The sequence below is a fragment of the Achromobacter sp. 1011811831 genome, assembly GCF_059760905.1.
The window spans coordinates 1-55,815 of record NZ_JCBANG010000003.1; the positions used below are offsets into that span (position 1 = coordinate 1).

54 protein-coding genes and 3 tRNA genes (1 of these 57 only partly in view) are annotated in these 55,815 nt (G+C 66.8%); 40 read left to right on the top strand and 17 right to left on the bottom strand.

Annotation, left to right across the window (positions count from 1 at the left end; all coding sequences use genetic code 11):
- The 11 genes from AC6LJ9_RS01770 to AC6LJ9_RS01820 form a co-directional block, all read left to right on the top strand.
- Nucleotides 1-247, top strand: a 247-nt coding sequence (locus AC6LJ9_RS01770; RefSeq protein ID WP_498146235.1) for a hypothetical protein, incomplete at its 5' end; no start/stop codon positions are given.
- Nucleotides 244-885, top strand: a complete 642-nt coding sequence (locus tag AC6LJ9_RS01775; protein ID WP_103276372.1) for a peroxiredoxin — start codon at nt 244-246, stop codon at nt 883-885. The genes AC6LJ9_RS01770 and AC6LJ9_RS01775, both read left to right, overlap by 4 nt.
- 303 nt (nt 886-1,188) lie before the next feature.
- Entirely contained in the window at nt 1,189-2,217 is a 1,029-nt protein-coding gene (locus tag AC6LJ9_RS01780) for a sulfate ABC transporter substrate-binding protein (protein ID WP_103273358.1), read from the top strand.
- A gap of 24 nt (nt 2,218-2,241) precedes the next feature.
- Complete coding sequence (gene cysT, locus AC6LJ9_RS01785) at nt 2,242-3,129, top strand: sulfate ABC transporter permease subunit CysT (protein ID WP_498146236.1); 888 nt, start codon at nt 2,242-2,244, stop codon at nt 3,127-3,129.
- Complete coding sequence (gene cysW / locus AC6LJ9_RS01790; protein WP_498146237.1) at nt 3,129-4,028, top strand: sulfate ABC transporter permease subunit CysW; 900 nt, start codon at nt 3,129-3,131, stop codon at nt 4,026-4,028. Before cysT ends, cysW begins: the two co-directional genes overlap by 1 nt.
- A 23-nt stretch (nt 4,029-4,051) precedes the next feature.
- A complete protein-coding gene (locus AC6LJ9_RS01795) occupies nt 4,052-5,116 on the top strand; it encodes a sulfate/molybdate ABC transporter ATP-binding protein (protein WP_212317689.1) in 1,065 nt (354 codons plus the stop codon).
- Complete coding sequence (locus tag AC6LJ9_RS01800; protein WP_498146238.1) at nt 5,113-5,868, top strand: phosphoadenylyl-sulfate reductase; 756 nt, start codon at nt 5,113-5,115, stop codon at nt 5,866-5,868. The genes AC6LJ9_RS01795 and AC6LJ9_RS01800 overlap by 4 nt, the downstream gene beginning before the upstream one ends.
- A gap of 32 nt (nt 5,869-5,900) precedes the next feature.
- Nucleotides 5,901-6,809, top strand: a complete 909-nt coding sequence (gene cysD, locus AC6LJ9_RS01805) for a sulfate adenylyltransferase subunit CysD (RefSeq protein ID WP_498146239.1) — start codon at nt 5,901-5,903, stop codon at nt 6,807-6,809.
- A 75-nt stretch (nt 6,810-6,884) separates the two neighbouring features.
- Entirely contained in the window at nt 6,885-8,183 is a 1,299-nt protein-coding gene (locus AC6LJ9_RS01810) for a sulfate adenylyltransferase subunit 1 (protein ID WP_498146240.1), read from the top strand.
- Nucleotides 8,184-8,399: 216 nt separating this feature from the next.
- A complete protein-coding gene (locus tag AC6LJ9_RS01815) occupies nt 8,400-9,833 on the top strand; it encodes a PA0069 family radical SAM protein (protein ID WP_498146241.1) in 1,434 nt (477 codons plus the stop codon).
- A 113-nt stretch (nt 9,834-9,946) separates the two neighbouring features.
- Nucleotides 9,947-10,315, top strand: coding sequence for a hypothetical protein (locus AC6LJ9_RS01820; RefSeq protein WP_498146324.1), 369 nt, complete (start codon nt 9,947-9,949; stop codon nt 10,313-10,315).
- 129 nt (nt 10,316-10,444) lie between these two features.
- Here the strand turns inward: AC6LJ9_RS01820 and AC6LJ9_RS01825 are convergent, their stop codons facing one another.
- Nucleotides 10,445-11,317, bottom strand: coding sequence for an EamA family transporter (locus AC6LJ9_RS01825; protein WP_498146242.1), 873 nt, complete (start codon nt 11,315-11,317; stop codon nt 10,445-10,447).
- Between the two features lie 408 nt (nt 11,318-11,725).
- Here AC6LJ9_RS01825 and rplS point away from each other — a divergent pair, with 408 nt between their 5' ends.
- Nucleotides 11,726-12,106 carry a 50S ribosomal protein L19 gene (rplS, locus tag AC6LJ9_RS01830; protein WP_103273368.1) on the top strand — a complete coding sequence of 127 codons (381 nt, stop codon included), beginning with the start codon at nt 11,726-11,728 and terminating at the stop codon, nt 12,104-12,106.
- 123 nt (nt 12,107-12,229) lie between these two features.
- Nucleotides 12,230-12,961: a CoA pyrophosphatase gene (locus tag AC6LJ9_RS01835; protein ID WP_498146243.1), complete on the top strand. Its 732-nt coding sequence runs from the start codon at nt 12,230-12,232 to the stop codon at nt 12,959-12,961.
- A 25-nt stretch (nt 12,962-12,986) separates the two neighbouring features.
- Here the strand turns inward: AC6LJ9_RS01835 and rsgA are convergent, their stop codons facing one another.
- Together rsgA and AC6LJ9_RS01845 are read right to left on the bottom strand one after the other, a co-directional pair.
- The gene (rsgA, locus tag AC6LJ9_RS01840; RefSeq protein WP_498146244.1) at nt 12,987-13,946 is read right to left on the bottom strand and encodes a ribosome small subunit-dependent GTPase A; all 960 of its coding nucleotides are present in this window, start codon (nt 13,944-13,946) and stop codon (nt 12,987-12,989) included.
- Nucleotides 13,943-15,193 carry a M48 family metallopeptidase gene (locus AC6LJ9_RS01845; RefSeq protein WP_212317705.1) on the bottom strand — a complete coding sequence of 417 codons (1,251 nt, stop codon included), beginning with the start codon at nt 15,191-15,193 and terminating at the stop codon, nt 13,943-13,945. The genes rsgA and AC6LJ9_RS01845 overlap by 4 nt, the downstream gene beginning before the upstream one ends.
- Nucleotides 15,194-15,253: 60 nt before the next feature.
- Here AC6LJ9_RS01845 and orn point away from each other — a divergent pair, with 60 nt between their 5' ends.
- Complete coding sequence (orn, locus tag AC6LJ9_RS01850; RefSeq protein ID WP_103273371.1) at nt 15,254-15,799, top strand: oligoribonuclease; 546 nt, start codon at nt 15,254-15,256, stop codon at nt 15,797-15,799.
- Between the two features lie 45 nt (nt 15,800-15,844).
- Nucleotides 15,845-16,480 carry an NAD(P)H-hydrate epimerase gene (locus tag AC6LJ9_RS01855; RefSeq protein ID WP_498146245.1) on the top strand — a complete coding sequence of 212 codons (636 nt, stop codon included), beginning with the start codon at nt 15,845-15,847 and terminating at the stop codon, nt 16,478-16,480.
- Nucleotides 16,481-16,590: 110 nt separating this feature from the next.
- Here the strand turns inward: AC6LJ9_RS01855 and paaX are convergent, their stop codons facing one another.
- The gene (gene paaX / locus AC6LJ9_RS01860) at nt 16,591-17,520 is read right to left on the bottom strand and encodes a phenylacetic acid degradation operon negative regulatory protein PaaX (protein WP_212317709.1); all 930 of its coding nucleotides are present in this window, start codon (nt 17,518-17,520) and stop codon (nt 16,591-16,593) included.
- Between the two features lie 172 nt (nt 17,521-17,692).
- Between paaX and paaA the strand changes: the two genes are divergently transcribed.
- From paaA to paaK, 9 genes are all read left to right on the top strand, one after another.
- Nucleotides 17,693-18,682: a 1,2-phenylacetyl-CoA epoxidase subunit PaaA gene (gene paaA, locus AC6LJ9_RS01865; RefSeq protein WP_212317711.1), complete on the top strand. Its 990-nt coding sequence runs from the start codon at nt 17,693-17,695 to the stop codon at nt 18,680-18,682.
- 207 nt (nt 18,683-18,889) lie between these two features.
- Nucleotides 18,890-19,174, top strand: a complete 285-nt coding sequence (gene paaB, locus AC6LJ9_RS01870; RefSeq protein ID WP_006388300.1) for a 1,2-phenylacetyl-CoA epoxidase subunit PaaB — start codon at nt 18,890-18,892, stop codon at nt 19,172-19,174.
- Between the two features lie 16 nt (nt 19,175-19,190).
- Complete coding sequence (gene paaC / locus AC6LJ9_RS01875) at nt 19,191-19,955, top strand: 1,2-phenylacetyl-CoA epoxidase subunit PaaC (RefSeq protein ID WP_498146246.1); 765 nt, start codon at nt 19,191-19,193, stop codon at nt 19,953-19,955.
- Nucleotides 19,952-20,458: a 1,2-phenylacetyl-CoA epoxidase subunit PaaD gene (gene paaD / locus AC6LJ9_RS01880; RefSeq protein WP_212317715.1), complete on the top strand. Its 507-nt coding sequence runs from the start codon at nt 19,952-19,954 to the stop codon at nt 20,456-20,458. The genes paaC and paaD overlap by 4 nt, the downstream gene beginning before the upstream one ends.
- Before the next feature lie 12 nt (nt 20,459-20,470).
- On the top strand, nt 20,471-21,559 hold the full coding sequence (gene paaE, locus AC6LJ9_RS01885) for a 1,2-phenylacetyl-CoA epoxidase subunit PaaE (RefSeq protein ID WP_498146247.1): 1,089 nt from the start codon (nt 20,471-20,473) through the stop codon (nt 21,557-21,559).
- Between the two features lie 44 nt (nt 21,560-21,603).
- Nucleotides 21,604-23,268, top strand: a complete 1,665-nt coding sequence (paaN, locus tag AC6LJ9_RS01890; RefSeq protein ID WP_498146248.1) for a phenylacetic acid degradation protein PaaN — start codon at nt 21,604-21,606, stop codon at nt 23,266-23,268.
- Nucleotides 23,269-23,392: 124 nt separating this feature from the next.
- A complete protein-coding gene (gene paaG, locus AC6LJ9_RS01895; RefSeq protein ID WP_498146249.1) occupies nt 23,393-24,181 on the top strand; it encodes a 2-(1,2-epoxy-1,2-dihydrophenyl)acetyl-CoA isomerase PaaG in 789 nt (262 codons plus the stop codon).
- Nucleotides 24,181-24,651: a hydroxyphenylacetyl-CoA thioesterase PaaI gene (paaI, locus tag AC6LJ9_RS01900; RefSeq protein WP_212320303.1), complete on the top strand. Its 471-nt coding sequence runs from the start codon at nt 24,181-24,183 to the stop codon at nt 24,649-24,651. The genes paaG and paaI overlap by 1 nt, the downstream gene beginning before the upstream one ends.
- Nucleotides 24,652-24,778: 127 nt before the next feature.
- Nucleotides 24,779-26,092 (top strand): phenylacetate--CoA ligase PaaK, encoded by a 1,314-nt coding sequence (paaK, locus tag AC6LJ9_RS01905; protein WP_212320301.1) that lies wholly within the window; start codon nt 24,779-24,781, stop codon nt 26,090-26,092.
- Between the two features lie 115 nt (nt 26,093-26,207).
- Here paaK and AC6LJ9_RS01910 read toward each other — a convergent pair whose 3' ends face one another.
- From AC6LJ9_RS01910 to radC, 6 genes are all read right to left on the bottom strand, one after another.
- The gene (locus AC6LJ9_RS01910; protein ID WP_498146250.1) at nt 26,208-27,623 is read right to left on the bottom strand and encodes an MATE family efflux transporter; all 1,416 of its coding nucleotides are present in this window, start codon (nt 27,621-27,623) and stop codon (nt 26,208-26,210) included.
- A complete protein-coding gene (locus AC6LJ9_RS01915; RefSeq protein WP_498146251.1) occupies nt 27,620-29,350 on the bottom strand; it encodes an ArnT family glycosyltransferase in 1,731 nt (576 codons plus the stop codon). Before AC6LJ9_RS01915 ends, AC6LJ9_RS01910 begins: the two co-directional genes overlap by 4 nt.
- Nucleotides 29,351-29,477: 127 nt before the next feature.
- Nucleotides 29,478-29,744, bottom strand: coding sequence for a type B 50S ribosomal protein L31 (locus AC6LJ9_RS01920; protein ID WP_498146252.1), 267 nt, complete (start codon nt 29,742-29,744; stop codon nt 29,478-29,480).
- 211 nt (nt 29,745-29,955) lie between these two features.
- On the bottom strand, nt 29,956-30,804 hold the full coding sequence (gene kynA, locus AC6LJ9_RS01925) for a tryptophan 2,3-dioxygenase (RefSeq protein ID WP_498146253.1): 849 nt from the start codon (nt 30,802-30,804) through the stop codon (nt 29,956-29,958).
- A 148-nt stretch (nt 30,805-30,952) separates the two neighbouring features.
- On the bottom strand, nt 30,953-31,582 hold the full coding sequence (gene kynB, locus AC6LJ9_RS01930) for an arylformamidase (protein WP_212320289.1): 630 nt from the start codon (nt 31,580-31,582) through the stop codon (nt 30,953-30,955).
- A gap of 108 nt (nt 31,583-31,690) precedes the next feature.
- Entirely contained in the window at nt 31,691-32,368 is a 678-nt protein-coding gene (gene radC / locus AC6LJ9_RS01935; protein WP_212320286.1) for a RadC family protein, read from the bottom strand.
- A 51-nt stretch (nt 32,369-32,419) separates the two neighbouring features.
- Here radC and AC6LJ9_RS01940 point away from each other — a divergent pair, with 51 nt between their 5' ends.
- The 3 genes from AC6LJ9_RS01940 to maiA are packed head-to-tail and all read left to right on the top strand — an operon-like array spanning nt 32,420 to nt 34,571.
- Nucleotides 32,420-32,896, top strand: coding sequence for an FKBP-type peptidyl-prolyl cis-trans isomerase (locus AC6LJ9_RS01940; RefSeq protein ID WP_212320284.1), 477 nt, complete (start codon nt 32,420-32,422; stop codon nt 32,894-32,896).
- Nucleotides 32,896-33,870, top strand: coding sequence for a 4-hydroxy-3-methylbut-2-enyl diphosphate reductase (gene ispH, locus AC6LJ9_RS01945; RefSeq protein ID WP_212320282.1), 975 nt, complete (start codon nt 32,896-32,898; stop codon nt 33,868-33,870). The genes AC6LJ9_RS01940 and ispH overlap by 1 nt, the downstream gene beginning before the upstream one ends.
- Nucleotides 33,871-33,926: 56 nt before the next feature.
- Nucleotides 33,927-34,571, top strand: a complete 645-nt coding sequence (gene maiA, locus AC6LJ9_RS01950) for a maleylacetoacetate isomerase (protein ID WP_498146254.1) — start codon at nt 33,927-33,929, stop codon at nt 34,569-34,571.
- Nucleotides 34,572-34,582: 11 nt separating this feature from the next.
- Here the strand turns inward: maiA and AC6LJ9_RS01955 are convergent, their stop codons facing one another.
- From AC6LJ9_RS01955 to AC6LJ9_RS01970, 4 genes are all read right to left on the bottom strand, one after another.
- A complete protein-coding gene (locus AC6LJ9_RS01955; protein ID WP_498146255.1) occupies nt 34,583-36,025 on the bottom strand; it encodes a DegQ family serine endoprotease in 1,443 nt (480 codons plus the stop codon).
- Between the two features lie 108 nt (nt 36,026-36,133).
- Entirely contained in the window at nt 36,134-37,465 is a 1,332-nt protein-coding gene (locus tag AC6LJ9_RS01960; protein WP_498146256.1) for an ATP-binding protein, read from the bottom strand.
- Nucleotides 37,462-38,121: a response regulator gene (locus AC6LJ9_RS01965; protein ID WP_103273391.1), complete on the bottom strand. Its 660-nt coding sequence runs from the start codon at nt 38,119-38,121 to the stop codon at nt 37,462-37,464. Before AC6LJ9_RS01965 ends, AC6LJ9_RS01960 begins: the two co-directional genes overlap by 4 nt.
- Nucleotides 38,122-38,339: 218 nt before the next feature.
- Nucleotides 38,340-38,415 (bottom strand) — tRNA-Thr (locus AC6LJ9_RS01970).
- Between the two features lie 222 nt (nt 38,416-38,637).
- On the opposite strand from AC6LJ9_RS01970, the gene AC6LJ9_RS01975 reads away from it, so the two are divergent.
- From AC6LJ9_RS01975 to AC6LJ9_RS01990, 4 genes are all read left to right on the top strand, one after another.
- Nucleotides 38,638-38,713, top strand: a tRNA-Asn gene (locus tag AC6LJ9_RS01975).
- 365 nt (nt 38,714-39,078) lie between these two features.
- On the top strand, nt 39,079-40,326 hold the full coding sequence (gene zigA / locus AC6LJ9_RS01980; RefSeq protein ID WP_498146257.1) for a zinc metallochaperone GTPase ZigA: 1,248 nt from the start codon (nt 39,079-39,081) through the stop codon (nt 40,324-40,326).
- A gap of 45 nt (nt 40,327-40,371) precedes the next feature.
- Complete coding sequence (locus AC6LJ9_RS01985) at nt 40,372-41,367, top strand: CobW family GTP-binding protein (protein WP_498146258.1); 996 nt, start codon at nt 40,372-40,374, stop codon at nt 41,365-41,367.
- A gap of 103 nt (nt 41,368-41,470) precedes the next feature.
- Nucleotides 41,471-42,379, top strand: a complete 909-nt coding sequence (locus AC6LJ9_RS01990) for a LysR family transcriptional regulator (protein WP_212318331.1) — start codon at nt 41,471-41,473, stop codon at nt 42,377-42,379.
- A gap of 99 nt (nt 42,380-42,478) precedes the next feature.
- On the opposite strand, the gene AC6LJ9_RS01995 is transcribed toward AC6LJ9_RS01990, so the two are convergent.
- Both AC6LJ9_RS01995 and AC6LJ9_RS02000 read right to left on the bottom strand, forming a co-directional pair.
- Complete coding sequence (locus AC6LJ9_RS01995) at nt 42,479-42,967, bottom strand: hypothetical protein (RefSeq protein ID WP_498146259.1); 489 nt, start codon at nt 42,965-42,967, stop codon at nt 42,479-42,481.
- A gap of 86 nt (nt 42,968-43,053) precedes the next feature.
- A tRNA-Met gene (locus AC6LJ9_RS02000) sits at nt 43,054-43,130 on the bottom strand.
- A gap of 68 nt (nt 43,131-43,198) precedes the next feature.
- Here AC6LJ9_RS02000 and scpB point away from each other — a divergent pair.
- The 8 genes from scpB to typA all read left to right on the top strand — a co-directional run bounded on the left by scpB (nt 43,199) and on the right by typA (nt 54,885).
- Nucleotides 43,199-44,428 (top strand): SMC-Scp complex subunit ScpB, encoded by a 1,230-nt coding sequence (gene scpB / locus AC6LJ9_RS02005; RefSeq protein ID WP_498146325.1) that lies wholly within the window; start codon nt 43,199-43,201, stop codon nt 44,426-44,428.
- Between the two features lie 35 nt (nt 44,429-44,463).
- Entirely contained in the window at nt 44,464-46,287 is a 1,824-nt protein-coding gene (gene rluB, locus AC6LJ9_RS02010; protein ID WP_498146260.1) for a 23S rRNA pseudouridine(2605) synthase RluB, read from the top strand.
- Nucleotides 46,288-46,737: 450 nt separating this feature from the next.
- A complete protein-coding gene (gene rimP, locus AC6LJ9_RS02015; protein ID WP_103273396.1) occupies nt 46,738-47,235 on the top strand; it encodes a ribosome maturation factor RimP in 498 nt (165 codons plus the stop codon).
- Nucleotides 47,232-48,710 (top strand): transcription termination factor NusA, encoded by a 1,479-nt coding sequence (nusA, locus tag AC6LJ9_RS02020; protein WP_212318337.1) that lies wholly within the window; start codon nt 47,232-47,234, stop codon nt 48,708-48,710. Before rimP ends, nusA begins: the two co-directional genes overlap by 4 nt.
- Before the next feature lie 94 nt (nt 48,711-48,804).
- Entirely contained in the window at nt 48,805-51,846 is a 3,042-nt protein-coding gene (gene infB / locus AC6LJ9_RS02025; RefSeq protein WP_498146261.1) for a translation initiation factor IF-2, read from the top strand.
- A gap of 27 nt (nt 51,847-51,873) precedes the next feature.
- Entirely contained in the window at nt 51,874-52,275 is a 402-nt protein-coding gene (gene rbfA / locus AC6LJ9_RS02030; protein WP_498146262.1) for a 30S ribosome-binding factor RbfA, read from the top strand.
- Nucleotides 52,276-52,315: 40 nt separating this feature from the next.
- Nucleotides 52,316-53,065, top strand: a complete 750-nt coding sequence (truB, locus tag AC6LJ9_RS02035; protein WP_498146263.1) for a tRNA pseudouridine(55) synthase TruB — start codon at nt 52,316-52,318, stop codon at nt 53,063-53,065.
- Nucleotides 53,062-54,885: a translational GTPase TypA gene (gene typA / locus AC6LJ9_RS02040; RefSeq protein ID WP_498146264.1), complete on the top strand. Its 1,824-nt coding sequence runs from the start codon at nt 53,062-53,064 to the stop codon at nt 54,883-54,885. Before truB ends, typA begins: the two co-directional genes overlap by 4 nt.
- Before the next feature lie 143 nt (nt 54,886-55,028).
- On the opposite strand, the gene AC6LJ9_RS02045 is transcribed toward typA, so the two are convergent.
- A complete protein-coding gene (locus AC6LJ9_RS02045) occupies nt 55,029-55,421 on the bottom strand; it encodes a tautomerase family protein (protein WP_498146265.1) in 393 nt (130 codons plus the stop codon).
- A gap of 134 nt (nt 55,422-55,555) precedes the next feature.
- Between AC6LJ9_RS02045 and AC6LJ9_RS02050 the strand changes: the two genes are divergently transcribed.
- Nucleotides 55,556-55,815 carry the start of a LysR family transcriptional regulator gene (locus tag AC6LJ9_RS02050; protein ID WP_212318351.1) on the top strand. 601 nt of this gene lie beyond the right edge of the window, so the window shows 260 of its 861 coding nt (coding positions 1-260); it begins with the start codon at nt 55,556-55,558; its stop codon lies off the right edge, out of view.

A 55,815-nucleotide genomic window follows, 5' to 3' on the forward strand; every position in this document is an offset into this window, starting at 1 on the left:
GGCTTTTCTTTTTGCGCGCGCCATCGGATTGCGGGCGCTCAATTCGGGTCATGAATATTGCATAAGGTTATATGTCTTGCGTATTTCCCCCGTACCGAGTTTGATGGAAGAATCGTCGCATGGCTGCCGCTGCGGGATGCAAGCCCGGGCGTCGCAGGCCGCCGACGAGCCCTTGCCGGCCGTGTCCGCCCGCTCGCGGGCAGGCCGCCCTCGATCAACCTTCATCCGCATGCAGGAGACACCATGAGTCATCTACGCCTGGGCGACATCGCCCCCGATTTCGAACAGGAATCCTCAGTTGGCCCGATCCGTTTCCATGAATTCCTGGGCAACAGCTGGGGCGTGCTGTTCTCGCATCCCGCCGATTTCACTCCCGTCTGCACCACCGAGCTGGGCTACACCGCCAAGCTGGCCGACGAGTTCGCCAAGCGCAACGTGAAGGTGCTGGCGCTGTCCGTCGACGGCAAGGAATCGCACAACAAGTGGATCGAGGACATCAACGACACCCAGTCCACCACGGTCAACTTCCCGATCCTCGCCGACAAGGACCGCAAGGTTTCCGAGCTGTACGACATGATCCACCCGAATGCCAACGCCACGCTGACGGTGCGCTCGGTGTTCATCATCGATCCGAACAAGAAGGTGCGCCTGACCATCACCTATCCGGCCAGCACCGGACGCAACTTCAACGAGATCCTGCGCGTCATCGACTCGCTGCAGCTTACCGACAGCCACAGCGTGGCCACGCCGGTTAACTGGCAGGACGGCGACGACGTGATCATCGTGCCCTCGCTGCAGGACGAGGCCGTGATCAAGCAGAAATTCCCAAAGGGCTACAAGGCCGTGCGTCCGTACCTGCGCATCACGCCCCAGCCGAATAAGTAAATAGCCGGGATGCATGAAGGGCCGCGCGCCCTGAGCGCATCCCGCAGGCTTTGCCGCCAGTACGCCGCGATTCCCCGCTGGGAACGCGGCGTTTTTTTATGGGCCTCCACGGCTGGCGCGGTGGGCATTCCGCAAGGGGTGCGCGCTGCGCATGGTGTCTCGAAGGCGAGGCGGCGTGGATTCGCCATGACCCGTGTCTATATGCTTGGCGGCGATTAACAATCAAAAAATGATTCGTTCCGTTCAGATCGGCCCGCCTGCAAACTTGCTTCCACATTGTCAAACTGACGCAGGGAGCAAGGGATGTCTTTCAGGAAAGCGGGTTGGCTGGCCGCCTTGGCTGCAGTGACGGTGTCGCTCGCGGCGATCGCGCCGGCCCAGGCGCAGCAGAAGCAGACGCTGCTCAACGTCTCCTATGATCCGACGCGCGAGCTATACCGCGCGATCGACGACGCCTTCGCCAAGCAATACAAGGACAAGGCCGGCGTCGAGCTGACCATCCGCCAATCGCACGGCGGCTCGGGCCGCCAGGCGCGCTCGGTCATCGACGGACTGGAAGCCGACGTGGTGACGCTGGCACTGGCCTACGACATCGACGCGATCGCCGACCGCGGCCTGCTGCCGGAAAACTGGCAGGCCCGCCTGCCGCAGAACAGCTCGCCCTATACCTCCACCATCGTGTTCCTGGTGCGCAAGGGCAATCCCAAGCAGATCAAGGATTGGGACGACCTGGTCAAGGATGGCGTGCAGGTCATCACCCCCAACCCCAAGACCTCCGGCGGCGCGCGCTGGAATTACCTGGCGGCCTGGGCCTACGCGCTGGAAAAGAACGGCGGCAGCGAGGACAAGGCCAAGGCCTACGTCGGCGAGCTGCTCAAGCACGTGCCGGTGCTGGATACCGGCGCGCGCGGCGCCACCACCACCTTCGTCGAGCGCGGTGTGGGCGACGTGTTGCTGGCCTGGGAGAACGAGGCCTTCCTGGCGCTCGAGGAACTGGGTCCGGACAAGTTCGACATCGTGGTGCCCTCGCTGTCCATCCTGGCCGAGCCGCCGGTGGCCGTGGTCGACAAGATCGTCGACAAGAAGGGCACCCGCGCCGCCGCCCAGGCCTACCTGGAATTCCTGTATACGCCGGCGGCGCAGGAAATCATCGCCAAGAACTACTACCGCCCCATCGACAAGGACGTGGCGGCCAAGTACGAAAGCAAGTTCCCCAAGGTCAAGCTCGTCAAGATCGACGACAAGATCTTCGGCGGCTGGCGCAAGGCGCAGAAGGATCACTTCAGCGACGGCGGCACCTTCGACCAGATCTACCAGCCTCAGAAGAAGTGATCTCCTGACCATCGGACGACGGCCATGACCTCAGCCTCGACACCGGTGGCAACGGGCGCGCAAGCGCCTTTTGCCGTTCGCCGCCGCAGCCCGGGCGTCCTGCCCGGCTTCGGTATTTCCATGGGCTATGCGGTGCTCTACCTGAGCCTGCTGGTGCTCATTCCACTGGCCGCGTTGCCCATCAAGAGCGCCTCGCTCGGCTGGCAGGGCTTCTGGGACGCGGTCGCGGCGCCGCGCGTGGTGGCTTCCTACAAGCTCACCTTCGGCGCGTCCCTGATCGCGGCGCTGGTGAACCTGGTGTTCGGCACCATCGTGGCCTGGGTGCTGGTGCGCTACCGCTTCCCGGGCAAGAAGATCCTGGACGCGCTGGTGGACCTGCCTTTCGCGCTGCCCACCGCGGTGGCCGGCATCGCGCTGACCGCGCTGTATTCCCAGAAGGGCTGGCTGGGCGCGCCGCTGGCCGAGTGGTTCGGCTGGAAGATCGCGTTCACGCCGGTGGGCATCGTGATCGCGCTGATCTTCATCGGCGTGCCCTTCGTGGTGCGCACGGTGCAGCCGGTGCTCGAGGACGTCGAGCGCGAGATCGAGGAAGCCGCCGCCAGCCTGGGCGCCAACCGCTGGCAGACCATACGCCGCGTGCTGCTGCCCGCGCTGCTGCCGGCGCTGATGACCGGCTTCGCGCTGGCCTTCGCGCGCGCGGTGGGCGAGTACGGTTCGGTGGTGTTCATCGCCGGCAACATGCCCATGGTGTCCGAGATCACGCCACTGTTGATCATCGCCAAGCTCGAACAGTTCGACTATGCCGGCGCGGCCGCCATCGCCACGGTGATGCTGGCGCTGTCCTTCGTGCTGCTGTTCGTCATCAACCTGCTGCAGGGCTGGCAGGCCCGCCGCGGCCTCGGGAGAGCCTGATGAGCGTCGACCATCGTCCCGCCCACCTTACCGAGCCGCGCTGGGTGCGCGGCATCCTGCTGGGCATCGCGCTGCTGTTCCTGGCGCTGTTCCTGCTGGTGCCGCTGGCCGCAGTATTCGCCGAGGCCTTCCGCAAGGGCTGGGCGCTCTACCTGGAGGCCATCGTCGAGCCGGACGCCTGGGCGGCGATCCGCCTGACGCTGCTGGTTGCGGCCATCGCGCTGCCGGTGAACCTGGTGTTCGGCGTGGCCGCGGCCTGGGCCATCACCAAGTTCCAGTTCCGTGGCAAGCAGTTCCTGATCACGCTGATCGATCTGCCGTTCTCGGTGTCGCCGGTGGTGGCGGGGCTGGTCTTCGTGCTGCTGTTCGGCACGCAGGGCTGGTTCGGCGGCTGGCTGCAGGCGCACGACATCAAGATCGTCTATGCCGTGCCGGGCATCATCCTGGCCAGCCTGTTCGTGACCTTTCCGTTCGTCGCGCGCGAGCTGATCCCGCTGATGCAGGCGCAGGGCAGCGAGGAAGAGCAGGCCGCGCTGACGCTGGGCGCCAACGGCTGGCAGATCTTCTGGCGCGTCACGTTGCCGAACATCAAGTGGGGCCTGCTGTATGGCGCCATCCTGTGCAACGCCCGCGCCATGGGCGAGTTCGGCGCGGTGTCGGTGGTGTCCGGCCAGGTGCGCGGCCTGACCAACACCATGACCCTGCACGTCGAGATTCTCTACAACGAATACCAGTATTCGGCGGCCTTCGCCGTGGCCTCTTTGCTGGCCCTGCTGGCGCTGGTGACGCTGGTGGCCAAGAACCTGGTCGAGTGGCGCAACGCGAAGCAGTTGCAGGCCGCCAATCAGCCCGCGGAGTATCCCGGCCCCGCCGTGGCCATCACGCAGGTCGCCGCCTGACACGGCGCCCGACGGAGACAAACATGAGCATAGAAGTCCGCAACCTGTCCAAGCGCTTCGGCCAGTTCCGCGCGCTCAACGACGTATCGCTGCATATCGAGACCGGCGAGCTGGTCGCGCTGCTGGGACCGTCCGGCTGTGGCAAGACCACGCTGCTGCGGATCATCGCCGGCCTGGAATCGGCCGACTCGGGCAGCGTGCTGTTCGCCGGCGAGGACGCCACCGCCGTGGACGTGCGCCAGCGCCAGGTCGGGTTCGTGTTCCAGCACTACGCGCTGTTCAAGCACATGACCGTGTTCGAGAACGTGGCCTTCGGCCTGCGCGTCAAGCATCGTTCGCAGCGTCCTTCCGAGGACCAGATCCAGCGCAAGGTACACGACCTGCTGGGACTGGTGCAGCTGGACTGGCTGGCCGATCGCTATCCGGCCCAGCTGTCGGGCGGCCAGCGCCAGCGCATCGCCCTGGCGCGCGCGCTGGCGGTGGAGCCGCGCGTGCTGCTGCTGGACGAACCCTTCGGCGCGCTGGACGCCAAGGTGCGCAAGGAGCTGCGCCGCTGGCTGCGCCGGCTGCACGACGAGCTGCACGTGGCCAGCGTGTTCGTGACGCACGACCAGGAAGAGGCGCTGGAAGTGGCCGACCGGGTGGTGCTGATGAACTCGGGCCGCATCGAGCAGGTGGGCACGCCCCGCGAAGTCTGGGAGTCGCCCGCCACGCCCTTCGTCTACGGCTTCCTCGGCGACGTCAATTCGCTGGCCGGCGTGGCCACGCGCGGCGTCTGGCAGGGGGCGGGACTGTCGCTGCCGGCGCCGGAGCTGGCGCAGGCCGACGGCGAGCGCGCCACCGCCTATGTGCGGCCGCATGAATTCGACATCGAGCGCTACCGGCCGGACGGCGAGGGCATCGCGGTGCGGCTGTCGCACGCCTACCTGGCCGGCCCCAGTGCCTATCTGGAACTGGCGCGCCAGGACTCGGACGCCATCATCGAGGCCGAAGTGCCGGAACAGCTGTACCGGGAACTGAATCTGCGCGACGGCGAAACCCTGCTGGCGCGTCCGCGCCGGGCCCGTATCTTCACGGTGCAAGCATGACGACGATTGAACTGCCTCCCGAACTGGAAGCCGGCGCGGCGGCGCGCTGGCGCACGCTGACCGAGACCCTGGCCGACGTGCTGAGCCGCTATCCCGACGCCGCGCTGGCCTCGTCGCTGGCAGCCGAGGACATGGTGCTGACGCACGCCATTTTCGATGCCGGGCTGGACCTGGAAGTGTTCACGCTGGACACCGGCAGGCTGCACGATGAAACGCTGGGCGTGCTGGACGCGATCCGCCAGCGCTACGGCCGCGAGGTCACGATCTACCGGCCCGACGAGGCTGCCGTTGACGCGCACGTGGCGGCGCATGGCGCCTATGCCTTCTACGAAAGCGTCGAGCTGCGCAAGGCTTGCTGCCAGATCCGCAAGGTCGAGCCGCTCAAGCGCGCGCTGGCCGGACGCGGCGCCTGGATCACCGGGCAGCGGCGCGCCCAGTCCGCCACGCGCGGCGAGCTGGCGCGCGAAGAACAGGACGCCACGTTCGGCCTCTACAAGTTCAACCCGCTGGCGGACTGGAGCGAGGCCGAGGTCTGGGCCGTGATCCGCGCGCTGGGCATTCCGTACAACCCGCTGCACGACCAGGGCTATCCGTCCATCGGCTGCGAACCCTGTACGCGCGCCTTGCGGCCGGGCGAAGACCTGCGGGCAGGGCGCTGGTGGTGGGAGTCCTCGGACTCCAAGGAATGCGGCCTGCACGCGGGCAATAGGGTCATCGCCATCGCGCCCGCCGGCGACGCTGGCCGGCCATGAATTCGAAAACCATGATTCAAGGGGAACACCCAATGTCTGCCGTGATTCAACGCAGCCACCTGGACTGGCTGGAATCGGAAGCCATCTTCATCCTGCGCGAGGTCGCCGCCGAGTGCGAACGGCCGGTGCTGCTGTTCTCGGGCGGCAAGGATTCGGTCGTGCTGCTGCGCCTGGCCGAAAAGGCCTTCCGCCCGGGCGGCTTTCCGTTTCCGTTGATGCATATCGACACTGGCCACAACTTCGGCGAGGTGATCGATTTCCGTGACGCGCGCACCGCCGAGCTGGGCGAGACCCTGATCGTGCGCAGCGTCGAGGATTCGATCAAGCGCGGCAGCGTGGTGCTGCGGCGCGAGACCGATTCGCGCAACGCCGCGCAGGCGGTGACGCTGCTGGAAGCGATCGAGGAATTCGGCTTCGACGCCTGCATCGGCGGCGCCCGGCGCGACGAGGAAAAGGCGCGCGCCAAGGAGCGCATCTTCTCGTTCCGCGACGAGTTTGGCCAATGGGATCCGAAGGCCCAGCGGCCGGAAGTCTGGAACCTGTTCAACACCCGCGTGCATCGCGGCGAGAACATGCGTGTATTCCCGATTTCGAACTGGACCGAGCTGGACGTGTGGCAATACATTCAGCGCGAACGCCTGGCGCTGCCGTCGATCTACTACGCGCACGAGCGCGAGGTGGTGCGGCGCAAGGGGCTGCTGGTGCCGGTGACGCGGCTGACGCCGCCGCAGGAAGGCGAACAGGTCGAGCGGCTGCAGGTGCGCTTTCGCACCGTGGGCGACATCTCCTGCACCTGCCCGGTGGCGTCCGATGCCGCCGACACGGCCGCCATCATCGCCGAGACCGCGGTGACCGACATCACCGAGCGCGGCGCCACCCGCATGGACGACCAGACTTCCGAGGCCTCGATGGAGCGCCGCAAGAAGGAAGGCTACTTCTGATCCCGCGCAAGCACCCGACCGCTCCGGCCGCGCACCGGGGCTCGCCGGCTTGAAGGCCGGCCGCAAGGAACGCACATGAACGCCATCAACGACTCTTTTCTTTCCAGCGCCGACCGCGGCGTGCTGCGCCTGATCACCGCCGGTTCGGTGGATGACGGCAAGTCCACGCTGATCGGCCGCCTGCTGTACGACAGCAAGGGCGTGTTCGCCGACCAGCTCGATGCCATCGCGCGCGCCAAGTACAAGCGCGTGGCCGGAGACGGCATCGACTTCTCGCTGCTGACGGACGGCCTGGAGGCCGAGCGCGAGCAGGGCATCACCATCGACGTGGCCTACCGCTATTTCTCGACGCCGGCGCGCAAGTTCATCATCGCCGACGCGCCGGGCCATGAGCAGTACACGCGCAACATGGTGACCGGCGCGTCCACCGCCGACGTGGCCGTCATCCTGATCGACGCCACCCGCGCTGCCGATGGCAAGCTGCTGCCGCAGACCAAGCGCCACAGCACCATCGCCAGGCTGCTGGGCATCCGCCATATCGTGGTCGCGGTGAACAAGATGGACCTGGTGGAGTGGGACCAGGCCGTGTTCGAACGCATCCGCGCCGCCTACGCCGAGCTGGCGGCCAAGCTGGGCATCGCGCATTTCGACGCGCTGCCGCTGTCGGCGCTGAACGGCGACAACGTGGTTGCGTCGTCGCCGAAGACGCCCTGGTACCAGGGCCAACCCCTGCTGGCGTTGCTGGAGGCGCTGGACGTGCAGAACGACGGCGGCGCCTTGCCGCTGCGCTTCCCGGTGCAGCGCGTGGCGCGCCATGACGGCGATCGCAAGGACGACTTCCGTGGCTATGCCGGCCGCGTCGCCAGCGGCGTGCTGCGGCCCGGCGATGCCGTCACGGTGCAGCCGTCTGGTGTGGACGCGGTGGTGAGCCGTGTGCTGGCATTCGATCGCGAGCTGGACGAGGCGGTGGCGGGCGATTCCGTCACGGTGGTGCTGGACCGCGACGTGGATGTGTCGCGCGGCGACGTGATCGCGCATGCGGCCGCGCCCGCGCAGGTGTCGCGCGAGTTCGAGGCCGAACTGTGCTGGCTCGATTCGCAGCCGCTCAACCCGGCGCGCAAGTATCTGCTCAAGTCGGGCACGCGGCTGACGTCGGCGAAGGTGCGCGCGGTGCTGTCGCATCGTGATATCCATGAGCTGCAGGAAGTCGAGAACACGGAAGGCGTGCTGCGCATGAACGACATTGGCCGGGTGTCGTTCACGACGCGCGATGCGCTCGCCGTTGATCGTTATGCGGACGTGCCGGCGACCGGCGCGTTCATCCTGATCGACGAAGCGACGCATCAGACGGCGGCCGCCGGCATGCTGCGCTAAGGGGCCTGCGGATCCGGGGCGCGGAGCGCTTTTTCGTCTCCCCGGATTGCTGTTGTTTTTCTTCCAAAACCAATGCTGGCGCGGGTTTCCGGCCCATCTCGCAAGATGAAATCGAATTGTCGCAACGGAGCCGGCGTCTTGCGGTAAAGTGGGGCTGTCTTAAGAAAAGTCTTTCGGGGCTTGCTAAAACCACTGTGTTTTTGTACAGTGCTTTCTATGGCAAGCATCGATCATTCTTTTCCCGCCGGTTCTGGGTCCCCGGCTGCCGCCCCCGCCGCCTTGCGCGGTCGGGGTGCGGTTACTAATGTTCGACATCGCTTCCAATCCGACGAACGCGTACAGGTCGACGACGGCTGGTCCGCCTCCGGACTGCCGGCAGATTTCGTAGATCCCGTCCCCGATTTTTCCTCAGAGGCTTCGTCGAGCCTGACCGAGCGCGCCGCCGCCTTTCCTGGCGAAGACGACGCCGCTACGCCGGCCGTTTCCGGCCAGCCCTCCCGAATCGCTCCCGTCATTCCCATCGTGCCCGACCAGCGCCGCGAACCCGCCGCGCCCAAGACCCAGGTCACGGCCGAGGCCGCGCGCAAGATGCTGTCGCGCAACGATTCGCCCGACATTCCCTTCGATGTGGCGGTCAATCCCTACCGCGGCTGCGAGCACGGTTGCGTTTACTGCTATGCCCGTCCCACCCATGCCTACCTGGGCTATTCGCCCGGTCTGGACTTCGAAACCCGGCTGGTGGCCAAGGCCAACGCCGTCGAGGCCCTGCGCGCGGAACTGAGCCGGCCGGGCTACAAGCCGTCGCCCATCAACATCGGCTCGGCCACCGACGCCTACCAGCCCATCGAGCGTGAATGGCGCCTGACGCGCGGCCTGCTGGAACTGATGCTGGAAACCCGGCATCCGCTCACCATCGTCACGAAGAACGCCCTGGTCGCGCGCGACCTGGATCTGCTGGCCGAACTGGCCCGCCACAACCTGGTCGTCGTCTACATGAGCGTCACCACGCTGGACGCGGCCATGGCCCGCAGCCTGGAGCCGCGCGCCGCCGCGCCCTGGCGCCGGCTGGAGGCGGTGCGCAGCCTGACCGACGCCGGCGTGCCGGTGGGCGTGCTGGTGGCGCCCATCATTCCGTTCATCAACGACGAGTCCATGGAACACATCCTGGAGGCAGCCAAGACGGCTGGCGCGCACTACGCCAGCTATACGGTCCTGCGCCTGCCCTGGGAGGTCAAGACCCTGTTCGAGGACTGGCTGCACGCCCATTTTCCGGACCGCGCCCAGCGCGTCCTGCATCGCATCGAAGACCTGCGCAACGGTCGCCGCAACGATCCCAACTTCGGTTCGCGCATGCGCGGCACCGGCATCTGGGCCGACCTGCTGCGCCAGCGCTTTTCCATGGCCGCGCGCAAGCTGGGCCTGAACCGCAGCCGCCTGCAGCTCAGCTGCGACCAGTTCGTGCCGCCCGTCGCGATCGGCCTGGACGGCGCGCGCGATGCCTCATCCCCCGTTTTCCCATCCCCGGCTGGCGCGAAAGCGTCTTCAGGGGTCCCCCATGCCTCGACCGCTGGCATCGCCAGCGGCTATGTCCGTGGCCGCAGCCCGCTGCGCGCCGCGGCCGCCGGGCAGTTGTCGCTGTTCGAGTCGTAGTCCGATCGCGCCGGGCCTGTCGGGCCGGAGCCTGTGTCGTCTAGCCGATGGGCCAAGCGCTTGCGTGGCCATGAATACAAGGAGTTCCCATGAACACCGGAAACCTCTCCGCCATGCCTGATGCGCTGGCGCTGGATCTGAATCCCGCCCGTGGACCGCTGACGCGTCTGCGCGCGCTTGGCGCCCGCCTTGCGGTGTCCATGCCCGGCAAGGCGCAGCCTGCCCGCGCGAGCAGCCGACTGGCGTCGCTGCCGGCCAAGTGGCCGTTTCCCGCGCCCGCCCAGGACGACGCGGCGAGCAAGGGCAAGGCCGGAGAAAGCGCCGCGCGCCTGCCGCGCGAGCGTACGCTGGGCAATGCCACCGTCGAGCCGGTGGCGGATCAGCTCAGCATGAAGAGCAAGGTGGCGGATGTGCTGCTGGTGCTGGCCTGGGGCGCCATGATTCCGGCGCTGATGTGGCTGGGCGCTGCCGGCGGATTCTGACCTTGGCGCAACGCCGGGCATGTCCGGCGCGCAGGGGCAGGGGGGCGATGCTTGCCGTCCAGGATTTTTCAGGTGGACCGGATCCGACAGCGGGTGCCGATCAGGCGGAGTCGCGCTGAACGACGCCCGTCAGGCTGAACCCAGCAGGACAACGCCCGCCAGGATGGAGAAGCAGCCCAGCAGCCGGCCGATGCCTACCTTCTCGCGCAGCAGGAACATGCCAGCCAGGGTGCCCAGCATCATCGACATTTCCCGGGCCGGCGCCACCAGGCTCAGCGGCGCGCCATCCTGCAGCGCGAACAGCACCAAGATGTAGCCCAGCGGCGACAGGAAGCCCACGGCCAGCGCCAGGTGCCAATAGCCGCGCATCGATTGCCAGTTCTGGGCCCGGCGGCGCAGCATGTGAGGCGTCATCATGGTGGTGCGCGTGACACAGGTGAACCAGTCGAACAGCACGGGGCTGATCAGCAGCACTTTCACGCCGTAGGCGTCGACCACCGTGTAGGCGGCGATGAACAGACCGATCACCACGCCCCAGCGCACGCCGACCCAGGCCTGGGCCTGGCGGAAGATGGCCAGCCTGCCTTGCGTGGCGATGAGCAACACGCCGATCACCACGCACAGCATGCCGGCGATGCCGCTGGCCTTGGCGGGCTCATTCAACAGGATGAACGCCCCGGTGGTCGAGAGTAGCGGGCCGGTGCCCCGGGCAATCGGATAGACCACGGACAGGTCCGCCACCTGGTAGCCGCGCTGCAGGCACAGGCTGTAGCCCAGGTGCAACAGGCTGGACGTCAGAATGGCGCCGACCACCATCCAGGACCATTGCATGCCGTCGTGCAGCAGCACCCAGACCACCCAGGGCGCGTAGAGCACCGAGGCACACAGGCCGTAGGCGAAGACGAAGGGCGCGCCCACCATGGCGGCTCGCTTGGCCAGAAGGTTCCACGTTGCGTGGGCCATCGCGGCCAGGACGACCAATACCAGGGACGAATACGACATGGTGAGGGAGCTGCTTGGTGACGTGTTTGTTACAAGGCCGCAAGGGTACCGCAAATGGGCGGGCAAGAACGCCGGAAGGTTCAGGCCGGCGTTCTTGTCGCCATTCCTGACGACCTGGCATGGAAAATTTGTATAGATGTCTACTCAATAGGACTCGCAAGATACACCCGTGGGCATGCTCCCGTCCAGTCGCGCCTCCAGACTTGGCTATTTTTGGAGATTCTGGTGTAGAATCATTGGTTTGCCAAATCTCATCCTCTGCTTGCGGCATATCCGTTGTCTGGCGCCCGGGAGTCTTTCCCACGGCAATCCCTATCCCTGATCTGGGGCTTTGGATTTTGGACAACGAACAAAATCGGACGGCAAAAAGTTGTTAGCCCGCAAAGGCAAGATGAACTAGGAGTTTCAATGAACCTCATCGCTATCCTGGAACAGGAAGAAATTGCCCGCCTGACCGGCGGCAAGGCCATGCCTGCTTTTGCTCCTGGCGACACCGTCGTCGTGAGCGTGAACGTCGTTGAAGGCACCCGCAAGCGCGTGCAGGCCTTCGAAGGCGTCGTGATCGCCAAGCGCAACCGCGGCCTGAACTCCGCGTTCACCGTGCGCAAGATCTCGTCGGGCGAAGCCGTGGAACGTACGTTCCAGCTGTACTCGCCGCAGATCGCCGGCATCGAAGTCAAGCGCCGCGGCGACGTGCGCCGCGCCAAGCTGTACTACCTGCGCAACCGCTCGGGCAAGTCGGCTCGCATCAAGGAAAAGCTGGTCAGCAAGCAAGCCTCGGCGGCTTGATCGCTTATCGGCACACGGCCCTATCTGTGTCGGACGCTCACGCTTTCCCGCGTTTTCGTCCGGCACGGATTTCCGGGTTAAAAAGGCACCTGCGAGGGTGCCTTTTTCTTTACACAGAGCCGTATGTCTGATTCCTCGTCCTCCCCGCGGCCCCGACGGCCGCTGGCCCGTCCCGGTTTCGATCCGGCTTCCCAGCCCTGGGTCGTGGCCAATGATTCGCTGCCGGCCGTGCCCGCCGGCCTGCTCACGCCCGCCGCGCTGCGCGGAACGCTGAGTCAGCCTTCCACCTGGAAGCTCGAACTCTCGCGCGACAACGACTTGCGCTATCCCGGCCGCGAAGGCACGCCGGTGCCTGCCGCCGTGCTGATTCCCCTGGTGACCCGCGAGCAGGGCGTCAGCATCCTGCTGACTCAGCGCGCCGCGCACCTGTATGACCATGCCGGCCAGATCAGCTTTCCCGGCGGCCGTATCGAAACCAGTGATCCCACGCCGGAAGACGCCGCGCTGCGCGAGGCGCGCGAGGAAACCGGACTGCCGGCCGAGCACGTCGAGGTGCTGGGCAGCATGCCGCCTTATCTGACGGCGACCGGATTCTCCATCATCCCCGTCGTGTCCCTGGTGCGGCCCGGCTTCCAGCTGGCGCCGGACGCGTTCGAGGTGGCCGAGGTGTTCGAGGTGCCGTTGTCCTTCCTGATGGACCCGGCCAATCACCGCCTGTACGAGGCGCGGCTGGACGATGGCCGCGTGCGCCATTACTACGGCATGCCTTATGGGAAGTACTTCATCTGGGGCGCGACCGCGGGCATGCTGCGCAATCTGTACCACCTGCTGAATCACGGCTTCCAGCCGCGTTGAGTGCCTGGCGCGTCGGCGCCAAGTCTCAATACCGCTGCTGGCCCGCTTCGTTCTCTTCCAATACCCGTTGATACAGCGCATAGCGCGCGGGATGGATGGCGCCCGCCTCCAGCGCCGCGACCACGCCGCAGCCCGGCTCATGGCGGTGGCTGCAGTTGTAGAAGCGGCAGGCTTCGATCGGACCGGCGAATTCGGGAAAGCCGCGGATGATGTCCTCGCGGGTCAGGTGCTGCAGGCCGAATGCCTGGAATCCCGGTGAATCGATCAGGTCGCCGCCCGGATCGGGCAGGTGGTACAGCCGCGTGCTGGTGGTGGTGTGCTTGCCCATGTCCAACGCGGTCGAGTGTTCGCGCGTGGGCGCGGCGGCGTCTGGCACCAGCGCGTTGAGCAGGGTGGACTTGCCCATGCCGCTCTGTCCCAGCAGCAGGTTGGTCTTGCCCGCCAGGCGCGGCGCCAGCAGCGTATGGACCCGCGCCGGTTCCAGCGCGCTCAGCTCGATGATGTCCACGCCCAGCGCCGCGATTGGCGCCAGCCGTTCGCGGGCGGCGGGCAGGGCGTCGGCCAGGTCGGTCTTGTTCAGGATGATGAGCGGCGAGATGCCGGCGCTCCAGGCGCCGGCCAGCGCGCGCCCGGTCAGATCGTCGGAAAAGGTGGGCTGGACCGCGACCACGATCAGCAGCTGATCGACGTTGGACGCGAATTGCTTGGAGCGCATCTCGTCCGAGCGGTACAGCAGGTTGCGGCGCGGCAGGATCGCATCGATCGCGCCTTCGTCGCTGCCCTGCGGCGTGATGCGGACCCGGTCGCCGACCGTTGCCCCGGCCTTCTTGCCGCGCGGGAAGCACTTGCGCAGGACGCCGTCGTCGAGTTCCACCGTGTAGTGACGGCCATGGGCCGCGATGATGCGGCCTTCGTTCTGCGCGCCGGTGACGGCGGCCGCGGCGCCCTGCTGTGGGCGTTGGGGGGAGCGATCGCGTGCGCTCATGCGGCCGGCGCCATCAGGTGACGGATGCGCACGGCGGCGGGAGGATGGCTGTCGTAGAAGGCGGAATGCACGGGATCGGGCGTCAGGGTGGCGGCGTTGTCGTCGTAGAGTTTGACCAGGGCGGATACCAGTCGTTCGGGCGAGCTCTGCTCGGCGGCATAGCGGTCGGCTTCGAATTCGTCGCGGCGCGAATACCAGCTGGCCAGCGGCGTGAACACGAAGGTGAAGACCGGAATCACCAGGAAGAACAGCAGCAGCGCCATGGCGTCGTTGCGGCCGCCCAGCTGCGGCAGCACGCCCAGCCCCACATAGAACCACGGCTGCTGGGATATCCAGCCCAGCAGCGCGAAGAATACCAGGGCGGCGCCGAAGCTGAAGCAGATGCGCTTGATGATGTGGCGCTTGGCGAAATGGCCGAGCTCATGGGCCAGCACGGCCTCGATCTCGTCGCCGTTCAGGCGCGCCAGCAGCGTGTCGAAGAAGACGATGCGGCGCGAGCGGCCGAAGCCGGTGAAGTAGGCGTTGCCATGCGCGGAACGGCGCGAGCCGTCCATCACGAACAGGCCGTTGAGCGCGAAGCCGCAGCGCTGCGCCAGGCGCTGGATGCGTCCGGCCAGATCGGGGTCGGTCAAGGGCGTGAACTTGTTGAACAGCGGGGCGATGAACATGGGATAGATGATGAGCAGCGCAAGGTTGAATACCATCCACAGGCCCCAGGCCCAGGCCCACCAGTACGCGCCGGCGCTGCCCATCAGCCACAGCACGGCGGCGGCCAGCGGCAACCCCAGCACCGCCGCCACCAGCAGGCCCTTGAGCGCGTCCGCCACGAACAACTCGGGTGTCATGCGGTTGAAACCGAAACGGGCTTCCAATCTGAACTGCCGCCACAGCGTGAACGGCAGCCCCAGCAGGCCCAGCAGCAGCGCCACGGCCACCAGCAGCAGCATCTGGCGCAGGAAGTCATTGCTGGTAAGCTGGCCCACCATCAGGTCGATGGCCTGCAGGCCGCCCAGCAGGGTCAGGCCCACCAGCACGATGGCGTCGTAGGTCCGCTCCAGCATGCCCAGCCGCACGCGCGCCACGGTGTAGTCCGCCGCGCGCTGGTGGCTGGTCAGGCCGATGCGGTGCGAGAATTCGGCTGGCACCTGTTCGCGGTTGCGGGCGACATGGCGGATCTGGCGCGTGGCCAGCCACAGGCGCACGGCAACGTCGATCAGCAGGAAGGCGACGAACAACAGGGTGAACATGTGCGGGTCGGGGGCTCGGTAAGGGATATGCGAAAATCGCGTGTTTTATAGGCAAATTATATGGCTGTGAACGAAAACCGCCTGGTCTGGCTCGACATGGAAATGACGGGCCTCGAACCTGAGAAAGAACGCATCATCGAAGTCGCCGTCGTGGTGACCGAGCCCGACCTGACCGTGGTCGCGGAAGGCCCCGTGCTGGTGCTGCACCAGCCCGACAGCCTGCTCGACGCCATGGACGACTGGAACAAGTCGACGCACGGCAAGAGCGGCCTGATCGACAAGGTCCGCGCCTCGACCATCAACGAGGCCCAGGCCGAGGATATCCTGCTGGAGTTCCTGTCGCAGCACGTGCCGGCCGGCAAGTCGCCGCTGTGCGGCAACACCATCAGCCAGGACCGCCGCTTCATGTTCGCCTACATGCCGAGGTTCGAGAAGTTCTTCCACTACCGCAACCTCGACGTCAGCACGCTGAAGGAACTGGCTCGCCGCTGGGCGCCGGCCGTCTACAAGGGCTTCGAGAAGAAGAGCCGCCACGAAGCGCTGGCGGACATCTACGAGTCGATCGACGAGCTGAAGTACTACCGCGAGCATTTCCTCAAGGTCTGACGGCCCCAGGCGGGCATCCGGCCCGCCGGCATTCCGGAGCCCGCCATGCCGTCTTGCTATCCCGTTTCCCGGATCCGCGAGGCCGAGCGCCAGGCGCTGGCTGCCGGCCGGCAGCTGATGCCGCAGGCGGGCGCGGCTGCGGCCCGCTTTGTGGCGGCCCGGATCGCGCCCGGTACGCCGGTGCTGGCCTTGGCCGGCCCCGGCAACAATGGCGGCGACGCCCTGGTCGCGGCGACCGTGCTGCGGGCGATGGGGCACGACGTGCGCGTGCTGCTGCCCGCCGGCCCGCAGAAGCTGCCTCCCGATGCCACCCGCGCCTACGACGGGTGGGTGGCCGCTGGCGGCGGGACGCTGTCCGCGCTGGAACCGGGTTTCGTGCCCGGGCTGGTCATCGACGGCCTGTTCGGCATCGGCCTGAACCGTCCCCTGGGCGCCGATTGGCAGGCGCTGGTGGACACGGTCAATCGCTGGGATGTGCCCGTGCTGGCGCTGGATGTGCCCAGCGGCGTGGACGCGGATACCGGCGTGGCGCTGGGACGTCCGATCCAGGCGCGCTGGACCCTGTCCTTCATCGCGCGGGCGCGGGGGCTGGAGCGGCCGGGATCCGGCGCCGGCGCCATCGGCGAGCAGCATCTGGATACGCTGGATGTAGTCATGCCGTCGGAGGCGAACGATCTCTGAGCCCGGTCCGCCGGATCATGGCGCGCAGGCAATTCCGCGGGCCGCCGCGCCGGGCGTGGCGCTACCTGGGGCGGCGCATCCGGCCCCGGATCCAATGACTTTTCATCGAATCAGGCGGGTCGGCCGCCGAAGCGCGCCTCCACGTCCGCCGTGAGCGGCGTGTAGCGCTCATTGTCGCGGGCGGCCAGCGCGTCCAGGTGCGCTTCCGAGGCGTCGAACACGCGCCAGTAGAGACGCCCGCAGAGTTCGCGCGCCGCGCGTCCGGGCCAGTTGTCGGGCAGCATCGGGCCGGGCAGGTGGGGGTCGTGCAGGACGATCCGGCGCCAATTGTGCAGCAACAGGACGCGGATGACGAAGGCTTCAGCGGGCGAGGGCGGCGCTTCCAGCAGTTTTTCCAGCGGCCCGAAATTCTTGCTGAACGCCCGGTATTGCTCGGCCACGTCGTCCAGGTTCCAGCACTGGGAGGCCAGGCTGGCTATCGGCAGGCCGCCGGCATCGGCCAGGTCGCGCGCCGACAGCACCAGGGCGCGGTCGGGAATGCCGAGCTTTTCCAGGATGTCATGCGCCGCGCTGGCCTGGGTATGCGGATGGGCGAACAGCCCCGGCGCGATCATGCCGAAGCCTTCCCACACCAGTTCCCGGCGCAGCTCGGCGCGCTCGGCCAGTCCATTGCCGATCCGGGGCAGGGCCACCAGCGTCCATTCCCCGTTCCAGTCCTGCGGCGCGCCTTCGTAGATGCGCTGCGAGGCGTGCGCCGTGTGGCGCTGCCCCTGCTCCGAAATCAGGTACAGGCTGCGGCGGCCATGCCGTTCCGATTGCAGCCAGTTTTGCGCGACCAGGCGAAAGACGCTGGTGCGCAGCAGCCGCTCATTGATGCCCAGCGGCGCCAGCAGCTCGATCAGGTCGCCAAGCCAGATGGCGCCGCCGTGCGGCGCCAGCGCATCGCCCAGCAGGCTGACGCAGAGCGATTTTGCCCGGGGCGGATCGCTCTTGATCAAGCGCGACAGAAAGCGGTCCAGGGGCGACTGAGGGTTTGCCATAAGTAGGGCCGCGGGCGGCCGGTATCGAGTTCGGCAATATGATACATAAATCCAATGTGATACAGATTTGAGTTTGACAATGGATTTTTTGTATTAAATAATCGCCGTATGACATGACGGCACTGCGCGGCGCCAGCTTTGCGTTTTCGCAAACCGTCTCAAGGAGACACACATGTACGCTCAACTCGTCGAGACCGGCGTCAAGCAGGTCAAGTCCGCCGACCAGCTCGAGGGCGCGGAACAGGCCTTCCAGCGCCGCATTGACGATGGCGTGCGCATCGAGGCCAAGGACTGGATGCCCGACGCCTATCGCAAGACGCTGGTGCGCCAGATCTCGCAGCATGCGCATTCCGAAATCGTGGGCATGCTGCCCGAAGGCAACTGGATCACCCGCGCGCCCTCGCTCAAGCGCAAGGCCATCCTGCTGGCCAAGGTCCAGGACGAGGCCGGCCACGGCCTGTACCTGTACAGCGCCGCCGAGACGCTGGGCGTGTCGCGCGACGACCTGATCGACGACCTGCACAGCGGCCGCGCCAAGTACTCCAGCATCTTCAATTACCCCACGCTCAGCTGGGCCGACATCGGCATGATCGGCTGGCTGGTCGACGGCTCGGCCATCATCAACCAGATCCCGCTGTGCCGCTGTTCCTACGGCCCCTATGCGCGCGCCATGGTGCGCGTCTGTAAGGAAGAGTCCTTCCACCAGCGCCAGGGCTACGACCTGCTGATGCAGATGTGCCTGCACGGCACGCCCGAGCAGAAGGCCATGGTGCAGGACTCGCTGAACCGCTGGTGGTGGCCCGCGCTGATGATGTTCGGTCCCAGCGACGCCGATTCGCCCAACAGCGCCCAGTCCATGGCCTGGAAGATCAAGCTCTTCACCAACGACGAGCTGCGCCAGAAGATGGTGGACCAGACCGTGCCGCAGGCCGAGTACCTGGGCCTGACCGTGCCCGATCCCGATCTCAAGTGGAACGCCGAGCGCGGCCACTACGACTTCGGCGAGATCGACTGGAACGAGTTCTACGCGGTCATCAAGGGCAACGGCCCCTGCAATCGCGAACGCCTGGCCGCCCGCGTCAAGGCGCACGAAGACGGTGCCTGGGTGCGCGACGCGCTCGTCGCCCACGCCGACAAACAGGCGACACGCAAAGCCGCGTAGGGGGTGGGCCCACCCCCGAAGCGCTGCGCGCTCCCCCTCAAGGGGGCGTCGCTGCGGACCGGCAAAGCCGGCTCCGCGCGACCCGGATGGGGCGATACCCGGTTGCGGGTGAGAAGCCAGCAGCAGGAACAACTGATTTTCAGGCCTATTTTTTATCCATTGCAGACCAGGACGCGCGCCGCGCGCCCGGCACCGAGGACATCCATCATGAGCAAAGACTGGCCCCTGTGGGAAGTGTTCATCCGCAGCCAGCACGGCCTGGCGCACAAGCATGTCGGCAGCCTGCACGCGCCCGACGCCGAAATGGCCATCAACCATGCGCGCGACGTCTACACGCGCCGCAACGAAGGCCTGAGCATCTGGGTCGTGCGCGCGTCGGACATCTCGGCCAGCAGCCCCGGCGACAAGGATCCGCTGTTCGAGCCGGCCAACAGCAAGGTCTACCGGCATCCCACGTTCTTCCCGATGCCCGAAGAAATCAAGCACATGTAAGGCGGGAGGGGGAGACATGGACAAGCATTTTTTTGAATTCCTGCTGCGCATGGGCGACACCACGCTCATCCTGTCGCAGCGCCTGGGCGAATGGACAGGCCACGGCCCCATCCTCGAAGAGGATCTGGCGCTGACCAACACCGCGCTGGACCTGCTGGGCCAGGCCCGTATGTGGCTGACCCTGGCCGGCGAGGTCGAGGGCGCGGGCCGCGACGAAGACGCGCTGGCCTATCTGCGCGACGCGCACCAGTTCCACAACGCGCTGCTGGTCGAGCGCGCCAACGGCAACTACGCCGACACCATGGCACGCCAGTTCCTGTTCGACGTCTGGCACTACTTCCTGCTGCAGAAGCTGGAGCAGTCCGCCGACGAACGCGTCGCGGCCATCGCCGCCAAGGCGCTCAAGGAAGTCACCTATCACGTGCGCCGTTCTTCGGACATGGTGGTGCGCTTGGGCGACGGCACGGCCGAAAGCCACGCCAAGATGCAGGCCGCCATCGACGACGCCTGGCGCTTCACGGGCGAGCTGTTCTTTGACGACGCCGTGGACCAGGATCTGGCCGCGCGCGGCATCGGCTGTCTGCTGTCCTCGCTGCGCGAGCCCTGGGCCCGCCACGTGGCCGAAGTGCTGGGCGAGGCTACGCTGTCCGTGCCGGACGCCGCAGCCGCCGGCCATCCCGCCCATCGCGGCGGCCGCCAGGGCCGGCACAGCGAGGAACTGGGCTACGTGCTGGCCGAGATGCAATTCCTGCCGCGCGCCTATCCGGGAGCCAAGTGGTGAACGCCATGGCGCCCGTGTCCGCCGGCCAGGTCTTCGACTGGCTGCAGGAAGTGCCGGATCCGGAGATCCCCGTGCTTTCCGTGGTGGACCTGGGCGTGGTGCGCGACGTGAGCTGGGACGGCGAGACCTGCGTGGTCGTGATCACGCCCACCTACTCGGGCTGTCCGGCCATGCGCGAGATCACGCAGGACATCGCGGCCACGCTGGCGCGGCACGGCGTCGACGACGTGCGCGTCGAGACCCGCCTGGCGCCGGCCTGGACCACCGACTGGATGAGCGAGAAGGGCCGCGCCGCGCTCAAGGGCTACGGCATCGCCGCGCCCGCCGAGCGCGCCGTCGACATCTCCGGCATCAGCCGACGCCGCGCCGCGCCCGCCATCGAGTGCCCGCGTTGCGGCTCGCGCGACACGCGTCTGGTCAGCGATTTCGGCTCCACGTCGTGCAAGGCGCTGTACCGCTGCGTCGCCTGCCACGAGCCCTTCGATTATTTCAAGACCCACTGAGTGGTTGAGACAATGAGCCAGAACCAATTCCATTCCCTGAAGGTCGCCTCGGTCGCGCGCAACACGCGCGACGCCGTGGTGGTGACGTTCGACCTGCCCGAGACGCTGGTCGACGAGTTCGCCTTCCTGCCGGGCCAGTACCTGACCCTGCGCACCCAGCTCAACGGCGAAGAGCTGCGCCGCTCGTATTCGATCTGTTCGGCCCCCAGCGACAAGCGCCTGCGCGTGGCGATCAAGAAAGTGGACGAGGGCGCGTTCTCCAGCTGGGCCAACCATGAGCTGCAACCCGGCCAGACCCTGGAAGTGATGGCGCCGGCGGGCAATTTCACCGTCGATTTCTCGCCCGAGCAGGAACGCCATTACGTGGCCTTCGCGGTCGGCAGCGGCATCACCCCGGTGTTCTCGCTGGTCAAGACCGCGCTGTCGACCGAGCCCAAGAGCAAGTTCACGCTGTTCTTCGGCAACCGCGCCTCGTCGGCCGTGCTGTTCCGCGAGGAAATCGAGGACCTGAAGAACCTGTACATGGACCGCTTTTCGCTGGTCTATGTCATGAGCCGCGAAACCCAGGACATCGAACTGTTCAACGGCCGCCTGGACGGCGACAAGGTCGACCAGCTCATGTCGGCCTGGATGAGCCCGACCGATATCGATTACGCTTTTGTCTGTGGTCCGCAGACCATGACCGAGAGCGTGGTCGAGCGCCTGCAGGCCCGCGGCATTCCGAAGTCGAACATCAAGTTCGAGCTGTTCGGCGCGCCCAAGGGACCGCGCGCCCTGCGCACCGGCCAGGAAGCCCGACAGGCTCCCGGCAAGGGGCAGTGCGAGGTCACCGTGGTGCAGGACGGCCACAGCAGGATGTTCGTTATCGACAAGAACAAGGACAGCGTGCTGGATTCGGCGCTGGCGCAAGGGATAGAGCTGCCGTACTCGTGCAAGGGCGGGGTGTGTTCCACCTGCCGTTGCAAGGTCGTCGAGGGCGAGGTGGACATGGACGCCAACTTCGCGCTGGAAGACTACGAGGTCGCGCGCGGCTTCATCCTCAGCTGCCAGAGCTTTCCGGTCAGCGACCGCCTGGTCATCGACTTCGACCAGGAAACCTGAGCCGGCGTTCGCCAGGCCGACATCATTCATTTTGGAGAGACACAGTGTCAGAGCAATTCTTCGAGCGTCATCAGGCCCTGCTGGAACAGGCCATGGCCGCCGCCGCGCTGCGCGGCTACTGGAGCCCGTTTGCCGAGTCGCCCAGCCCGCGCAACTACGGCGAGACCGCCAATGACGACGGCCGCGCCGCCTTCGAGGCGCTGCGCGGCAAGCCCTTCCCGCTGGACCTGCCGGGCGCCGAAGGCAGCGTGGGCGGCGAGGCCTCGCCCTACGGCTTCGACCTGGGCATCACCTATCCGCGCGTGCCCGCCGCCAAGCTGGTGGCCGCGTCGTCCAAGGCGCTGGAACAATGGCGCCGCGCCGGCCCGCGCGCCTGGGTCGGCGTGTCGATGGAAATCCTGTCGCGCCTGAACAAGCTGAGCTTCGAGATCGCCTACGCGGTGCAGCACACCACCGGCCAGGGCTTCATGATGGCCTTCCAGGCCGGCGGCCCGCACGCGCAGGACCGCGGCTTCGAGGCCGTGACCTACGCGTGGCAGGAAATGTCGCGCATTCCCGGCATCTCGGTCTGGGAAAAGCCGCAGGGCAAGAACGATCCCATCCGCATGGAAAAGCACTTCACCGTGGTGCCGCGCGGCGTGGCGCTGGTGATCGGCTGCTCCACCTTCCCGACCTGGAACGGCTATCCCGGCCTGTTCGCCAGCCTGGCCACGGGCAACACCGTCATCGTCAAGCCGCATCCGGGCGCGATCCTGCCGCTGGCCATCACCGTGAAGGTGGCGCGCGAAGTGCTGGCCGAAGCGGGCTTCGATCCCAACGTGGTGCTGCTGGCCGCGCATGCCGCTGGCGATGACACCGCGCAGCAGCTGGCGCTGGATCCCGCCGTCAAGATCGTCGACTTCACCGGCAGCAGCGCCAACGGCAACTGGCTGGAAGACAACGCCCGCCAGGCCCTGGTCTACACCGAGAAGGCCGGCGTCAACCAGGTCATCATCGACTCGGCCAGCGACCTGAAGGGCGTGGCGCGCAACCTGGCATTCTCGCTGGCCCTGTACTCGGGCCAGATGTGCACGGCGCCGCAGAACATCTACGTGCCGCGCGACGGCATCCAGACGCCGGAAGGCCGCGTCAGCTTCGACGAGGTCGCGGGCGCCCTGGCCGCCGCGCTGGAAAAGACCACCGCCGACGCCGCCCGCGCGGTCGAGCTGACCGGCGCGATCCAGAACGAAGGCGTGGTCGAGCGCATCGAGAAGGCCCGCGCGCTGGGCCTGCCGGTGCTGGCCGATAGCAAGCCGCTGGTCCACCCGCAATTCGAGAACGCTCGCGTGCGCACGCCGCTGCTGCTGTCCGCCCAGGCCGGCAATCCGGCCATCGGCCAGGAGTGGTTCGGTCCCATCGCCTTCGTGGTGGCCACCGATTCCACCGAGCACAGCATCCAGCTGGCGCGCGACAGCGTGATCCGCCATGGCGCCCTGTCGCTGTCGGCCTACACCACCGACGACGCCGTCGCCGAGCGCATCCAGGACGCGGCCGAAGTGTCGGGCGTGGCCCTGTCGCTGAACCTGACGGGCGCGGTGTTCGTCAACCAGACCGCGGCCTTCAGCGATTTCCACGGCACCGGCGCCAACCCCGCCGCCAATGCCGCGCTGTCGGACTCGGCCTTCGTCGCCAACCGCTTCCGCGTGGTCCAGACTAGAAAACACGTGTGACCCCCCCGAAGCGCTGCGCGTTTCCCCCCAGGGGGCGCCGCTACGGACCGGCAGAGCCGGATCCGTGCGGCCCCGATTGTGTGAGACCTCGCTGCGATGGCGCCCGGCGCTATGGATGACTGACATGAGCTATCAAGATATTCAATTCGATCTGTCTGGCGGCATTGCGCGCCTGACGCTGAATCGCCCGGACAAGCTGAACAGCTTCACCGCCAACATGCACGGCGAAGTGGCCGATGCGATGACGCGGGTGGAGAACGAAGGCGCGCGCGTGCTGGTGCTGACCGGCGCCGGCCGCGGTTTCTGCGCCGGGCAGGATCTGAGCGAGCGCCGGCCCGCGGCCGATGGCACGCCGCCGGATCTGGGCGAGACCGTCGACAAGTTCTACGGTCCGCTGGTCCGCCGCATCAACGCGCTGCCCATGCCGGTGGTGGTGGGGGTGAATGGCGTGGCGGCGGGGGCGGGCGCCAATCTGGCTTTCGCCGGCGACATCGTCATCGCCAAGGAATCGGCCAGCTTCATCCAGTCCTTCTGCAAGCTCGGACTGATCCCCGACACCGGCGGCACCTTCGTGCTGCCGCGCCTGGTCGGCCGCGCGCGCGCGGCGGGCCTGGCGCTGCTGGGCGACAAGCTCAGCGCGAAGCAGGCGCAGGACTGGGGCCTGATCTGGCAATGCGTGGCCGATGCCGAGTTCGACGCCACGCTGGAGCGGCTGGCGCAGCATTTCGCCAAGGCGCCGACCAAGGGCCTGGCGTTCACCAAGCGCGCCCTGCAGGCCAGCCTGGCCAACGACCTGGCGACGCAACTGGACCTGGAGCGCGACATGATGCGCGAGCTGGGCCGCAGCGCCGATTACGCCGAGGGCGTGGCCGCCTTTCTCGACAAGCGCGAACCGCAGTTCAAGGGGCAATGATGAGCACGCACGTTCCCCAGCTCGATGTGCCGTCCGATCCCCAGGAACTGGCGCAGGCCGTCGGCGCCGTGATGTACGCCGGCGACGCGGCCTCGCAGGGCCTGGATATGAAGGTCGAGGAAATGGCGCCCGGCTATGCGCGCCTGACCATGCGCGTGCGGCCCGACATGCTCAACGGCCACAAGACCTGCCATGGCGGCTTCATCTTCGCCCTGGCCGACAGCGCTTTCGCTTTCTCCTGCAATTCGCGCAACGTCAGCACCGTGGCGTCGGGCTGCACCATCGACTTCCTGGCGCCCGGTTTCGAGGGCGACCAGTTGACGGCGGTCGCCCAGGAACGCTCGCTGGCCGGGCGCACCGGCGTCTACGACGTGACCGTCACCAACCAGGACGGCCGCAACGTGGCCATTTTCCGTGGCCGGTCCTATCGGATCAAAGGCCAGATCGTTGGAGTGCCTGCCGACGCCTGAGCGAGATTTCCCTTTATCCGATCACAGACTACCGATCACAAGACGCCGGCCGGGCCGGAAGCGGGCGCGCATGGCGCCCGCGGTGCCGTCCGCTGCCGTCAAGAGAGCATTCCAGGAGAGAGATACCATGTCCAACACCATGAGCAAGCCGGGGCTGGACCCCATCGAGCATGCCAGCATCGACGAACTGCGCGCCTTGCAGCTCGAGCGCCTGAAGTGGACGCTCAAGCACGCCTACGACAACGTGCCGCACTACAAGCAGGCCTTCGACGAGGCCGGCGTGCATCCGGACGACCTGAAGCAGCTGTCCGATATTTCCAAGTTCCCCTTCACCACGAAGAAGGAACTGCGCGAGAACTACCCTTTCGGCATGTTCGCCGTGCCGCGCGAGCGGATCTCGCGCATCCACGCGTCCAGCGGCACCACCGGCAAGCCGACCGTGGTGGGCTACACCAAGGGCGACCTGGACAACTGGGCCAACCTGGTGGCGCGCTCGATCCGCGCCGCCGGCGGCAAGCCGGGCGACACCGTGCACGTGGCCTACGGCTACGGACTGTTCACGGGCGGACTGGGCGCGCACTACGGCGCCGAGCGCCTGGGCTGCACCGTCATTCCCATGTCCGGCGGACAGACCGAAAAGCAGGTCCAGCTGATCAATGATTTCCGTCCGGACATCATCATGGTCACGCCGTCCTACTTCTGCAATATTCTGGAGGAACAGCGTCGCCAGGGGATTGATCCGCGTCAAAGTTCGCTGCGCATCGGCATCTTCGGCGCCGAGCCCTGGACCGGCCAGATGCGCGCCGACATCGAGGCCGAAGCCGGCATCGACGCGGTGGACATCTACGGCCTGTCGGAAGTGATGGGTCCGGGCGTGGCCAGCGAATGCGTCGAGACCAAGGATGGCCCGGTCGTCTGGGAAGACCACTTCTATGCCGAGATCATCAACCCCGACACCGGCGAGCCGGTGGCCGATGGCGAGCCGGGCGAGCTGGTGTTCACCTCGCTGACCAAGGAAGCCATGCCCATCGTGCGCTACCGCACGCGCGACCTGACCCGCCTGTTGCCGCCCACCGCGCGCAGCATGCGCCGCATCGGCAAGATCACCGGCCGCAGCGACGACATGCTGATCGTGCGCGGCGTGAACATGTTCCCGACGCAGGTCGAGGAACTGGTCCTGAAGATCGCCCAGCTGGCGCCGCACTACCAGCTGGTGCTGTCGCGTACCGGCAATATGGACGAGCTGGAAATCCTGACCGAGGTGCGCGCCGAGTTCTCTACGCTCTCCGACGCGGACCGCGCAGCTCTGGGCAAGCAACTGCAGCACGCGGTCAAGACGCACATCGGCGTCAGCGCGCGCATCCAGGTGTCGGACGCGGGCCATGTCGAGCGCACGTTGACCGGCAAGGCGCGCCGCGTGATCGACAAGCGTCCGAAGTAGGGCGCATCAGGCCTGGCGTGTATCCGGGCCGGTCCGGCCGGCGCCTTCCGGTTGGGCAAGGAAAAGAGCAGCCCCTCAGGGCTGCTCTTTTTTTTCGGGCGAGAGGATACGCGCGTCAGGCGCGGCCGGCTTCAAGGGCGGCCTGGCGCACGACGCGGCGATACCAGTAATGCAGCAGCGCGGCCGACAGCGCCAGTCCGGCCATCGCCATCAACCACATCGTGCCGGCGCCCTGGGGTGATCCGGGCGCGAGGGTCAGGCGCAGCCAGTCCAGCCCGCCCTTGCCGGGGCCGAAGCCGAACCACCAGCCGCCCACCAGGCCGACGCCGGCCAGCGCCACCGTTTGCAGCAGCAGCGGCACCACGGCGATCTTGTAGGCGCGCAGCAGGTAGGAGTTGATGCACTGCATGGAATCGAACAGGTGGAACAGCGGCAGCACGGCCAGCAGCGTGGCGGCCACCGCGGCCACTTCGGCCTTGTCGGTGTAGGCGGCCAGGATCAGCGGGCGGCCGATGAGCAGTACCGCGGCGGTGAGCAGGGCGCCCATCAGGCCGAGCGTCAGGCCGGCCATGCCGATGCGATGCGCCTGGTCCAGCTTGCCCGCGCCGATGGCCTGCGCGGTCAGCGCCGCCGTGGCCACGCCCAGCGCCATCGGCATCATGTAGCACAGCGCGGCCAGGTTGGACATGATCTGGTGCCCGCCAGTCACCAGCGTGCCTTCGCGGGCCACCAGCAGCGCCATGAAGGTAAAGGCCGAGACCTCCACCAGATAGGAGCCGCCCATCGGGATGCCCAACCGCAGCAGTTCCTTCAGCGACTTCCAGTCCGGCTTGCCGACGCGCAGCTGGAAGCGGCGGTAGTAGCGGTCGTGCGTGATGACCCACAAGCCCAGGCCGAGGCTGATCCAGGAAACCACGGCCGTGGCCATGCCGGCGCCGGTCGCGCCCATGGCGGGCAGGCCCAGCTTGCCGTAGATGAATACCCAATTGAGCAGCGCCTTGACGCCGATGGCGGCCAGGTTGATCGCCATCACCAGCTTGGGGCGCGACACCGCGGTGCCCAGCGCGTAGATGGTGCGGAACACCAGCGCCGCGGGCATCGCCAGCACCAGGGCGCGCAAATAGGAGGCGATGCGCTCGCGCACGTCGGGCGCGACGTCGCCCGACATGGACAGCCAGACATCGGGGAACAGCATCAGGATCGCGCCCACGACGGACAGGCCCAGCGCCAGCCAGACGCCCTGGCCCCAGCTGCGGCCGACCTCGGCGTTGTTGCCGGCGCCGAAGTGCTGGGCCAGGATGGGAATCAGCGCATGCACCACGCCCATCAGGCCGACGAAGATGGTGATGTAGATCGAGGCCGACAGCGCCATCGCCGCCAGGTCGGAGGGGCTGGCGTGGCCGGTCATGGCGGTGTCCAGCACGCCGAACGAGATGCCAGCCCATTGGCTGACCAGCACGGGCCAGGCCTGCCGGGCGATGCCGCGCAGCGTGGCGCCAAAGCCCGGGGGCCCCTGGTGAGCGGGCGTCATCGGTTGGGCGTGACGCGCAGCAGGCGGAACACTTCGTGGCGGTCGGCGCGGCGGCCGCCTTGCCACAGCACCTCGGCGCCGTCGCTGTAGGCCGCGGTGTTGTCGCGCAGGCTCTGGTTGGTGGTCTGTTGCAGCACCACCGTGCACTTGGAATCGAACGTGAACGTCAGATTGTTGAAGATCAGGAACGAGGCGCGCTGGCCGCTGCCCAGGCTCAGCCCGCGCACGCATTCGCCGGGACGCAGGTTCTGCTCCAGCGCCTGGGCCAGTTGGCCGGACATGGTGCGGTAGCTGCGCGCGTAGTCGACGGCGGGCTGCCACAGCAGGACCAGCAGGATCCAGGTGGCGGTCAGGCCGCCGGCGGACAGCACCGTGCCGCGCCACAGCGCCTGCGGCTTGACGCGCAGGCGCCAGACCACCAGCGCCACCCAGCCGATCGTGACCAGCAGCGCCAAGCCGAAGGCGACCCACGAAATCGACGGTTCATAGCCGGCGGTGTGGCGGCCGATGTTGCGCGACATCTGGGCGGGCCATTGGAAGTTCACCGCGACCCAGCCCAGCCAGGCCGTGGCCACCGTCAGCGAAAAGCACATGACGGCGAACCAGTCCAGCGTGTTCACCACGCCGCGGCGCAGGGTCGGCAGCGAGAACGCGCCCAGCACGGCGCAAGGCACGGCCAGCAGTGCGTATTCCGAATCGGACGGCTCGGCCAGCCCGAACAGCATCAGGGCCGAGCTGATCAGCAGCATCAGCGGCACCCAGATATGCGGCGCGTAGATCCAGGCGCGCCAGCGCCAGACCGCCAGCAGGGCGAGCGGCCAGGCGGGCCACAGATACCAGGGCAGGTCGCGCAGCGTGCGGCCCATGTCGGGCAGGTCGGGGCCGGCGAAGGAGGACAGGTTCCAGATCTTCCAGTTGCGGATCCAGTATTCGCTGCCCTGCGTGGCGGGGATCCACCAGGCCAGGATCAGCGCCGCGGTCAGCAGGACAATCCAGGGCAGCCAGCGCTTGCAACGCCACAATTGGCTGCGTGGATAGAAGGTCAGCAGCGCGCCGGCCATGATCGGAATCGCGCCGATCCACCCGCGCGTGAGGAAGCTGGCCGCCAGCGCGATGGCCAGCGTGGTCGCGCCGGTCAGCGGGCGGTCGATGCTGCGCGCCAGCGAATAGAACGCCAGCGCCTGGCAGGCCATGATGGCGGGGATGACGGTGGTTTCGTGCGTGCGCTGCAGGATGCCGACGGTGGCCAGCAGCAGCAGCAGGGCGGCGTCGGCGAGCATGCGGCCGTAGTCGCGCGGCGGTGGTTCGCCGCCAAAGGGCAGGGCCAGCGGCTGCGCCTCCGAACGGCGGCCCAACAGATAGGTGCCGTACCAGACGCTGGACGCGGTGATGCCGAACCAGAGCAGGTTGGGCAGGCGGCCTGCGGTGATGTCGCCGATGAACGGACCGAAGATCCAGATCGAGATCGCGCCGACCCAGGTGATCAGCGGGCCTTCCTCGGCGTGGGCCAGATGCCCGACCTGCGGCAGCAGCCAGGTGATGCCGCCTTCGCGTATGGCGGTGATCATGGTGGCCAGGCCAACCGCGTCGTCCGTTTTCCAGGGGTCGCGCATGAACAGGCCGGCCACGATATAGGCCAGCGCCAGGCCGAGCAATACCAGCCTTGGCAGTTTTGCGGTGGCCACGGACGTCAGCCGGGCCGGGGTGGAAATCGAAAGTGGGGACACGGGCGTTACTGTAACCGAGTGGCGGGCAAGCGCCAGCCTTTCAATGGCGGCCGAGCCGGGCGGGAGAAAAAAAAGCAGCCCGAAGGCTGCCTTTTTCGCTGTGGCTCCCGGGACGGGAGCGACAGAATCAGGAAGCGGACTTGACCGTGCCTGCGGTGCGCGCGAAGCGGGCGCGGAACTTTTCCACGCGGCCGGTTTCGACGATGCGGGTCTGGGCGCCCGTGTAGAACGGGTGCGATTCGGACGTCACGTCGCACTTGAAGAGCGGGTAGGTCTTGCCGTCCAGCTCGATCGTTTCGCGGGTGTGCACCGTCGAACGGGTGATGAACTTGCTGCCCGTTTGCAGGTCGGCGAAAACGACTTCGCGGTAGTCGGGGTGAATGCCTTCTTTCATGGTGCTTTCCTAGGGCTCGCGTGAGCCGCTTTCAAGAGTTAGGGTCGCCAGCCGAAGCGCCGCAATGACTGCCAGGCGCACGTTCAGCCACGTATCCGAAAAGTAACCCCGCATTCTAGCATGTGATTTCCGGCCCGCGCCAGCTCGAAAGCGGCGCGGGCGCGGTCTGGCGCCCTATAAGGGGACGGATTCAAGGCGGGCAGATCGCCGCTCAGAGGTCCGTGCGCAGCTTCCAGATCTCGGGGAACAGCACCACTTCCAGCATCTTGCGCAGGTAGTCCACGCCCGACGTGCCGCCGGTGCCGCGCTTGAAACCGATGACCCGTTCGACTGTCGTGACGTGGCGGAAACGCCACAGGCGGAACGCGTCTTCCAGGTCTGTCAGCTTTTCGCCCAGCTGGTACAGGTCCCAGTAGCGGTCCGTATCCCGATAGACCGTCAGCCAGGCCTGTTCGACGCCGGCCGAGGCCTGGTAGGGCTGGGTCCAGTCGCGCTGCAACAATTCGGCCGGCACGTCCAGCCCGCGACGGGCCAGCAGGCGCAGCGACTCGTCGTACAGCGAGGGCGTCTCGTAAGCCTGGCGCACCTGGGCCAGCAGGTCCTCGCGGTGCGCGTGGGGCTTGAGCATGGCCGCGTTCTTGTTGCCCAGCAGGAACTCGATCTGGCGGTACTGGTAGCTCTGGAAGCCGCTGGAACGCGCCAGGTACGGGCGCAGCGCCGAATACTCGGGCGGCGTCATGGTGGCCAGCACGTCCCAGGCGTGGACCAGCTGCTCCATGATCTTGCTGACGCGGGCCAGCATCTTGAAGGCCGGCTGCAGCTGGTCGGACGCGACGCAGCCCACGGCGGCGCGCAGCTCGTGCAGCATCAGCTTCATCCAGAGTTCGCTGGACTGGTGCTGCACGATGAACAGCATTTCATTGTGCTCGGGCGACAGCGGGTGCTGCGCGCCCAGCAGTTCGTCCAGGTGCAGGTAATCGCCGTAGGTCATGTCGCGCGCGAAATCGAGCTGCGCCTTTTCCTGGTGGACGATGTCTTCGGGGCGTTGGGGGGCGCTCATGCGTGGCCTCCCTGGCAGGGCGGCGCGGCGCGCCGGGCGGATGCGGGCAGGCTGCGCCAGTCAGGGGCGCGCCGGCGGGCGCGGCCGGACACCGCGCGCGGATGGAGTAGGTTTCCCATGGTCTTGCTTCATAGAAAAAGCTGGCGGATCAGCCCAGTTCGCGCAAGACGGCGCGCACCGGGCTGGCATCGGCCTGGACCAGAGCCAACGGCAATGCGATCAACTCGTAATCGCCCTCCGGCACGTCGTCGAGCACCAGGTTCTCCAGTACCCGGATGTCGTGCCGCAGGATGGTGTGATGGCTGTCCAGGGTCTTGCTGGACGCGGGGTCGATGCTGGGCGTATCCAGCCCGATCAGCATGACGCCGCGTTCGGCCAGCCATTCAATGGTTTGGGGAGCGTAGGCGGAGAAATCGTCGGTCCACCAGTCCTGCGCCGCGTGCTTGGCGGTGCGCACCAGCACGCGCGGGGGCAGGCCGCCGACGGCGTGGGCGATGTGCTCGACCTGGATCAGCGGGCCGCAATCGATGGCGTGGATCACCCGGCAGGGGCCCAGGAACGGTTCCAGCGCGACGGCGCCGATGGCTTGCGCGCCATTGGCGTAGTGCAGCGGGGCGTCCGCATGCGCGCCGATGTGCGGCGACATGGTGATCTCGCTGACATTGACCGGACAGCCGGGCTCAAGCGACCACTTCCATTTCTGGGTATAGGCCGTGTCGCCCGGAAAGACGGGCGAGGTCGCGGAGACGGGCGGGGATATATCCCACAGGCGTTTCATGAGAGCGCGCAACGAGGGGGTGCCGGAAATTAGCTCAAGCCTAAAGCATTTGCGGACGCGAGTCTAACGGATTCCGGCGCGCCGCGCAGCCCCGGCCGCGAGCAGGGGTCAGAACGCGCCGCATTCGGCCATGGATACCACGCTGTTGCCCGCCACGATCAGGTGGTCGAGCAGCCGTACGTCCACCAGCGCCAGCGCCTGCTTCAGGTGCCGGGTGAAGGCCTGGTCGGCGGCGCTGGGTTCGGCCAGGCCCGAAGGGTGGTTATGCGCGATGATCACGGCGGCGGCATGGTGGCGCAGCGCTTCGCGCACGACTTCGCGCGGATAGACCGAGGCCTGTGACAGGGTGCCGCGCGCGAGTTCGCCGCTGGCGATCAGGCGCAGCTGGCTGTCCAGGTAGAGGCCGACGCAGTGCTCGATCCGCCGGTGGCCCAGCGTGGTCTTGCAGTACTGCTTGACGCGCCTGGGGTGGTCCAGGGCGGTGTCGCGGGTGAGGTCTTCCTCGATGGCCCGCCGCGCGAGCTCCAGGACGGCGGCAAGCATGCAGGCTTTCGCCGCGCCCAGGCCGGGCACGGCCAGCAGTTCCTCCGGTGTGGCCCCCAATAGCCCGCGCAGGCCGGAAAAGCGGTCGAGCAGCTGGTTGCCCAGGTTCAGCACATCCAGGCCCGGCAGGCCCGTGCGCAGGGCGATGGCCAGCAGTTCGGCATCGCTCAGGGCGGAGGCCCCATGACGCAGCAGCCGTTCCCGGGGACGCCCGTGTTCGGGCAGGCGGACAGACAAATTCATAAGAGGCTCTAAAATCAGGGTTTGGTCAATGTTTCTATACGGTGGCAGATCTTGAGCATCGCCTCTAATGAAGTGAACGTTTTTGTCCGTCCGGATTCCTACCTGACGCTGCACTATCGGATTACGCTGGCTTCCGGGCCAGGCAAGGATTCGGTCTTCACCGACACCTTCGACGGCCGTCCGGCGACGCTGCAGATGGGCAGCGGCCAGTGGGCCCCGGGCATGGAGGCCGCGCTGGTCGGTCGCGCCGAAGGCGAGCGCTTCGGCTTCGAGCTGGAGCCGGTCGACGCCTATGGCGACCGCAATCCCGAGCTGATCCAGCGCGTCACCCGCAAGATGCTGGCCGAGCACGCCGGCGCCGACGCGGCCTTCGAGCCGGGCGACCTGGTCGAGTTCGCCGCGCCGAACGGCGGGCGCTATTCGGGCGTGCTCAAGGAAATCAACGACGAGTCCGCCCTGTTCGATTTCAACCATCCTCTCGCGGGCGTGCGCCTGCGCGTGGACGTGGCGCTGTTGGGAGTGCTGTGATGAGCGAGCCCGTTACCGCCGCTGGCGCCGAGGTCGTGCTGGCGCAGCCGCGCGGCTTCTGTGCCGGGGTGGATCGCGCCATCGACATCGTCGAGCGCGCGCTGGAACTGCATGGCGCGCCGATCTACGTGCGCCATGAGATCGTCCACAACCGCTATGTGGTGGAAGACCTGCGCGCCAAGGGCGCGGTGTTCATCGACGAGCTCGAGGACGCCCCCGCAGGCGCCATCGTGGTGTTCTCGGCCCATGGCGTGTCGCAGGCCGTGCGCGCCGAAGCCGACGCCCGCGGCCTGCAGGTGTTCGACGCCACCTGCCCGCTGGTGACCAAGGTGCATATCGAGGTCTCCCGCATGCGCGCCGCCGGCCGCGAGATCATCATGATCGGCCACAAGGGCCATCCTGAGGTCGAGGGCACGCTGGGGCAGGCGCAGGGCGGCATGTACCTGGTCGAGACCGTCGAGGACGTGGCCGGCCTGCAGGTGGCCGATCCCGACAACCTGGCCTATGTCACGCAGACCACGCTGTCGGTGGACGATGCGGCCGCCGTGTCGCAGGCGCTCAAGGCGCGCTTTCCCAATATCGTCGAACCGAAGAAGAGCGACATCTGCTACGCCACGCAGAACCGCCAGGACGCGGTCAAGATCCTGGCGCCGGATTGCGATCTGGTGCTGGTGGTCGGCAGTCCGAACAGCTCGAACTCCAACCGTCTGCGCGAAGTGGCCGAGCGCAAGGGCGTGGCCTCGTATCTGATCGACGGCGCGCACTCGATCCAGCCGGAATGGCTGGCCGGCCGCCAGCGCATCGGCGTCACGGCCGGCGCGTCCGCGCCGGAAATCCTGGTGCAACAGGTGATCGAGCGCGTCAAGGAGCTGGGCGCGGTGTCGGTCCGCACCATGCCGGGCCTGGAGGAAAACGTGGCCTTTCCGCTGCCCAAGGGGCTGTCGCGCAAGGCGCGGGTCGAACCGCTCGAATAAGAAGCCGGCGGCGGGGCCTGGGGAGGCCCCGCGCGGCGCGAAATCAAGGAGAAGACATGCAGTTGTACAGCTACTTCCGCAGTTCCGCGGCTTATCGCGTGCGCATCGCGCTCAACCTGAAGGGGCTGTCCTATGAGTACGTGCCGGTGCACCTGCTCAAGGATGGCGGCCAGCAGTTGTCGGCCGACTACCGCAAGCTCAATCCCACGGCGCTGGTGCCCACGCTGATCGACGGCGATGCGGTCATCGGCCAGTCGCTGGCCATCATCGAATACCTGGAAGAAACCCATCCGCAGACGCCGCTGCTGCCGGCCGACGCCATCGGCCGCGCGCGGGTGCGGGACCTGGCGCTGGGCATCGCCTGCGACACGCATCCGCTGAACAATCTGCGCGTGCTGAAGTACCTGAAGCACACGCTGGGCGTGGACGAAGACGCCAAGAACGCCTGGTACCGCCATTGGGTGCACCAGGGGCTGCAGGCCTTCGAGGCGCTATTGACGGCCTCGTCCGCCACCGGCCGCTATTGCCATGGCGACACGCCCACCATCGCCGATATCTGCCTGGTGCCACAGGTGGCCAACGCGCGCCGCCTGGAGTGCGACCTGTCCGCCATGCCCACGGTCGTGCGCATCGACGCGGCCTGCCGCGAGCTGCCGGCCTTCGATGCCGCCGCGCCGGGCAAGCAGCCCGACGCGGAGTAAGCGCGCGCGGATCAGCCGATCCGCACCGGCACGAAGATCTTGTCGTCACCGCGCTGCACCAGCAGCGCGACGGTCTTGCCGGCCTTGGCGAGTTCCGCCTTGACCTGCCCGATGTCGTGTACCGGCACCCCGTTCAGCGACAACAGCACGTCGCCCGGCTGTATGCCGGCCTTGGCGGCGGGGCCGGCGGACTGCTCGATGAGCAGGCCCTCGGCGCCGGCCTGGCGCTGCTCCTGCGGACTGAGCGGACGCAACGCCAGGCCCAGTTGTCCGCGCTGGACTTCCCGGGTGTCGGACGACGCGGTCGCCTTGTCCTTCGGCACGCCGCCCAGCGTGGCGCTCAGTTCCTTGGGCGAGCCGTTGCGCCAGACATCCAGCTTGAGCTTGTCGCCGGGCGAGGCCAGCGTGATCATCGACGCCAGGTCGCCGGACGACACGATGGTCTTGCCGTTGATCTGCCGCACCACATCGCCCGGCTGCAGGCCGGCGCGTTCGGCGGCGCTGCCCTTTTCGACGCTGGCGACCAGCGCGCCCGCGGGCGTGTCGAGCTTGAACGAATTGGCCAGGTCCTGATTCACTTCCTGCACCGTCACGCCCAGCCGCGCGTGCCGGACCTTGCCGTGCTCGAGGATCTGGTCCTTGATCTTGTAGGCCACATCGATCGGGATCGAGAAGGACAGGCCCTGGAAGCCGCCCGTGCGGCTGTAGATCTGCGAGTTGATGCCCACCACTTCGCCGCGATCATTGAACAGCGGCCCGCCCGAGTTGCCGGGGTTGACGGCCACGTCGGTCTGGATGAACGGCACCGAAGTGTCGTCCGGCAGCGAGCGGCCCTTGGCGCTGACGATGCCGGCGGTCGCCGTGTTTTCCAGGCCGTAGGGCGAGCCGATGGCCAGCACCCATTCGCCGACCTGCAGCTGGTTGACGTCGCCGGCCTTCACCACCGGCAGGTTCTTCGCCTCGATCTTGAGCACGGCCACGTCGGTCTGCGGGTCGGCGCCGAGCACCTTGGCCTGGTATTCGCGGCGGTCGGTCAGCTTGACCGTGACTTCCTTGGCGTCCTGCACGACGTGGGCGTTGGTCAGGATCAGGCCGTCGCTGTTGATGATGAAGCCCGAGCCCTCGCCGCGCATCGGCACTTCGCGCGCCGGCATGCGGCCGCGCGCGCCGGGGATCTGGCCGAAGAACTGGGCGAAGGGGTCATCGTCGTCCATGACCGAGACCTTGCGCGTGCCGCTGACGCTGATGTTGACCACGGCGGGGCCGTAGTCGCGGGTGATCTGCGCGAAATTCGGCGGGCTGGACGGCGCGATGGGGGCGGATGCGGCGGGCGCCGGGGCGGCGACGGCCGGCGTCATCGCGCCCAGCGTGGCGGCGGCGCCCGCGCCGCCGATCGTGCCCGCGGCCAGCAGCGCCAGCGCGAGGCGCGAGGGTTTGAGTAGCGTGGTCTTCATGTCGGCTCCTGCGTTCATGTTGAAGGACATGGAGCCATGTTCGGGCCTGAGGCTTAGGGGAATCTTAAGGCTGGAACGGCGGGGCCGGGCGCCGTGGCGCGATTGGGGTCAGGCGGCGGGAAAATCCACCCGCGCGCGCAGGCCCTGGCCGCCGGGCGCGTCTTCCAGGACGATCGAGGCATCGTGGCCTTCGGCGATCGAGCGGGCGATCGCCAGGCCCAGGCCGCTGCCGTGCTGGCTGTTGCCCTCGGCGCGGTAGAAGCGGTCGAAGACGCGCGCGCGTTCGGCCGGCGCGATGCCGGGGCCCTGGTCATCGACCGTGAGCGAGGCGCGGCCGTCCGGCGCGGCCAGCCCGAGATCGATGCGCGAACCGGGCGGCGAATACTTGATCGCGTTGTCCAGCAGGTTGCGGATCAGCAGCACCAGGTCTTCGCGATGGCCGCGGACCTGAACTGGCGCCGGCGCGTGCATGGCGAGCGCGATGGATTTCGCGTTGGCATCCTGCAGCGTTTCGGACACGGCCTGCCGGATGACGTCGTCCAGGTCGACGCTGTCCGGCGCCGGGCGCTCGGCCGCGCCTTCATGCCGGGCCAGCGACAGCAGCTGTTCGATCAGTCGGGTGGCGCGATCGATCCCGGCCGTCAGGCGCTGTTCGGCCACGCGGCGGGACTCGGGGTCGTGCGCGCGCTGCAAGGCCTGCGACTGCAGGCGCAGCGCCGCCAGCGGCGAGCGCAGCTCGTGCGCGGCATCGCCGACGAATTGCTTTTGCAGCGCGAAGGCGCCGCGCATGCGCTCCAGCAGCAGGTTCAGTTCCTGCAGCAGCGGGCGGATCTCGTCCGGCACGTCGTCGGTGCTGACGGGCGACAGGTCTTCGGGCTGGCGCGCGGCCACCTGCGCGCGCGCCCGCTTCACGGGCCGCAGCGACCAGCTGACCACGCACCAGATGACCAGCATCAGCAGCGGCGCGGCCGCGGCGATCGGCGCGATGGTGCGCAGCGCCAGGGAACGCGCCATGTGCGTGCGCACGCCCATGTCCTGCGCCACCTGGATCACCTGGAATGGCGTGGCCAGCGAATAGACGCGGTAGGTGCTGCCTTCGACCTTGGCGTCGGAGAAGCCCAGCACGATCTGGTCCGGCAGCGGCTGCCGCGAACGGGAGTTGAAGACGCGCAGCCCGTCGGGCGTCCAGATCTGGATGATGAGATCGTCGGCGAAGGGCGTGCCGGCGCCGCGCGCATGCGTCGGGCCGGTGCTGAGCAGGCCGTCGCCGGTGCCCAGCGACAGCGCGGTCCGCTGCAGCAGCGAATCGAAGATATCGTCGGCCTGCTGCAAGGTGCTGCGGTAGGCGATCGTGCCCTGCACCAGCGCGCCGACCACGATGGCGGCGAGCAGGAAGAACAGCAGCCTGGCCCGCAGCGAATAGCTAAGCGGAATGCTCATGTTTTGGGTATGACATAGCCGACGCCCCTGACGTTCTGGATCAGGTCCTGACCCAGTTTCTTGCGCAGGCCATGAATATATACCTCGACGGCGTTGCTGCTGACGCTGTCCTTCCAGCTGTAGAGCTTTTCCTCGAGCTGGGCGCGCGAATAGATCATGCCCGGGCGGGCGATCAGCGGCTCCAGCACGGCCCATTCGCGCGCGGTCAACGTGACGGGCGCGCCGTTGACAGTGACTTCGCGCGATTGCGGGTCGATGCTCACGCCTTCGTGCTCATAGACGGGCTCGGCGCGCCCGGCGCTGCGTCGGATCAGCGCGCGCATGCGGGCCAGCAGCTCGTCCACGTCATAGGGTTTGACGATGTAGTCGTCCGCGCCGGCGTCCAGCCCCGCAATGCGGTCGCTGACGGCGTCGCGCGCGGTGGCGATCAGGACCGGCGTGCGGTCCTTGCGGGCGCGCAGTTCGCGCAGCAGCGTCAGGCCGTCGCGCCGAGGCAGGCCGAGGTCCAGCAGGATCAGGTCATAGGGGCCGGTGCGCAGGGCCAGGTCGGCGGCGTTGCCGTCCTTGACCCAGTCGGCCGCGTAGTGTTCGGCGCGCAGGCAGTCGAGCACGCTTTCGCCGATCATGGTGTCGTCTTCGACAAGCAGGATGCGCATGGGCGGTGTGTGGCGGAAAGGAGTCCAGCAGATTGGATGCGCGGGATCGTGCCCGAGTTCCCTGCAGCGCGGTGGCTGCATTGTTGCGGCGTTTGGGTAAGGGAGGGGCTGCGGTGGGAACCCTCGGGCGGGCGGTGGCGCGGGCAAGGGCGCGCTGGCGGCGGTGCAGGGACCGGAAACGAAAAAAGCAGCCTGGCGGCTGCTTTTTCCTGGAATTCTGGTGCCGGCAATAGGAGTCGAACCTACGACCTTCGCATTACGAATGCGCTGCTCTACCAACTGAGCTATGCCGGCAAGACCATTTGCCTGATGCCTTGGAATGACTCCCGTGGCGGGCAAAAAAATCTACTTGCTCTTTTGTTCCTTCCAGGATCGGGATTTTTAGGGCCTGATCTGGAAAGACCGAAATCATATCAGAGTTTTTTTGCAATGGGAAACAAGAGACGCGTTTTCTGGCAAAAAAACCGGCGTTTGCATACTTCAAAATTTTCGTTCATAATCTCGTTTCTTAGCAGTTCCCCGATAGCTCAGTCGGTAGAGCGACGGACTGTTAATCCGCAGGTCGCTGGTTCGAGCCCAGCTCGGGGAGCCAAAGAATTTTGGGGCCACTCACGCAAGTGAGTGGCCCTTTTGGCTTTCCGGGCGCCCGATTTCGTATGCCCCCCTGGTTGCTTTGCAGCCGCGCCCTCGTTGACTTGGCGCGCTGTGCGCGGGCGGCCACACCCGAGTGCTTCTGAGTGGCTTTCGCGGCTGCGAGCGCGCGCAAGCGGTCGTCTTCCCATCCTTCCTGTTCAACTCTGTCGCGCTGGTCCGGCGAGGCCCTGGACGAATTTCGCGCCGCTCCCTTCTTGCGCCATTCGTGCGGAGCGCGCAGGTGTTGTTTGGCTCGTCATGAGCCCTTCCTATCTCCAGATTTAGTTATGTAATAACATTTCATTTTTGGATGAGGGGCGTGTGATGGCGACGGTGAGAATGGAAGATGAAGGGCTGGCGCGGGACCGGCGTCTGCCGGTGACGGTGTTGTCCGGTTTCCTGGGGGCGGGCAAGACCACCTTGCTCAACCATGTGCTGAACAACCGCGACGGGCTGCGGGTGGCGGTCATCGTGAACGACATGTCGGAAGTCAATATCGATGCGAGGCTGGTCCGCGACGGCGGGGCGTCCCTGTCGCGTTCGGAGGAGCGACTGGTCGAGATGAACAACGGCTGTATCTGCTGCACGCTGCGCGAGGACTTGCTCCTGGAGATCGGGCGGCTGGCCGCCGAGCGGCGCTTTGACTATCTGTTGATCGAGTCCACCGGCATCTCGGAGCCGCTGCCGGTGGCCGAGACTTTCACGTTCCGCGACGAGGACGGCGCCAGCTTGTCGGACGTGGCGCGGCTGGACACCATGGTGACGGTGGTCGATGCCTTCAACTTCCTGCGCGACTACGCCAGCGAGGACCGCCTGGCCGCGCGCGGCGAGACGCTGGGCGAGGAAGATGAGCGCACGGTTGTGGACCTGCTGATCGAACAGGTCGAGTTCTGCGATGTGATGGTGCTGAACAAGATCGACCTGCTTTCCGGGCAGGAGCTGGGCCGGCTGGAGGCGATGCTGCGCAAGCTCAATCCAAGGGCGGATATCGTGCGCAGCGAGTTCGGCAGCGTCCCGCTGGCCAAGGTGCTGGATACGGGGCGTTTCGATTTCGAGGCGGCCGCGCAGGCGCCGGGCTGGCTCAAGGCGTTGCGCGGCGAGCATGTGCCCGAGAGCGAGCAGTACGGCATCGGCAGTTTCGTCTTTCGCGCGCGGCGACCCTTCCATCTGCAGCGCCTGTGGGACTGGATGCGCCAGGAGTGGCCGGGCGTGATGCGCTCCAAGGGCTATTTCTGGCTTGCGACGCGTCCCGCGTTTGCCGCATCATGGTCGCAGGCCGGGCCGGTCTCGCGGCACGGCGCGGCGGGCTACTGGTGGGCGGCGTTGCCGCGCGAGCGATGGCCGCAGGAGGCAGAGGCGCGCGCGCAGATCGTGGCGGATTGGGATCCGGTCTATGGCGACAGGTGCCAGGAGCTGGTGCTGATCGGCATCGGCATGGACGAAAGCGCCTTGCGGGCAGGTTTGCATGCCTGCCTGATGACGCAGGACGAACTGGCCCTGCCTGTGGAAGAATTGCGCGCCTTGCCGGATCCGTTTCCCGTCTGGGGGCCGGCGCAGGCGTCCGGCGATTGAGTCGGGGCGTGAATGCGGCGGATGCTGCGGGTGGAATCGAGGTTCATGGACGAAGAAAAACGCATCGGCGTGACCGTGCTGTCCGGGTTTCTAGGCAGCGGCAAGACGACGCTGCTCAACCGCCTGCTGCAGGAACCGGCGTATTCGGACGCGGTGGTGATCGTCAACGAGTATGGCGACGTGGGCGTGGACCATCACCTGGTGCGCCTGGCCCAGGACAACATCATGCTGGTCGAAGGCGGCTGCCTGTGCTGCGCGGTCAGCGGCGCGGTGGTCGATGCGTTGCGGGACTTGTTCATGCTGGCGTTGCGCCGGCAGATCAAGCCATTTCGCCGCGTGCTCATCGAGACCAGCGGCCTGGCCGACCCGGCGCCCGTGTTGTTCACGCTGAAGCATGATCGCTTCCTGGCCGAGCGCTATGCCTATCGCGGCGCCATTGTGGTCGTGGATGCGCAGCATGGCGCGGGGCAGTTGGCGGAACAGCCCGAGGCGGCCCGTCAGCTGGCCCTGGCGGACACCGTCGTGTTCAGCAAGGCCGACCTGGCCGAGGATGCCTCGTTGCAGTCCCTGCAACGGCAGGTCGAGGCCGTCAATCCGGGTGCAAGGCGCTGCGTGCAGCGGCAGGACTCACCGTTGGTCGAGGCGCTGGCGGGCTGGCCGGATGCCGCGACGCGGCGGGTGGAGCTGTCGAACTGGTTGCGGGCGTTCGCGCAGCCGGTGGCGGGCAGGCATGGCATGGTGTCCAGCTTCAGCCTGACGCTGGATGCACCCATTGGTCGTGCGGCCTTCCTGGCGGGCATCTCGCTGGTCCAGGAGCGGTATGGGCAAGGCCTGTTGCGCCTGAAGGGGCTGGTCTGTTTCGAAGGCGAGACGCTGCCTTGCGAGGTGCACGGCGTGCATGGCGAGCTGTACCCCTTGCGGACGCTGCCGCAGTGGCCGTCGGACGAGCGGGCGTCCCGCCTGGTGTGCATCCTGCGCGGACCGGACGCGGCCGAGGTGCAGGCCTGCCTGCGGCGCGCCCTGGGCCAGTTGCCCGCATGAGACGGTCGGTGCGCGAATCGCACCCTTTGCCATATCGCATGTACGGAAAATGCATGGAAATACGGTATAAACGGAACCGTCTTATGCACGATTCGAGACAATCATGGATCGCTTGAAAGCCATGCAGGTGTTTGTCGAGGTCGCCGACAGAGGGAGCTTGTCGGCGGCGGCCGTGCATTTGGACATGTCCAGGGCCATGGTGTCGCGGTATCTCGCCGAAATGGAGCAGTGGGTTGGCGTGCGGCTGTTGCACCGCACGACCCGCCGGCTCAGCCTGACGCCCGCCGGCGCCGAAACGCTGCCGCGTTGCCGGCAGATGCTGGACATGGTGGGGGATCTGCGCAGCGCCGTATCCACGCCCGACGATACGCCCAAGGGGCTGTTGCGGATCACGACCAGCATGTCGTTCGGTTCGCGTCACCTGGCGGGCATCGTCGCCGACTACGTCAAGCTGCATCCGGGCACATCGGTGGACCTGATGCTGGTCGAGCGCGCAGTCAACCTGGTCGAAGAGCGGGTGGACCTGGCCGTGCGCATCACCAATGACCTGGATCCCAATCTCATCGCCCGCAAGCTGGCCGTCTGCCGCTCGGTGGTGTGCGCCTCTCCGGAATACCTGGAGCGGGAAGGGGAGCCGGCACGGATCGAGGACCTGTCCCTGCGCAACTGCCTGACGCATTCCTACTTCGGCAAGAGCCTCTGGCGCTTCGAGCGCGACGGCGAGCCCGTCGATGTGCCGGTGGACGGAAATATCAGCGCCAACGAGGTGTCGGTTCTGTTGCGCGCCGCACTGGAGGGGGCAGGGATCGCGATGTTGCCGACCTACTACGCGGCCGAATACATCGCTTCCGGCCAGTTGCGGGTCATTCTGCCCCAGGCCAGGCCGCAGGAATTGGGCATCTACGGCGTCTATGTGTCGCGCCGGCAGATGCCGCTGGTGCTGCGGTCCATGCTGGATTTTCTGGTGGAACGACTGGGGCCGGCGCCTTGGGATAAGCCGGCCGGCGCTTGAGGGCGAGATATATGGCGGTATAATTTGCCCGCCTGAGCGCCTTGCGCGGCGTGGCGGAACACGATTCCGGATCACGATTTGCGGCAGGGCCAATGTTCGCTAGGATATAGTCTTAGAAAACGTCCAAAAATCACGGGCGCGGCCAGATGGGTGGCCGTAGCGGCGCGGAACGGAATGCCGTCCGTGCGGAGGGAGCGCATCGGGGTTCCGGTTTTCGGCGCAGGATTTCGTCGGCCGTCCGATGCCTGACGTATCGGGTCCTTGATTATCGATCGCCGCGGCGTATGGCTCCGGATTGCCGGAGTGTCCGCAGGCTGCGTGGGCTTTATATGCCCGCTTTTCCGGAATTTGATTAAGCGTTTGCCGCAGCAGGGCTGCGCACACGCATTGCTCCAGCCCGAGTGTGCGGATATTTGGCATATCCGTCGTGAGCAGGGTGGCCGGGTGCCAATACAGGAACGTCTCTTGAGTATGTCGCAAACCTACGCAGTCATTCGCGGAATCGCCGATCTGGCGGGGCGTTCCGCTGTGGCTGTCGCGGGGGTGTGTGCCTGCATCTGTGTTTGCGTCCGCGCCGCTGGCGTCCATGCTTGCATCCGCGCCTACGTCCGCCTGATCTCGGTATCGCGAGCGGAAATGAAAAAGGCCCGGCAGATGCCAGGCCTTGATCAATTTGGTTGCGGGGGCAGGATTTGAACCTACGACCTTCGGGTTATGAGCCCGACGAGCTGCCAGACTGCTCCACCCCGCGTCTGAGAAAAGAATATTAGCCTTATTTTCCATCCAACGCAAGTTGGTCCACTTTGAATATGAATGTCGATGAACGATAGCGAGGCAATACGCGTCCTGGAAACCGCACTTCTGTGCGCCGTGCAGCCGATGCAACTGGCTGACATGCGCAAGCTGTTCGGCAACGATGAGGAATTCGACAACACCGCCTTGCGCGGGCTGTTGGAAACCTTGCAGGCCAATTGGGCCGACGGTGGCCTGGAACTGGTGCAGCTGGCCACGGGCTGGCGCTTTCAGAGCCGTCCTGAAATGCAGCGCTACCTGGAGCGGCTGAGTCCCGAGAAGCCGCCGAAGTACTCGCGCGCCGTCATGGAAACGCTGGCGATCGTCGCCTGGCGCCAGCCGGTGACGCGCGGTGACATCGAGGACATACGCGGCGTCACAGTGTCGTCCCAGATCGTCAAGGCGCTCGAGGATCGTGGCTGGATCGAAGTGATCGGCCATCGCGACGCGCCCGGGCGGCCCGCGCTATTTGGCACGACCCGCCAGTTCCTGGATGACCTGGGGCTGCGCGCGCTGGATGAGCTGCCTCCGCTGGAATCGGCGCAGGCCGCCGCGGCCCTGGCCGGGCTGGATCTGGGCGATGCGCAGCCGCTGGGCGAGGCGCCGGCCGAAGGCGAAGCTGGCGTTGCCGGAGAGGGCGATGCGCCGCAGGATGGGGCGGGCGTTCAGGCGGAACTCGACGTGGCGGGCGGTGGTGCTGGCGACAGTATCCCGCAAGCGGAATTGTCTGTTCCGTCGCTGCCGGTTTCCGTGGCGGCGGACGATAGCGTAGAATCCTCGCTTTCGCGCGATGACGGCGACGCTGGTCCCGCGGACCAGCTGGCTGCAGGATCGCCGGCTGACGGTCTGTCTGGCGAGCCCGAGCTTCCAGGCGCCGGCCATGCCGCCGCCGCCGCTGACGAGACATCCGGCGCCGGTCCTGAATCCGATGCGCATGCCGATACCCTTGGCACTGCGGTCGGCAATGATATTTCCAATACCGACGTGGAGTCCGCCGACGAGATCGCGGCGGCTCATGCCGCCGGACATGCGGAATCGGCGAAATCGAATGACCAGAATGACGCGGCCGGCGTCGTGCCGCAAGGCGTTGCCGGGCTTGAGCCGGAGGTTGGCCATGAGGCCGCCGTTCAGCCTATGCCGGATGCCGCGTCCGACGGCTCGCCCGATGGCGAGGCCGCGGAACAAACCGATGCGGGCCGAGAGCCCGTGCCTCCTGATGATGATGAGCCTGCCGCCGGCAGGCCCGCCCAAGTTTGAAATTCGGAGCTGTCCCAGTGACAACGAATACAGCAATGCAGGACGATAATCCCCGTCCGGATGACGCCATTTCCGGCGCGCAGCCGGAAGCCTCCGCCGCTCGCGAGCCGGCTGCCGAGGGCGATGCCGCCCGTGGTCGTGGCCGCAAGTTGCGCACGCCGTTCCGCCGCCGTCGCGGCGATGCCGCCGCCGAACAGGCGCCGGCCGCGGAAGGCCAGGCCGCTGCCCCGTCCGGCCCGGTCGAGTCGCAGGATTCCCGTGGCGGCGAGCAGGAAGCCGAGCAGGCGCTGTCCTATCTGGACACCGCCGACCGCATGGAACAGCGGCTGGGCAAGTACCTGAACAGCGAAGCGGTCATGCCGAAGCTGCACAAGGTGCTGGCGGACGCCGGCATCGGCTCGCGCCGCGAAATGGAAGAGCTGATCGTGGCCGGCCGCGTGTCTGTCAACGGCGAACCCGCCCATATCGGCCAGCGCGTGGCCCCGAATGATCAGGTGCGCGTGAACGGCAAGCCGATCATGCGCGCCAATACCAAGAAGCCGCCGCGCGTGATCCTGTATCACAAGCCGGCCGGCGAGATCGTCAGTCATGACGATCCGGGCGGCCGCGCCAGCGTGTTCGCGCGCCTGCCCAAGCTGCGCACCGGCAAGTGGCTGTCGGTGGGGCGCCTGGACCTGAACACCGAAGGCCTGTTGATCTTCACGACCTCGGGCGACATGGCCAACCGCATCATGCACCCGCGCTACGGCACCGAACGCGAGTACGCCGTGCGCGTGCTGGGCGAGATGGACGAAGCGCAGCGCCGCTCGCTGGTCGAGGGCATCGAGCTGGAAGATGGCCTGGCCGCGTTCGGCGCGCTGGACTACCTGGGCGGCGACGGCAGCAACCGCTGGTATCGCGTCACGCTGCAGGAAGGGCGCAACCGCGAAGTCCGCCGCATGTTCGAGGCCGTGGGCGTCACCGTCAGCCGGCTGATCCGCACCCGCTTCGGCGATATCGTGCTGCCGCGCACGCTGCGCCGCGGTCGCTGGGACGAGCTGGATGCCTCGCTGGTCACGGCGCTGATGGTCCAGCTGGGCCTGTTGCGCGAAGACGACGATTCCGGCGGTGGCAACCGCCGCCGCTCCAAGCAGCCGCAATCGCATGACAGCGCCTTGCCTCCTGGTTTTGGCACCATGGACCGCAACGGCATGAACGGCGCGCGCATCGGACGCCGCGGCAAGCTGCAAGGCGGTCGCCAGGGCAGCGCCGGCCAGGCCGCCGCTTGTCCCTCCGATCCGTTCGGCACCGGCCTGATGATCGCGGGCGGGTACGCCAACGGTCATCCGCTGGCTGGTGGTGGCGGCGGTGGTGGCGGCAGCGAAGGCAACCGCAAGGGCGGCAAGCCCGGCGGTCGCGGCGCCGCGTCGGGCAACAAGGCTGGAGCCAAGGCGGGCGGCAAGCCCGCTGGCGGCAAGTCCGGCGGCAAGCCGCGCGGCAATCGCGCCGCCGCAGCCGCCGAGCAGGGCGCTCAAGCGGCCTACTCGCCGGCGGAAGGCGGTGCGGCGGCCGGCGCTCCGGGCGCCGGGCGGCGTGCCGGCGGCGCGAAGACTGCCGGCAAGCCGGCGGGCGCGCGTGGCAGCCGTGGCGGCGCCAAGCCGGCCGGAGCCGGTCGCGGCGGCAACAAGGCCGAAGGATCGCGCGCCGCGGGCAAGGGCGCGGGCGGCCAGGCCGGCAAGAGTGCCGGGCAGGGCGGCAACAAGTCGCGTTCGTCGCGCGGTTCCTCGCCGCGAGGCGATGATTGGCAGCCGCGCGGCGCCAGTGCGCACGAGTCGCGCCTGGGCGTGCTGGGTGGCGGCCGGGGTCGCCAGGGGCGCTGAGCCCTGGTCGGCGTTTGCTTGAAGTCGTTCCGCCCTCGCGGCGGAGCGGCTGCTGGCGGGGCGTCCCGGTTGATTCGTCCCGCTTAATCGTAAGCCCGTGAGGTATCAGGCGTTTTTCCGGTTTATCTGGTAAAATCAATGGTTTTCATGGCTTTCGCGTCTTTGCGTGCCTTCGCCAGCCTTGCGGGTTGCCCCTAATAAAGGGGATACCAGCAAGGGATGCCAGCATCAGGGCCGGCTTGAAGGACGTGACGCAAAGCGGCGCTTTTGCCAGCGGTGCTTTTTTTTGGCGTGCGCGGGCGAGGCAGGGCAAATCGGCTTGGGCCGATTGCCGCATTTTTAGGTCGCAATTTGGGCGCTGCCTGGCATTGCTCCTTACGTGAAGTAGGGCAGCGGCCGGGCATTGCGCAATACGATGGGCTGGGCGTGCAGCCCATTTTTTTTGAGTATATGGCTGATTTATTCGCATTGACCGAAGAGGCTCTGGCCGGCATGGACGTCGAACTCGTCGACGTCGAGCGTGCCGCCCTGGGCCTTTTGCGCGTGACGATCGATCGGATCGGCGGCGTGCGCATCGAAGACTGTGAGCAGGTGTCTCGCCAGCTGTCGCGGGTGTACGAAGTCGAGAACGTCGACTACAAGCGGCTCGAAGTCGGTTCGCCGGGCGTGGACCGCCCGCTGCGCACCGAGGCCGAGTTCCGCCGTTTCGCGGGCGAGCGCATCGAGATCAAGCTGCGCGAGGCCATGGATGGACGCAAGGTCTTCTCCGGCACGCTGGTCGTGCCCGAGGATGACGCCGAGCCGCAAGCCGGCCAGGCGCAAAAGACCGTGTTCGGTCTCGAATTTGAGGCAAAAAAGAACGAAGTGCAGGTGTTGAACTTCTCGCTCGACGATGTCGAGCGCGCAAAACTGGACCCCGTTCTGGATTTCAAGGGCAAAAAGCGATGAGTCGCGAAATTCTTCTGTTGGTCGATGCCTTGGCGCGCGAAAAGAACGTCACGCGCGACGTGGTATTCGGAGCACTCGAAAGTGCGCTGGCCTCGGCCATGAAAAAGCGTTTCAAGGACGACGCCGAAATCCGCGTCTCCATCGATAGGGAAACCGGCAGCCACGAAGGGTTCCGCCGGTGGCTGGTCGTGCCCGACGAAGCGGGCCTGCAAGAGCCCGACAAGCAGGAAATGCTGTCGGACGCCCAGGAAATGGTGCCTGGCATCCAGGCTGGCGAATACATCGAAGAGGCCCTCGAGCCCGTCGAGTTCGGCCGCATCGGCGCCCAGGCCGCCAAGCAGGCGATCCTGCAGAAGATCCGCGACGCCGAGCGCGAGCAGGTCCTGAACGACTTCCTGGATCGTGGCGAGACCATCGTGTCCGGCACCATCAAGCGCATGGACAAGGGCGACGTCATCGTCGAGACCGGCAAGATCGAAGCCCGCCTGCCGCGCTCGGAAATGATCCCGAAGGAAAACCTGCGCGTGGCCGACCGCGTGCGCGCTTATGTGCTGCGCGTGGATCACGCCGCCCGTGGCCAGCAGGTCATCCTGTCGCGCACCTCGCCGGAATTCATCCGCCAGCTGTTCGAGAACGAAGTGCCCGAGATCGAGCAGGGTCTGCTCGAGATCAAGGCCGCCGCCCGTGATCCTGGCGTGCGTGCGAAGATCGCCGTGGTGGCTTACGATAAGCGCATCGATCCCATCGGCACCTGCGTGGGCATGCGCGGTTCGCGCGTCACCGCGGTCCGCAACGAGCTGGGCGGCGAACAGGTCGATATCGTGCTGTGGTCCGAAGACCCGGCGCAGTTCGTGATCGGCGCGCTGGCCCCGGCCAACGTCGAATCCATCGTCGTCGATGAAGACAAGCACGCGATGGACGTGGTGGTGGACGAGGAAAACCTGCCCAAGGCCATCGGCGCCAAGGGCCAGAACGTGCGCCTGGCGTCCGAGCTGACCGGCTGGCAGATCAATATCATGACGCCGGAAGAAAGCCTGAACCGCCAGGAAGTCGAGCGGTCCGCGCTGCGTGCCACGTTCATGAACAAGCTGGACGTCGACGAGGAAGTCGCTGACATCCTGATCGACGAAGGCTTTACCGGTATCGAGGAAATCGCCTACGTTCCCATGCAGGAACTGCTGGAAATCGAGGCGTTCGACGAAGACACCATCAATGAGTTGCGTGCCCGCGCCCGCAATGCGCTGCTGACCGAGGCGATCGCCCAGGAAGAGCGTCTTGAGACCGCGCAGGACCTGTTGGAACTCGAAGGCGTGACGCCCGAGCTGGCTGCCAAGCTGGCCGAGCGTCAGGTGCATACGCGTGACGATCTGGCTGAACTGGCGACGGACGAACTGGCGGAAATCGCCGGCCTGACCGAGCAGGAAGCCAGCGATCTGATCATGCGTGCCCGTGCCCATTGGTTCGACGAGGAATAACCATAAGGACACGCGTCCGCGGCGGACGGAACGCCTTCATCCGCCGCGAGTTCACGTTGTTTGTCATAGCTGCATATAGGGAAGAGAGAGCCTAATGTCGAGTAACACCGTCGCCCAGTTCGCTACCGAGCTGAAAATGCCTGCCAACGTGCTGCTGGAGCAGTTGCGTTCGGCTGGCGTTGACCTCAAATCGGTTGACGATTCCGTCACCGACAGCGACAAGGCGAAATTGCTCGACTCGCTGCGTCGGGCCCACGGCGCGACCGAAGGCAAGAAGATCACCCTGACGCGGCGCCAGACCTCCGAGATCCGTCAGGCGGACGCCACCGGTCGCTCGCGCACCATCCAGGTCGAAGTGCGCAAGAAGCGCGTCTTCGTCAAGCGTGATCCGTCCGAGCTGGCGCAAGAGCACGCCGCCGCCGTGCGCGCGGAAGAAGAAGCCGCTGCTGCAGAAGAAGCGAGCGTGCCGGCAACGGCCGCGCCCGCCGCTCCCCAGGAACCGATCCGCGAAGCCGCGCCCGTGCAGGCGCAGGCTCCCGCCGAGCCGGCGCCCGAGGCCAAGCCCGTCGTAGTCGAAGCGCCCGAGCCGGCGCAAGCGGCTGCGCCCGTTGAATCCGTCGCGGCCGAAGCGCCCGCCCCCGTCAAGGAACAGGCCCCTGAAGTCCAGGCGCAGCCCGAGTCCGAATCGACGCCGGCATCCGCTCCTGCCGAGCCCGTGGCCCAAGAGGCCAAGCCCGAAGTCAAGACTGAACCCACCGAGCCCAAGGCTGAAGAAGCCAAGCCGGAACCCGTTGTGCTAGCTACCAAGTCAGAATCCTCTTCCTCGCAGGCCGCCGCGCCTGCCGCGCAGGCCCCGCAGCCCGGCGCCAAGTCCGAACCCGCCAAGGCGCCCGCGAAGGCTGAACCCGCCGCCGCGCCCAAGGCCGCCCGTCCCGCCGACACGCGTCGCGCCATGCCGCCGGTGGCGTCCAACGCCGCCCGCGACGAGGCGCGCCGCGCCGCCGAGGCCGAAGCCGCCGCGCTGCGCGAGATGCTGAACCGTCCGCGCAAGGTGCTGCGCGCTCCCGAACCGGAAGCGCCTGCCGCGCCGCTGTCGGGCACGCTGCACAAGCCGGCCGGCAAGACCGCCGCCGCGCCCGCTGGCGCCGCCAAGAAGGACGCCAAGCCGGGCGCTCCGGGCACGAAGAAGACCATCAAGACGGCCGAAGTCGCCTCGACCTGGTCCGACGACTCCTCCCGCAAGAAGCCGGCCGACAAGCCGGCTGCGCCCGCCAGCCGCGACGGCTGGCGTGCCGGCGGCAAGGGCGGCGGCAAGGGCGGCGGCCGTGGCGGTCGCAACCAGCAGAACGATCGCCGCAACGAGCCGGCGCCGCAGGAATTCATTGCACGCGAAGTCCACGTGCCCGAGACCATCAGCGTGGCCGACCTGGCGCACAAGATGTCCGTCAAGGCCGCGGAAGTCATCAAGCACCTGATGAAGCTGGGCCAGATGGTCACCATCAACCAGGTGCTGGACCAGGAAACGGCCATGATCGTGGTCGAGGAACTGGGCCACGTCGCCATCGCTGCCAAGCTGGACGATCCGGAAGCCTTCCTGGACGAATCGGCCACCGTGTCGGAATCCGAGCAACTGTCGCGCGCGCCGGTCGTGACCGTCATGGGCCACGTCGACCATGGCAAGACCTCGCTGCTGGACTACATCCGCCGCGCCAAGGTCGCCGCGGGCGAAGCCGGCGGCATCACGCAGCACATCGGCGCCTACCACGTCGAAACCGAGCGCGGCATGGTCACCTTCCTCGACACTCCGGGCCACGAGGCGTTTACCGCCATGCGTGCCCGCGGCGCCAAGGCCACCGACATCGTCATCCTGGTGTGCGCGGCGGACGACGGCGTGATGCCGCAGACCCGCGAAGCCATCCACCATGCGAAGGCCGCCGGCGTGCCCATGGTCGTGGCCATGACCAAGATCGACAAGCCCAGCGCCAACCCCGATCGCGTCAAGCAGGAGCTGGTCGCCGAGGAAGTGGTGCCGGAAGAATACGGCGGTGACGTGCCCTTCGTGGCCGTGTCCGCCAAGACCGGCGAAGGCATCGACGATCTGCTCGAGAACGTCCTGCTGCAAGCCGAAGTGCTGGAATTGAAGGCGCCGGTCGATGCGGCCGCCAAGGGCCTGGTCATCGAAGCCCGCCTGGACAAGGGCCGCGGCCCTGTCGCCACCATCCTGGTGCAAAGCGGCACGCTGCATCGCGGCGACGTGGTGCTGGCCGGTGCGAGCTTCGGCCGCGTGCGCGCCATGCTGGACGAGAACGGCAAGCCGATCCAGGAAGCCGGTCCGTCGATCCCCGTGGAAATCCAGGGCCTGACCGAAGTCCCGGCCGCCGGCGACGAACTGATGGTGCTGTCCGACGAGCGCAAGGCGCGCGAAATCGCGCTGTTCCGCCAAGGCAAGTTCCGCGACGTCAAGCTGGCTCGCCAGCAGGCCGCCAAGCTGGAATCCATGTTCGACAACCTGGGCGAAGGCACGCAGACCCTGGCGCTGATCGTCAAGACCGACGTCCAGGGTTCGCAGGAAGCGCTGGTGCAGTCGCTGACCAAGCTGTCCACCGACGAAGTGCGCGTGCAGGTCGTGCACGCCGCCGTGGGCGGCATCTCGGAAAGCGACATCAACCTGGCCATCGCGTCCAACGCCGTGGTGATCGGCTTCAACGTCCGCGCCGAAGCCAGCGCCAAGAAGCTGGCCGAGTCCAACGGCATCGATGTGCGCTACTACAACATCATCTACGACGCCGTGGATGAGGTGAAGGCAGCCATGTCGGGCATGCTGGCGCCCGAGAAGAAGGAAGAGGTCATCGGCCTGGTCGAGATCCGCGAGGTCTACAGCATCTCCCGCATCGGCAACATCGCCGGTTGTATGGTGCTGGACGGCCTGGTCAAGCGCGACTCGCAAGTCCGCCTGCTGCGCAACAACGTTGTCCAGTGGACTGGCCATCTGGAATCGCTGCGCCGTTTCAAGGACGACGTCAAGGAAGTCAAGTCGGGCTTCGATTGCGGTCTTACGCTGCGCGGCAACAATGACATCCAGGTGGGCGACCAGCTGGAAGTCTTTGAAATCAAGGAAATCGCGCGTACGCTGTAAGGCAGCGTCCGCGAGCTTTATCTCTACATGAGCCGTCACAAGTCCAAAGCCATCCCCGGCCGCAATCTGCGGCTGGCCGACCAGATCCAGAAGGATCTGGCCGGGATCATCCAGCGCGAGATCGACATGACCCGCGCTGGACTGATCACGCTCTCGGGAGTGGAGCTGTCGACCGACTACGCGCACGCGAAGGTGTATTTCACGGTCCTGGGCGCCGAGCCCGAGGCCGCGACCGCCTTGCTGAACGAAAAGGCCGGCTGGCTGCACTCGCAGCTGTACAAGCTGCTGCACATTCATACTGTCCCCACTTTGCGCTTCTTCCACGACGAGCAGATTGCCCGTGGCATTGAAATGTCGATCCTCATCGACCGCGCGAACCGGTCCGGCCCCCATTCGGGCGTGCCTGACGAACCTGAAGACCAGTCCTGAACGGGCTGTCGTCGCTGCTTCAACTTTCCGGATTCCGACGATGGCTAAACGACGCGGGCTTGCGCTCGACGGTGTGCTGTTGCTCGACAAACCCGTGGGTTTGTCGAGCAACCACGCCCTGCAGCGCGCCAAACGCACGGTGGATGCGGCCAAGGCCGGCCATACCGGCACGCTCGACCCTTTCGCGACCGGCCTCTTGCTGTGCTGTATGGGCCGGGCGACCAAGATTTCCGGCGCCATGCTCAACGCCGACAAGACATATCGCGCTACGCTGCAATTTGGCGAGGAAACCGATTCCGGCGACCTGACCGGCAACGTCGTCGCCACGGCCGCGCCCGGCTTCACGGTCACGGAACAGGCGCTGCGCGATGCGCTGTCACGTTTTTCGGGCACGATCGAGCAGATTCCGCCCATGTACTCGGCGCTCAAGCGCGACGGCAAGCCGCTGTACGAGTACGCGCGGCAGGGTATCGAGCTGGAGCGGTCGCCGCGCCAGATCACGATTTACCGCATCGAGCTGCTGTCCCTGTCCGGGACGCAGGCAGAGATCGATGTCGCATGCAGTAAAGGCACGTACATCCGCACGCTGGCCCAGGACATCGGGCGCGCGCTGGGGTGCTATGCCCACCTGGCGGCGCTGCGGCGCACGCACGTCGGGCCGTTTTCGCTGGACCGCGCCGTCACGCTGGACGCCTTGCAGGCCATGCCAGACCCCAAGCAGGCATTGCTTGCATTGAACGAATTGCCGGAGGGCCTGCTGCCTTCCAAAACCTTAAAGGACTCGCTATGACTCGCGCCCTGCGCAACGTCGCCATCATTGCCCACGTGGACCACGGCAAGACCACCCTGGTCGACCAGCTGCTGCGCCAATCGGGCACCTTCCGCGAAAACCAGGCGCTGACCGAACGGGTCATGGACTCGAACGACCTGGAAAAGGAACGCGGCATCACCATTCTGGCCAAGAACTGCGCCGTCGAATACCAGGGCACGCACATCAACATCGTCGATACCCCGGGACACGCGGACTTCGGCGGTGAAGTCGAGCGCGTGCTGTCCATGGTGGACGGCGTGCTGCTGCTGGTCGACGCGGTCGAAGGCCCGATGCCCCAGACCATCTTCGTGACCCGCAAGGCGCTGGCCCTGGGCCTGAAGCCCATCGTCGTGGTCAACAAGGTCGACCGTCCGGGCGCGCGCACCGACTTCGTCATCAACGCCACGTTCGACCTGTTCGACAAGCTGGGCGCCACCGACGAGCAGCTGGACTTCCCGGTGGTGTACGCCTCGGGCCTGTCCGGCTATGCCGGCCTGACCCCCGACGTGCGCGAAGGCGACATGCGCCCGCTGTTCGACGCCATCCTGCAGCACGTGCCGCAGCGCGACGACGATCCCAACGCTCCGCTGCAGATGCAGATCATCTCGCTGGACTACAGCAGCTACGTGGGCAAGATCGGCGTCGGCCGCATCAACCGTGGCCGCATGCGTCCCGGCATGGAAATCGCCTACAAGTTCGGCCCCGAAGGCCAGGGCGGTCGTGGCCGCATCAACCAGGTGCTGAAGTTCCATGGCCTGGAGCGCGTGGTGGTGGATGAAGCTGAAGCCGGCGACATCGTGCTGATCAACGGCATCGAGGAAATCGGCATCGGTTCCACCGTGATGGATCCGGTGGCGCAAGAGCCGCTGCCCATGCTGCGCATCGACGAGCCCACGCTGACCATGAACTTCATGGTCAACACCTCGCCGCTGGCCGGCCGCGAAGGCAAGTTCGTGACCAGCCGCCAGCTGCGCGACCGCCTGGACCGCGAACTGAAGTCCAACGTGGCGCTGCGCGTGCGCGACACCGGCGATGACACCGTGTTCGAAGTGTCGGGCCGTGGCGAACTGCACCTGACCATCCTGCTGGAAACGATGCGCCGCGAAGGCTACGAGCTGGCCGTGTCGCGTCCGCGCGTGGTGTTCAAGGAAGTCGACGGCGTCAAGTGCGAGCCGTTCGAGTCGCTGACCGTCGACGTCGAAGACGCCCACCAGGGCGGCGTCATGGAAGAGCTGGGCCGCCGCAAGGGCGACCTGCAGGACATGCAGCCGGACGGCCGTGGCCGCACCCGCCTGGAATACCTGATCCCGGCACGCGGCCTGATCGGCTTCCAGAACGAGTTCCTGACGCTGACGCGCGGCACGGGCCTGATGAGCCACATCTTCCACGAATACGCGCCCATCAAGGAAGGCTCGATCGGCGAGCGCCGCAATGGCGTGCTGATCAGCCAGGACAACGGCGACGCCGTGGCCTATGCGCTGTGGAAGCTGCAGGATCGCGGCCGCATGTTTGTGAACCCGGGCGAAGCGCTGTACGAAGGCATGATCATCGGCATCCACAGCCGTGACAACGACCTGGTCGTGAACCCGATCAAGGGCAAGCAGCTGACCAACGTGCGCGCCTCCGGCACGGACGAAGCGGTGCGCCTGGTGCCGCCGATCCAGATGTCGCTGGAGTACGCCGTCGAATTCATCGACGACGACGAACTGGTCGAACTGACGCCCAAGTCGATCCGCCTGCGCAAGCGCTACCTGCAAGAGCACGAGCGCAAGCGTGCCGCCCGCGAATCGGCGGTGTAAGCACGGCGCGGGGCCTGGCCCCGCGCGTCGCTTGCCCTGTCGGACGCCGACAGGAACGAACCCCTTGAGCGATCAAGGGGTTTTTTCTTTGGCCGGCACATCCGCCTTCGCGGGTTGGCGCCGGCGCTCGCGCGGTCCGCGCCTCAGCCGTGCTGATGCCGGTACTCCTGCGTCCGGCCGCCATACCCATACGCCGCGGCGCGCGCATCGATCACGTGCACATACGAGCACTCGTGCAGTTCGCTCAGGATGCCTCGGAAGGCATCATGGATTTCCTGGATGTAGCGCGCCTTCTCGGCCTTGGTGTTGGTCTCGTCGGTGACGCTGATGTCCAGGTGGAAGGCGTTCCTGCCCAGCTCGGATAGCGCCTGCCCGCCGATGAACCATTGTTCGTGGGGGATGTATTGCAGCGTGATGGCGATGACCGGCAGCTTCTTGCCCAGCACGGACTGCGTCAGCCCGGCGACGGATTCGACGACGCGGCGGCTGATGGCGGGGTCGGGCTGGCCGGACAGGTGGACAACGATATGGGGCATGGCAGGCTCCTTCAAGTGGAGGATCGGATTGGAAAGGCCGGATGGCTGAAGCCAGTCTAGGCGTTACATTGACATCGGAAAAGCGGGAATTTACGATCTTATCCATCGTTAAATCCATTAGATAAGGACTGCCCATGGCCGGTTTCGACCTGGATCAGCTACGCACCCTGGTCGCCGTGCTGGATGCCGGCAGCCTGACCGCCGCCGCCCCGCGCGTGTTCCTGTCGCAATCCTCGGTCAGCGAGCAGATGCGCAAGCTGGAGGAGCGGGCCGGCCAGCCGCTGTTGTTGCGCGGCAAGAATGGCGTGACGGCGACGCCGGCGGGCCTGCGCCTGCTGGAGCACGCCCGCGCCATCCTGGCGCTCAGCGACGCGGCCTATCGCGACCTGCGCGG

Bases quoted from the DNA above. Each gene is read 5' to 3' on its own strand.
- AC6LJ9_RS01775 (WP_103276372.1), top strand. From the start codon at position 244: ATGAGTCATCTACGCCTGGGCGACATCGCCCCCGATTTCGAACAGGAA.
- AC6LJ9_RS01780 (WP_103273358.1), top strand. From the start codon at position 1,189: ATGTCTTTCAGGAAAGCGGGTTGGCTGGCCGCCTTGGCTGCAGTGACG.
- cysT (WP_498146236.1), top strand. From the start codon at position 2,242: ATGACCTCAGCCTCGACACCGGTGGCAACGGGCGCGCAAGCGCCTTTT.
- cysW (WP_498146237.1), top strand. From the start codon at position 3,129: ATGAGCGTCGACCATCGTCCCGCCCACCTTACCGAGCCGCGCTGGGTG.
- AC6LJ9_RS01795 (WP_212317689.1), top strand. From the start codon at position 4,052: ATGAGCATAGAAGTCCGCAACCTGTCCAAGCGCTTCGGCCAGTTCCGC.
- AC6LJ9_RS01800 (WP_498146238.1), top strand. From the start codon at position 5,113: ATGACGACGATTGAACTGCCTCCCGAACTGGAAGCCGGCGCGGCGGCG.
- cysD (WP_498146239.1), top strand. From the start codon at position 5,901: ATGTCTGCCGTGATTCAACGCAGCCACCTGGACTGGCTGGAATCGGAA.
- AC6LJ9_RS01810 (WP_498146240.1), top strand. From the start codon at position 6,885: ATGAACGCCATCAACGACTCTTTTCTTTCCAGCGCCGACCGCGGCGTG.
- AC6LJ9_RS01815 (WP_498146241.1), top strand. From the start codon at position 8,400: ATGGCAAGCATCGATCATTCTTTTCCCGCCGGTTCTGGGTCCCCGGCT.
- AC6LJ9_RS01820 (WP_498146324.1), top strand. From the start codon at position 9,947: ATGCCTGATGCGCTGGCGCTGGATCTGAATCCCGCCCGTGGACCGCTG.
- AC6LJ9_RS01825 (WP_498146242.1), bottom strand. From the start codon at position 11,317: ATGTCGTATTCGTCCCTGGTATTGGTCGTCCTGGCCGCGATGGCCCAC.
- rplS (WP_103273368.1), top strand. From the start codon at position 11,726: ATGAACCTCATCGCTATCCTGGAACAGGAAGAAATTGCCCGCCTGACC.
- AC6LJ9_RS01835 (WP_498146243.1), top strand. From the start codon at position 12,230: ATGTCTGATTCCTCGTCCTCCCCGCGGCCCCGACGGCCGCTGGCCCGT.
- rsgA (WP_498146244.1), bottom strand. From the start codon at position 13,946: ATGAGCGCACGCGATCGCTCCCCCCAACGCCCACAGCAGGGCGCCGCG.
- AC6LJ9_RS01845 (WP_212317705.1), bottom strand. From the start codon at position 15,193: ATGTTCACCCTGTTGTTCGTCGCCTTCCTGCTGATCGACGTTGCCGTG.
- orn (WP_103273371.1), top strand. From the start codon at position 15,254: ATGGCTGTGAACGAAAACCGCCTGGTCTGGCTCGACATGGAAATGACG.
- AC6LJ9_RS01855 (WP_498146245.1), top strand. From the start codon at position 15,845: ATGCCGTCTTGCTATCCCGTTTCCCGGATCCGCGAGGCCGAGCGCCAG.
- paaX (WP_212317709.1), bottom strand. From the start codon at position 17,520: ATGGCAAACCCTCAGTCGCCCCTGGACCGCTTTCTGTCGCGCTTGATC.
- paaA (WP_212317711.1), top strand. From the start codon at position 17,693: ATGTACGCTCAACTCGTCGAGACCGGCGTCAAGCAGGTCAAGTCCGCC.
- paaB (WP_006388300.1), top strand. From the start codon at position 18,890: ATGAGCAAAGACTGGCCCCTGTGGGAAGTGTTCATCCGCAGCCAGCAC.
- paaC (WP_498146246.1), top strand. From the start codon at position 19,191: ATGGACAAGCATTTTTTTGAATTCCTGCTGCGCATGGGCGACACCACG.
- paaE (WP_498146247.1), top strand. From the start codon at position 20,471: ATGAGCCAGAACCAATTCCATTCCCTGAAGGTCGCCTCGGTCGCGCGC.
- paaG (WP_498146249.1), top strand. From the start codon at position 23,393: ATGAGCTATCAAGATATTCAATTCGATCTGTCTGGCGGCATTGCGCGC.
- paaI (WP_212320303.1), top strand. From the start codon at position 24,181: ATGAGCACGCACGTTCCCCAGCTCGATGTGCCGTCCGATCCCCAGGAA.
- paaK (WP_212320301.1), top strand. From the start codon at position 24,779: ATGTCCAACACCATGAGCAAGCCGGGGCTGGACCCCATCGAGCATGCC.
- AC6LJ9_RS01910 (WP_498146250.1), bottom strand. From the start codon at position 27,623: ATGACGCCCGCTCACCAGGGGCCCCCGGGCTTTGGCGCCACGCTGCGC.
- AC6LJ9_RS01920 (WP_498146252.1), bottom strand. From the start codon at position 29,744: ATGAAAGAAGGCATTCACCCCGACTACCGCGAAGTCGTTTTCGCCGAC.
- kynA (WP_498146253.1), bottom strand. From the start codon at position 30,804: ATGAGCGCCCCCCAACGCCCCGAAGACATCGTCCACCAGGAAAAGGCG.
- kynB (WP_212320289.1), bottom strand. From the start codon at position 31,582: ATGAAACGCCTGTGGGATATATCCCCGCCCGTCTCCGCGACCTCGCCC.
- radC (WP_212320286.1), bottom strand. From the start codon at position 32,368: ATGAATTTGTCTGTCCGCCTGCCCGAACACGGGCGTCCCCGGGAACGG.
- ispH (WP_212320282.1), top strand. From the start codon at position 32,896: ATGAGCGAGCCCGTTACCGCCGCTGGCGCCGAGGTCGTGCTGGCGCAG.
- maiA (WP_498146254.1), top strand. From the start codon at position 33,927: ATGCAGTTGTACAGCTACTTCCGCAGTTCCGCGGCTTATCGCGTGCGC.
- AC6LJ9_RS01955 (WP_498146255.1), bottom strand. From the start codon at position 36,025: ATGAAGACCACGCTACTCAAACCCTCGCGCCTCGCGCTGGCGCTGCTG.
- AC6LJ9_RS01960 (WP_498146256.1), bottom strand. From the start codon at position 37,465: ATGAGCATTCCGCTTAGCTATTCGCTGCGGGCCAGGCTGCTGTTCTTC.
- AC6LJ9_RS01965 (WP_103273391.1), bottom strand. From the start codon at position 38,121: ATGCGCATCCTGCTTGTCGAAGACGACACCATGATCGGCGAAAGCGTG.
- zigA (WP_498146257.1), top strand. From the start codon at position 39,079: ATGGCGACGGTGAGAATGGAAGATGAAGGGCTGGCGCGGGACCGGCGT.
- AC6LJ9_RS01985 (WP_498146258.1), top strand. From the start codon at position 40,372: ATGGACGAAGAAAAACGCATCGGCGTGACCGTGCTGTCCGGGTTTCTA.
- AC6LJ9_RS01990 (WP_212318331.1), top strand. From the start codon at position 41,471: ATGGATCGCTTGAAAGCCATGCAGGTGTTTGTCGAGGTCGCCGACAGA.
- AC6LJ9_RS01995 (WP_498146259.1), bottom strand. From the start codon at position 42,967: ATGGACGCCAGCGGCGCGGACGCAAACACAGATGCAGGCACACACCCC.
- scpB (WP_498146325.1), top strand. From the start codon at position 43,199: ATGAACGATAGCGAGGCAATACGCGTCCTGGAAACCGCACTTCTGTGC.
- rluB (WP_498146260.1), top strand. From the start codon at position 44,464: ATGCAGGACGATAATCCCCGTCCGGATGACGCCATTTCCGGCGCGCAG.
- rimP (WP_103273396.1), top strand. From the start codon at position 46,738: ATGGCTGATTTATTCGCATTGACCGAAGAGGCTCTGGCCGGCATGGAC.
- nusA (WP_212318337.1), top strand. From the start codon at position 47,232: ATGAGTCGCGAAATTCTTCTGTTGGTCGATGCCTTGGCGCGCGAAAAG.
- infB (WP_498146261.1), top strand. From the start codon at position 48,805: ATGTCGAGTAACACCGTCGCCCAGTTCGCTACCGAGCTGAAAATGCCT.
- rbfA (WP_498146262.1), top strand. From the start codon at position 51,874: ATGAGCCGTCACAAGTCCAAAGCCATCCCCGGCCGCAATCTGCGGCTG.
- truB (WP_498146263.1), top strand. From the start codon at position 52,316: ATGGCTAAACGACGCGGGCTTGCGCTCGACGGTGTGCTGTTGCTCGAC.
- typA (WP_498146264.1), top strand. From the start codon at position 53,062: ATGACTCGCGCCCTGCGCAACGTCGCCATCATTGCCCACGTGGACCAC.
- AC6LJ9_RS02045 (WP_498146265.1), bottom strand. From the start codon at position 55,421: ATGCCCCATATCGTTGTCCACCTGTCCGGCCAGCCCGACCCCGCCATC.